The sequence below is a fragment of the Micromonospora sp. DT44 genome, assembly GCF_049841635.1.
Taxonomy (GTDB): domain Bacteria; phylum Actinomycetota; class Actinomycetes; order Mycobacteriales; family Micromonosporaceae; genus Micromonospora.
This window is the reverse complement of the sequence record NZ_JBNCKS010000015.1, coordinates 1-57,671: the sequence shown is the minus strand read 5'-3', so window position 1 is coordinate 57,671 and position 57,671 is coordinate 1. Positions and strand designations below refer to the sequence as shown.

General features: G+C 72.6%; 48 protein-coding genes and 1 pseudogene (1 of these 49 running past the window's edge). 26 read left to right on the top strand and 23 right to left on the bottom strand.

The features are described 5' to 3' along the window. Positions 1-677, bottom strand: partial view of a metallophosphoesterase gene (locus tag ACLQ25_RS11335; protein ID WP_425730835.1) — the 5' portion only. It extends 217 nt beyond the left edge of the window; the window shows 677 of its 894 coding nt (coding positions 1-677); the start codon lies at positions 675-677; the stop codon falls past the left edge of the window. Between the two features lie 25 nt (positions 678-702). On the opposite strand from ACLQ25_RS11335, the gene ACLQ25_RS11330 reads away from it, so the two are divergent. Further along, positions 703-1,158, top strand: coding sequence for a GatB/YqeY domain-containing protein (locus ACLQ25_RS11330; RefSeq protein ID WP_425730834.1), 456 nt, complete (start codon positions 703-705; stop codon positions 1,156-1,158). Between the two features lie 88 nt (positions 1,159-1,246). Here the strand turns inward: ACLQ25_RS11330 and ACLQ25_RS11325 are convergent, their stop codons facing one another. Further along, entirely contained in the window at positions 1,247-3,685 is a 2,439-nt protein-coding gene (locus ACLQ25_RS11325) for a penicillin-binding protein (RefSeq protein WP_425730833.1), read from the bottom strand. A gap of 402 nt (positions 3,686-4,087) precedes the next feature. Between ACLQ25_RS11325 and ACLQ25_RS11320 the strand changes: the two genes are divergently transcribed. After that, the gene (locus ACLQ25_RS11320) at positions 4,088-4,408 is read left to right on the top strand and encodes a WhiB family transcriptional regulator (RefSeq protein WP_421473604.1); all 321 of its coding nucleotides are present in this window, start codon (positions 4,088-4,090) and stop codon (positions 4,406-4,408) included. 6 nt (positions 4,409-4,414) lie between these two features. Here the strand turns inward: ACLQ25_RS11320 and ACLQ25_RS11315 are convergent, their stop codons facing one another. The 3 genes from ACLQ25_RS11315 to ACLQ25_RS11305 are packed head-to-tail and all read right to left on the bottom strand — an operon-like array spanning position 4,415 to position 7,140. Beyond that, on the bottom strand, positions 4,415-5,563 hold the full coding sequence (locus ACLQ25_RS11315) for an ArsA family ATPase (RefSeq protein WP_425730832.1): 1,149 nt from the start codon (positions 5,561-5,563) through the stop codon (positions 4,415-4,417). A gap of 57 nt (positions 5,564-5,620) precedes the next feature. After that, entirely contained in the window at positions 5,621-6,598 is a 978-nt protein-coding gene (locus ACLQ25_RS11310; protein WP_425730831.1) for an ArsA-related P-loop ATPase, read from the bottom strand. 26 nt (positions 6,599-6,624) lie between these two features. Continuing rightward, on the bottom strand, positions 6,625-7,140 hold the full coding sequence (locus ACLQ25_RS11305; RefSeq protein ID WP_425730885.1) for a hypothetical protein: 516 nt from the start codon (positions 7,138-7,140) through the stop codon (positions 6,625-6,627). A 945-nt stretch (positions 7,141-8,085) separates the two neighbouring features. Here ACLQ25_RS11305 and ACLQ25_RS11300 point away from each other — a divergent pair. The 7 genes and pseudogenes from ACLQ25_RS11300 to ACLQ25_RS11270 all read left to right on the top strand — a co-directional run bounded on the left by ACLQ25_RS11300 (position 8,086) and on the right by ACLQ25_RS11270 (position 16,002). Then, positions 8,086-8,571 carry a hypothetical protein gene (locus ACLQ25_RS11300; protein WP_425730830.1) on the top strand — a complete coding sequence of 162 codons (486 nt, stop codon included), beginning with the start codon at positions 8,086-8,088 and terminating at the stop codon, positions 8,569-8,571. Between the two features lie 44 nt (positions 8,572-8,615). Beyond that, complete coding sequence (locus ACLQ25_RS11295) at positions 8,616-8,771, top strand: DUF4177 domain-containing protein (RefSeq protein WP_007466198.1); 156 nt, start codon at positions 8,616-8,618, stop codon at positions 8,769-8,771. Between the two features lie 55 nt (positions 8,772-8,826). Further along, entirely contained in the window at positions 8,827-9,288 is a 462-nt protein-coding gene (locus ACLQ25_RS11290; RefSeq protein ID WP_425730829.1) for a RidA family protein, read from the top strand. A gap of 113 nt (positions 9,289-9,401) precedes the next feature. After that, positions 9,402-10,229, top strand: coding sequence for an MBL fold metallo-hydrolase (locus tag ACLQ25_RS11285; protein ID WP_425730828.1), 828 nt, complete (start codon positions 9,402-9,404; stop codon positions 10,227-10,229). Further along, a pseudogene (locus tag ACLQ25_RS11280) lies at positions 10,226-13,786 on the top strand (adenylate/guanylate cyclase domain-containing protein); the annotation flags it as partial. The gene ACLQ25_RS11285 and the pseudogene ACLQ25_RS11280, both read left to right, overlap by 4 nt. A gap of 221 nt (positions 13,787-14,007) precedes the next feature. Beyond that, positions 14,008-14,463 (top strand): hypothetical protein, encoded by a 456-nt coding sequence (locus tag ACLQ25_RS11275; protein WP_425730827.1) that lies wholly within the window; start codon positions 14,008-14,010, stop codon positions 14,461-14,463. Between the two features lie 30 nt (positions 14,464-14,493). Next, positions 14,494-16,002: a serine/threonine-protein kinase gene (locus tag ACLQ25_RS11270; protein WP_425730826.1), complete on the top strand. Its 1,509-nt coding sequence runs from the start codon at positions 14,494-14,496 to the stop codon at positions 16,000-16,002. Here the strand turns inward: ACLQ25_RS11270 and ACLQ25_RS11265 are convergent. Continuing rightward, positions 15,989-16,330 (bottom strand): hypothetical protein, encoded by a 342-nt coding sequence (locus ACLQ25_RS11265; protein WP_425730825.1) that lies wholly within the window; start codon positions 16,328-16,330, stop codon positions 15,989-15,991. The two genes, ACLQ25_RS11270 and ACLQ25_RS11265, sit on opposite strands and share 14 nt — an antisense overlap. A 168-nt stretch (positions 16,331-16,498) precedes the next feature. Between ACLQ25_RS11265 and ACLQ25_RS11260 the strand changes: the two genes are divergently transcribed. After that, the gene (locus tag ACLQ25_RS11260) at positions 16,499-17,440 is read left to right on the top strand and encodes a transporter substrate-binding domain-containing protein (RefSeq protein WP_425730824.1); all 942 of its coding nucleotides are present in this window, start codon (positions 16,499-16,501) and stop codon (positions 17,438-17,440) included. After that, entirely contained in the window at positions 17,437-18,600 is a 1,164-nt protein-coding gene (locus tag ACLQ25_RS11255) for a hypothetical protein (protein WP_425730823.1), read from the top strand. The genes ACLQ25_RS11260 and ACLQ25_RS11255 overlap by 4 nt, the downstream gene beginning before the upstream one ends. Here the strand turns inward: ACLQ25_RS11255 and ACLQ25_RS11250 are convergent. The 9 genes from ACLQ25_RS11250 to ACLQ25_RS11210 form a co-directional block, all read right to left on the bottom strand. After that, the gene (locus tag ACLQ25_RS11250; protein ID WP_425730822.1) at positions 18,594-19,757 is read right to left on the bottom strand and encodes an acyl-CoA dehydrogenase family protein; all 1,164 of its coding nucleotides are present in this window, start codon (positions 19,755-19,757) and stop codon (positions 18,594-18,596) included. The two genes, ACLQ25_RS11255 and ACLQ25_RS11250, sit on opposite strands and share 7 nt — an antisense overlap. Next, complete coding sequence (locus ACLQ25_RS11245; RefSeq protein ID WP_425730821.1) at positions 19,757-21,751, bottom strand: biotin carboxylase N-terminal domain-containing protein; 1,995 nt, start codon at positions 21,749-21,751, stop codon at positions 19,757-19,759. Before ACLQ25_RS11245 ends, ACLQ25_RS11250 begins: the two co-directional genes overlap by 1 nt. Before the next feature lie 12 nt (positions 21,752-21,763). After that, positions 21,764-23,365 carry an acyl-CoA carboxylase subunit beta gene (locus ACLQ25_RS11240; protein WP_425730820.1) on the bottom strand — a complete coding sequence of 534 codons (1,602 nt, stop codon included), beginning with the start codon at positions 23,363-23,365 and terminating at the stop codon, positions 21,764-21,766. After that, positions 23,362-24,558 carry an acyl-CoA dehydrogenase family protein gene (locus ACLQ25_RS11235; protein WP_425730819.1) on the bottom strand — a complete coding sequence of 399 codons (1,197 nt, stop codon included), beginning with the start codon at positions 24,556-24,558 and terminating at the stop codon, positions 23,362-23,364. The genes ACLQ25_RS11240 and ACLQ25_RS11235 overlap by 4 nt, the downstream gene beginning before the upstream one ends. Beyond that, entirely contained in the window at positions 24,555-26,159 is a 1,605-nt protein-coding gene (locus ACLQ25_RS11230; protein WP_425730884.1) for an acyclic terpene utilization AtuA family protein, read from the bottom strand. The genes ACLQ25_RS11235 and ACLQ25_RS11230 overlap by 4 nt, the downstream gene beginning before the upstream one ends. Positions 26,160-26,215: 56 nt before the next feature. Further along, positions 26,216-27,013, bottom strand: coding sequence for a TIGR03084 family metal-binding protein (locus tag ACLQ25_RS11225; RefSeq protein WP_425730818.1), 798 nt, complete (start codon positions 27,011-27,013; stop codon positions 26,216-26,218). 36 nt (positions 27,014-27,049) lie between these two features. Beyond that, positions 27,050-27,670 (bottom strand): TetR/AcrR family transcriptional regulator, encoded by a 621-nt coding sequence (locus ACLQ25_RS11220; RefSeq protein WP_425730817.1) that lies wholly within the window; start codon positions 27,668-27,670, stop codon positions 27,050-27,052. 355 nt (positions 27,671-28,025) lie between these two features. Next, positions 28,026-28,769 carry a metallophosphoesterase family protein gene (locus tag ACLQ25_RS11215; protein ID WP_425730816.1) on the bottom strand — a complete coding sequence of 248 codons (744 nt, stop codon included), beginning with the start codon at positions 28,767-28,769 and terminating at the stop codon, positions 28,026-28,028. Between the two features lie 134 nt (positions 28,770-28,903). Further along, positions 28,904-29,581, bottom strand: coding sequence for a Crp/Fnr family transcriptional regulator (locus tag ACLQ25_RS11210; protein ID WP_007466162.1), 678 nt, complete (start codon positions 29,579-29,581; stop codon positions 28,904-28,906). A 143-nt stretch (positions 29,582-29,724) separates the two neighbouring features. Here ACLQ25_RS11210 and ACLQ25_RS11205 point away from each other — a divergent pair, with 143 nt between their 5' ends. The 6 genes from ACLQ25_RS11205 (at position 29,725) to ACLQ25_RS11180 (ending at position 35,042) form a co-directional block, all read left to right on the top strand. Next, positions 29,725-30,387, top strand: coding sequence for an adenosylcobinamide amidohydrolase (locus tag ACLQ25_RS11205; protein WP_425730815.1), 663 nt, complete (start codon positions 29,725-29,727; stop codon positions 30,385-30,387). A gap of 56 nt (positions 30,388-30,443) precedes the next feature. Then, the gene (locus ACLQ25_RS11200; protein WP_425730814.1) at positions 30,444-31,622 is read left to right on the top strand and encodes a CapA family protein; all 1,179 of its coding nucleotides are present in this window, start codon (positions 30,444-30,446) and stop codon (positions 31,620-31,622) included. Between the two features lie 40 nt (positions 31,623-31,662). Beyond that, the gene (gene nth / locus ACLQ25_RS11195; RefSeq protein ID WP_425730813.1) at positions 31,663-32,451 is read left to right on the top strand and encodes an endonuclease III; all 789 of its coding nucleotides are present in this window, start codon (positions 31,663-31,665) and stop codon (positions 32,449-32,451) included. Between the two features lie 5 nt (positions 32,452-32,456). Next, positions 32,457-33,101, top strand: a complete 645-nt coding sequence (locus tag ACLQ25_RS11190; RefSeq protein WP_425730883.1) for a TlpA family protein disulfide reductase — start codon at positions 32,457-32,459, stop codon at positions 33,099-33,101. Continuing rightward, positions 33,098-33,799 (top strand): NUDIX hydrolase, encoded by a 702-nt coding sequence (locus ACLQ25_RS11185; RefSeq protein ID WP_425730812.1) that lies wholly within the window; start codon positions 33,098-33,100, stop codon positions 33,797-33,799. The genes ACLQ25_RS11190 and ACLQ25_RS11185 overlap by 4 nt, the downstream gene beginning before the upstream one ends. 64 nt (positions 33,800-33,863) lie before the next feature. Then, complete coding sequence (locus tag ACLQ25_RS11180; protein ID WP_425730811.1) at positions 33,864-35,042, top strand: MarP family serine protease; 1,179 nt, start codon at positions 33,864-33,866, stop codon at positions 35,040-35,042. A gap of 13 nt (positions 35,043-35,055) precedes the next feature. Here ACLQ25_RS11180 and ACLQ25_RS11175 read toward each other — a convergent pair whose 3' ends face one another. The 4 genes from ACLQ25_RS11175 to eccCa all read right to left on the bottom strand — a co-directional run bounded on the left by ACLQ25_RS11175 (position 35,056) and on the right by eccCa (position 42,022). Then, positions 35,056-35,751: a phosphatase PAP2 family protein gene (locus tag ACLQ25_RS11175; protein WP_425730810.1), complete on the bottom strand. Its 696-nt coding sequence runs from the start codon at positions 35,749-35,751 to the stop codon at positions 35,056-35,058. Between the two features lie 37 nt (positions 35,752-35,788). Beyond that, positions 35,789-36,580 carry a phosphatase PAP2 family protein gene (locus ACLQ25_RS11170; protein ID WP_425730809.1) on the bottom strand — a complete coding sequence of 264 codons (792 nt, stop codon included), beginning with the start codon at positions 36,578-36,580 and terminating at the stop codon, positions 35,789-35,791. A 52-nt stretch (positions 36,581-36,632) separates the two neighbouring features. Then, positions 36,633-37,964 carry a type VII secretion-associated serine protease mycosin gene (mycP, locus tag ACLQ25_RS11165; protein ID WP_425730808.1) on the bottom strand — a complete coding sequence of 444 codons (1,332 nt, stop codon included), beginning with the start codon at positions 37,962-37,964 and terminating at the stop codon, positions 36,633-36,635. Positions 37,965-38,038: 74 nt separating this feature from the next. Continuing rightward, positions 38,039-42,022, bottom strand: coding sequence for a type VII secretion protein EccCa (gene eccCa, locus ACLQ25_RS11160; protein WP_425730807.1), 3,984 nt, complete (start codon positions 42,020-42,022; stop codon positions 38,039-38,041). A gap of 101 nt (positions 42,023-42,123) precedes the next feature. On the opposite strand from eccCa, the gene eccD reads away from it, so the two are divergent. After that, positions 42,124-43,527 (top strand): type VII secretion integral membrane protein EccD, encoded by a 1,404-nt coding sequence (gene eccD / locus ACLQ25_RS11155; protein WP_425730806.1) that lies wholly within the window; start codon positions 42,124-42,126, stop codon positions 43,525-43,527. Between the two features lie 31 nt (positions 43,528-43,558). On the opposite strand, the gene ACLQ25_RS11150 is transcribed toward eccD, so the two are convergent. Beyond that, the gene (locus tag ACLQ25_RS11150; RefSeq protein WP_425730805.1) at positions 43,559-44,065 is read right to left on the bottom strand and encodes an inorganic diphosphatase; all 507 of its coding nucleotides are present in this window, start codon (positions 44,063-44,065) and stop codon (positions 43,559-43,561) included. 455 nt (positions 44,066-44,520) lie between these two features. Here ACLQ25_RS11150 and dacB point away from each other — a divergent pair, with 455 nt between their 5' ends. From dacB to tilS, 3 genes are all read left to right on the top strand, one after another. Beyond that, a complete protein-coding gene (dacB, locus tag ACLQ25_RS11145) occupies positions 44,521-46,065 on the top strand; it encodes a D-alanyl-D-alanine carboxypeptidase/D-alanyl-D-alanine endopeptidase (RefSeq protein WP_425730804.1) in 1,545 nt (514 codons plus the stop codon). A 136-nt stretch (positions 46,066-46,201) separates the two neighbouring features. Continuing rightward, complete coding sequence (locus tag ACLQ25_RS11140; protein ID WP_425730803.1) at positions 46,202-47,272, top strand: zinc-dependent metalloprotease; 1,071 nt, start codon at positions 46,202-46,204, stop codon at positions 47,270-47,272. Between the two features lie 10 nt (positions 47,273-47,282). Further along, positions 47,283-48,275: a tRNA lysidine(34) synthetase TilS gene (gene tilS / locus ACLQ25_RS11135; RefSeq protein ID WP_425730802.1), complete on the top strand. Its 993-nt coding sequence runs from the start codon at positions 47,283-47,285 to the stop codon at positions 48,273-48,275. On the opposite strand, the gene ACLQ25_RS11130 is transcribed toward tilS, so the two are convergent. Next, positions 48,262-49,242: a GlxA family transcriptional regulator gene (locus tag ACLQ25_RS11130; protein WP_355052503.1), complete on the bottom strand. Its 981-nt coding sequence runs from the start codon at positions 49,240-49,242 to the stop codon at positions 48,262-48,264. The genes tilS and ACLQ25_RS11130 overlap by 14 nt on opposite strands. A gap of 138 nt (positions 49,243-49,380) precedes the next feature. On the opposite strand from ACLQ25_RS11130, the gene ACLQ25_RS11125 reads away from it, so the two are divergent. The 4 genes from ACLQ25_RS11125 (at position 49,381) to folE (ending at position 53,393) form a co-directional block, all read left to right on the top strand. Beyond that, positions 49,381-49,530: a hypothetical protein gene (locus ACLQ25_RS11125; protein WP_355052605.1), complete on the top strand. Its 150-nt coding sequence runs from the start codon at positions 49,381-49,383 to the stop codon at positions 49,528-49,530. Positions 49,531-49,630: 100 nt separating this feature from the next. Then, a complete protein-coding gene (gene hpt, locus ACLQ25_RS11120; RefSeq protein ID WP_425730801.1) occupies positions 49,631-50,206 on the top strand; it encodes a hypoxanthine phosphoribosyltransferase in 576 nt (191 codons plus the stop codon). Positions 50,207-50,670: 464 nt separating this feature from the next. Next, positions 50,671-52,692, top strand: coding sequence for an ATP-dependent zinc metalloprotease FtsH (ftsH, locus tag ACLQ25_RS11115; protein WP_425730800.1), 2,022 nt, complete (start codon positions 50,671-50,673; stop codon positions 52,690-52,692). Between the two features lie 35 nt (positions 52,693-52,727). Then, positions 52,728-53,393: a GTP cyclohydrolase I FolE gene (folE, locus tag ACLQ25_RS11110; protein WP_425730882.1), complete on the top strand. Its 666-nt coding sequence runs from the start codon at positions 52,728-52,730 to the stop codon at positions 53,391-53,393. 36 nt (positions 53,394-53,429) lie between these two features. Here folE and ACLQ25_RS11105 read toward each other — a convergent pair whose 3' ends face one another. Continuing rightward, positions 53,430-54,149 carry a hypothetical protein gene (locus ACLQ25_RS11105; RefSeq protein ID WP_425730799.1) on the bottom strand — a complete coding sequence of 240 codons (720 nt, stop codon included), beginning with the start codon at positions 54,147-54,149 and terminating at the stop codon, positions 53,430-53,432. Beyond that, complete coding sequence (locus ACLQ25_RS11100) at positions 54,142-56,844, bottom strand: FtsK/SpoIIIE domain-containing protein (RefSeq protein WP_425730798.1); 2,703 nt, start codon at positions 56,842-56,844, stop codon at positions 54,142-54,144. Before ACLQ25_RS11100 ends, ACLQ25_RS11105 begins: the two co-directional genes overlap by 8 nt. Before the next feature lie 313 nt (positions 56,845-57,157). Between ACLQ25_RS11100 and ACLQ25_RS11095 the strand changes: the two genes are divergently transcribed. Then, the gene (locus ACLQ25_RS11095) at positions 57,158-57,592 is read left to right on the top strand and encodes a hypothetical protein (protein ID WP_425730797.1); all 435 of its coding nucleotides are present in this window, start codon (positions 57,158-57,160) and stop codon (positions 57,590-57,592) included. Positions 57,593-57,671: the final 79 nt, after the last annotated feature.

Genomic DNA, 57,671 nt, shown 5'->3' with positions numbered 1-57,671 from the left:
AGCAGGAGGCCGAAGCCGTCGGCGGCCATCTGGTCGAGTACCCGCGGCTCGGGGGAGTGCGTCACGGCGATGGACAGGTCGGCGGAGGACGCCACCCGACCCGACACGGCCGGGTAGTCGTCCCGGTCGATGTGGGGGTCGTCGACGCCGACGAGGTCCAGCTCCCGGCCGCCGGCCTTGAGGCTCGTCCGGGCGTTGTTCAGGTCCGCCCAGCCGGCGCCGGTGAAGACCTGGCGCAGCTCCTCGTAGGGCAGTTCGACGCCCTCGGTGTACTCCCGGTCGGGCAGGAAGTAGCTGAAGGGGTTCTTCAGCACCGGCCCGGTGTAGTCGTTGGAGCCGAACACGAAGGCCCCCGGATAGTCCAGCAGCGGTTGCAGCGCCCGCAGCACGCCCGGCACCGCCTCGGGGTGCGCCATGTTGTCGCCGGTCACCACCACCAGGTCGGGGTCGAGGGCGGCCAGCGACGCCACCCAGCGCTGTTTGCGGGCCTGGTCGGGCATCATGTGCAGATCCGACAGGTGCAGCACGCGCAGCGGCTCCGCGTCGGCCGGGAGCATCGGCACGTCGTACCGCCGCAGGGTGAACAGGTTGCGCTCGATGAGCGACGCGTACGCGAGGGTGGTCGCTCCGACCGCTGCGGTTCCGGCGGCGAGGCGGAATAGTGTGCGCTTTCGCATGGCGTTCAGGGTAGTTTGACCGTCCATGAGCACGCTGAAGGACCGCCTCACCGCCGACATGCGTTCCGCGCTCAAGGCGCGCGACGAGCTGACGACCTCCACGCTGCGGATGGCCCTGGCCGCCGTCGGCACCGCCGAGGTGGCCGGCAAGGCCAAGCGCGAGCTCACCGATGACGAGGTGCTCGCGGTGTTGACCAAGGAGGCCAAGAAGCGCCGGGAGGCGGCCACCGCCTTCGCCGACGCGGGCCGCGCCGAGCAGGCCGCCAAGGAGACCGCCGAGGGCGAGGTGCTGGACCGCTACCTGCCCAAGCAGCTTTCGGATGCCGAGCTGACCGACCTGGTCGCGGGGGCGCTCGCCGCGGGCGGCTTCACCGGGAAGGCCCAGATGGGCCCGGCCATGAAGGCGGCCCAGGCCGCGGTGGCCGGCCAGGCCGAGGGGGGTCGGGTGGCCGCCGAGGTACGGCGACAGCTCGGCCTCTGATCCGCCACGCGACTCCGGTTCGACGCAACGGAACGGGCGGGCACCCCCGAGAGAGGATGCCCGCCCGTTCGCGTGTGCCGTCGGTGCCTCAGCCGCCCGGACGGTTACCGGGTCGGCCGGGCGGGTTGCCGGGCTGTCCCGGCTTGTTGCTGTCCGGCGGGGTGCCACCGGCGCCGGTGCTGATCTGGATGGTGACCACGCCGCCCTTGATGGTGCGCCCGTCCGGGCTGGTGCCGGCGGCGGTGCCCGCCGGGCAGGACGACGCCACCTTCACGTCGGAGACGACCGGCTCGAAGCCCGCGCCCTTGATCCGGGACTTCGCGGTGTCGACCGGCTGACACTTCACGTCGGGGATGCTGCGCTGGTCACCCTCGGAGATCTTCTGACCCGGGGGATCGAAGTTGATGCGCGGCTTGCCCTTCATGGCGTCCCGCAGCGTCTCGTACACCGGCGGGTTGATGCCGTCCTTCTCGGAGTGCTTCATCTTGACGTTCGTCTGCGGCCAGTCCGGGTCGGCCATGATGCCGGCCACCGCGTACTGCTTGGTCATCGCGACCAGCGCGGCGGTCTTCTCGGAGTCGGTGGTGCCGGACTTGCCGGCCACCGGCGCGTCGACGATGCCCTTCACCACGGCGGCCGTACGGCTGCTGCCGCACTTGCTGGTCTTGGAGTTGTCGCCGACCGGGCAGCGGGCGGCGTCGACGGCGGCGCGGGCCACCTCGGTGCTGAACCGCTTCTCACAGCGCGGGTTGGCGATGTCCAGCTTCTTGCCCTCCGGGTCGCGGATCTCCTGCACCGGGATCGGCTCGCAGTACTTGCCGTCCGCAGCGAGGGTCGCGTACGCGTTGGCCAGGTCCAGCGGCGTGGTGGAGGAGACGCCCAGGGTGAAGGCGCCCCACTGGTGGGCCGCATCCTTCGTAGCGGCGAACTTGGCGTCGTTGCTGGCCCGGAACTGGATGCCGGCCCGCTTGGCGACGTCGACCACGTTCTCCGCGCCGACCTGCTGCTCCAGCGGCACGAAGTACGTGTTGACCGACTGGGCGAACCCGGTCCACATGTTCTGCACGCCACCGGCCTTCTTGCCGGAGTTGGTCGGGCAGTAGAAGTGGGTGCCGGGGCAGGCCGCCGGGCTGTTGCTGTCGATGATGTACTCCGACTTGAACTGCTGCGGCGCGTTCATCGAGTAGCTGAGCGGGATGCCCTTCTCCAGGGCCGCCACGATCGTGAAGATCTTGAAGGTCGAGCCCGCCTGGTAGCCGGCGATGCCGTCGCCGCCGGTGAGCAGCGGGTTGACCGTCGCCGGGTAGTTGCCCCGGATGCCCCGCTTGCTCTTCGCCGGATCGCTGGAGAGCTTGTTCTTCCGGTTCTTCGGGTCGTCCAGCTTGAACTGCCGGTTCACCGCCAGCGCCCGTACCCGGCCGGTGCCCGGCTCGACCACGGCGACCATGGCGGCTTCCTTGCTGTTCTCGCTCTTGGCCTTGCGGACCGCCTTGTCCGCGCCCTTCTGCGCCTGCACGTCGATGGACGTCACGACGGTGTAGCCGCCGCTCTTGAGCCGGCGCTCACGGTCGTACGGCGTCGAGCCGAACGTCGGCTGCTGCATCCACCAGCGGTAGAAGTAGTCGCAGAAGAAGCCCCAGCTGTTGACGTTGGTCGCGACACAGCCGTTCGGGGTGCGCTTGTCCTGCACCTTCAGCGGGACCGCCTTGGCGGCGTCCGCCTCCTGCTGGGTGATGGCCTTGGTGTCGACCATGTTCTGGATGACGTAGTTACGACGGTCCAGCGCCAGCGGGTAACCGCTCTTGGTGGTCGGGTCGTTCGTCGTCGGGGCCTTGACCATGCCGGCCAGCAGCGCCGCTTCCTCGATCTTCAGCTTGCTCGGCGGCTTGCCGAAGTAGACCTGGCTGGCCGCGTAGATGCCGTACGCGCCATTGCCGAACGAGGCCAGGTTGAGGTAGCGGGTCAGGATCTCGTCCTTGGAGAACTCCTTGTCGACCTGCAGGGCGAGGCGCATCTCGCGGAGCTTGCGGGCGCTGGTGTCCTCGGTCGCCGCGACCACGTCGGCCGGATGGGTGGCCGAGTAGGCGATCGCCAGCCGGACGTACTGCATGGTCAGCGTCGAGGCGCCCTGGCGGCCGGCGCTCTCGTTCTGGTTGTTGACGAACGCGCGGGCGACACCGTTGATGTCGACGCCGTTGTGCTTGTAGAAGTCGTGGTCCTCGGCCGCGATGATGGCCTTGATCATGTACGGAGAGATGTCCGCGTGCTTCACGTCGCGGCGGTTCTCGTCGTACATCGTCGCAAGCGGTGTCTTGCCGTCCGATGCCAACAGGTAGCTGATCTGTGGCGCGCGGGCCACCGTCAGCTCCGTTGGCAGGTTGCCGAATGTCTCGGCGCCGGCCTTCGCGGCCAGTCCGGACATCGCCACCGCGGGGAAGGCCGCCGCAGCGACCACCACGCCAGCCAACAGGCCACATATGAGCAGCGATGCGGCGTTGGTCAGCACATTGTGGTCACGTTTCCGCATCCAGGTCACCTCGGCATGGTACGCGAGTAGGGAACGAGGGGCGCCTGGGCGTCTTTCCCCATTTCCTGCGCGCGCTGCCCTCGTTGTGCTAAACGCATGACCCCCGGTACGAGGTTGCGTGTGATTGGCGTGAGTCTCCTCCGTTCGGCGGAGACCTCGCAGCGTTTTCGTGGACCTCGGCGGGGTAACCGGCGGTCGAGAGCCCGGGAAGCCGGGAGTGTCCGGAATGATGGATTTCGCCGACAACGTTGCGTAATCAGTCGACTACAGAGCATGATGATGGCGGCGACAGCGCCACATGTCGTCCGCGCCGCCTTGGGGAAGGCGAGCCGGGCGATCGGGGGGAATTGCCGGCTGCCGTGCAACGAGGTCGGTAGGTACTGCAAGGGGGGACGAGTACACATGGGCATGATCACTGACTGGCCGTCGCTGGCGGCGTGTCAGAACGGGGACCCGGACGCGTTGTTCGTACAGGGCGCCGAACAGAACGTGGCCAAGCGGATCTGCCGGAGCTGCCCAGTTCGGTACGAGTGCCTGGCCGACGCGCTGGACAACCGGATCGAGTTCGGTGTGTGGGGCGGTATGACCGAACGCGAACGCCGAGCGTTGCTGCGTCGTCACCCCCAGGTGACGAGCTGGCGCAAGATGTTCGAGGCAGCGATGAAGAAGAACAGCAAGGACAAGACCGGCAAGGACAAGATCCTGGTCACCGCGGCAACCTGACGCCGGTCACGACCGGCTGATCGCCGCGCCGATCGTCCGTAGCCCGTCGACGTCGTGCACGTCGGCGGGCTGCGCCGTCACCGACACCGCCGGCACCGCCGGGAACGCCTCGGTGAACCGCGCGGCGACCTGCTGCTCGCGTACGGCCTGACGCGCCAGCGCCGCGTGCGCCCGCAGCACGTCGGCGGTGCCCTCGTGTCCACCCAGCTCGGACAGCCGCTCCGCGGCGGCGCGACTCCGTTCGGCGTCCAGCTTCGGAACCACCGGGCGGTGCACCCGGTTGAGCACCAGGCCGGCGAGCGGCATCTTCTCCTCGCGCAGGCGGCCCGCGAAGTAGGCGGCCTCCCGGACCGCGTCCGGCTCCGGCGTCGCGACCAGCAGGAAGGCCGTCTCCCCCGCCTGGAGGATCCGGTACGTCTGCTCGGCCCGCTGCCGGAAGCCCCCGAACATCGAGTCGAGTGCGGCCACGAAGCCGGACAGGTCGGTGAGCAGCTGCGCGCCGAGAACCTTCTGCACCACCTTCGAGAACATTCCGAACGACGCCGTGACCAGGCTGAACATGCTCCGCCCACCGCTGCGTGCCGGTGCGAGCAGCAGGCGCAGCATCCGACCGTCGAGGAAGCGGGAGAGTCGGGCCGGCGCGTCCAGGAAGTCCAGCGCCGAGCGGGACGGCGGGGTGTCCACCACGATCAGGTCCCACTCGCCGCGCGCGTGCAACTGGCCCAGCTTCTCCATCGCCATGTATTCCTGGGTGCCGGCGAAGGTCGAGCTCATGGCCTGGTAGAACGGGTTCGCGAAGATCTCCGCGGCCTTCGTCGGGTCGGTGTGCTGGAGCACCACGTCGTCGAAGGTGCGCTTCATGTCCAGCATCATGGCGTGCAGCTCACCGCCGCTGGCCTCGACATCGATGCCCTTGACCTGCCGGGGCGTGTTGTCCAGCTCGGTAAGGCCCAGCGACTGGGCGAGCCGGCGGGCCGGGTCGATGGTGAGCACCACCGTGCGGCGGCCGTGCTGCTCGGCGGCCCGCAGCGCCAGCGCGGCGGCCGTGGTCGTCTTTCCCACTCCGCCGGCACCGCAGCACACGACGATCCGCACGCCCGGGTCGGCGAGGATCTGGTCGACGTCCAGCTGCGGCGCCGCGTCTTCGGAAGGCACCAATCGAGCGTATCGGGCCGCGTCGGTCCATGCGCCCGTGCTGAGCTCAGGTGTGAGTCAATCGGCGTGGACGAGGGCCTGGGCCAGGGTCGCGAGGCCCGGCCGGTCCACCCCGTCCGGCAGCAACGGCAGCTCGACCATCGGCAGCCCCAGCTCCACCAGCTCGGCGCGGAGGGAATCCTCCAGTTCGCGCCGGATGAGCTGATCCCGCGCCTCGTCGTGCAATCCGGCCACGATGTCCTGATCAGCCGGCAGTCCCGCGGCGACCAGCCCTCGCCGCAGGTCCGCCGCGGTGACCGCCGGGCCGGCCGGCAGCGCGGGCCGGGCGCCGTTGACGATCACCTTCCCGATGCCGAAGCCGAGGGAGGTCAGGTCGGCGATGGCGTCGACCGTCTCCTGCACCGGCATCTCCTCGAGGAGCGTGACCACGTGCACAGCCGTAATCGGGGAGCGCAGCAGCGCGGAGACCCCGTCGCTCTGGGTCTTGATCGGGCCGACCTTGGCGAGCCGGGCCGTCTCGGCCGTCACGTTGAGGAAACGACCGATCCGACCGGTGGGCGGCGCGTCCAGCACCACGGCGTCGTACGTGCGCCGCCGCGCCGAGGTGCGGGTGGTGGCCTCCTTCACCTTGCCGGTCAGCAGCACGTCCCGCAGGCCCGGGGCGATGGTGGTGGCGAAGTCGATGGCCCCCAGCTTGCGCAGCGCCCGCCCCGCCGCGCCCAGCTTGTAGAACATGTCGAGGTATTCGAGCAGGGCTTCCTCGGCGTCCACCGCGAGCGCCCGCACCTCACCGCCGCCCGGCGCGTCGGCGAGGTGTCGCTCCTCGTATGGCAGCGGGTCGAGGCCGAAGAGTTGGGCGATGCCCTGTCGGCCCTCGACCTCCACCAGCAGGGTGCGCCGGCCACCGGCGGCCAGCGCCAGGGCCAGCGCCGCCGCGACGCTGGTCTTGCCGGTGCCGCCCTTGCCGGTCACGACGTGGAGTCGGGCCGACCATCCGCTACCGGCCGGGTCGGACGGCCGCTCAGGTGCACGCACCTGTCGAGCCTATCCAGGGCGACGGGTCACGCGACCTCGCAGACCCACCAACCCGTCTTCTGCACCACGGTGAAGCGCAGGTCCTGGTCGGCCACCTTCTCGTCGGCCGTGGTCATGGTGACCCGGGTGGAGACGGTGGCCCGGTCGCCGGTCTGGTTGTCGACCTTCGGGGTGGTCCACTTGAACCGGGGGTTCTGGTACGTGGCGGCGTACTTCTCCACCTCCGCCACCTTGGCGGCGATCTTCTTGTCGTCGCGCGAGGCGGCGCAGACGTGGTCGGCGGCCTTGCCGGCGTCCCGATCCTTGTAGACGGCGGTGAGGAACTCGTCGACGGCGACCGCCGGCTCCTTCGCGCCCTCGCCGGACTCGGCGTTACGCAGGGTCAGGAACGTCACGACGCCACCGCCCACGCAGAGCACCATGATCACGGCCAGCGCGATGGCCGCGATCAGCAGACCGCGCTTCTTCTTCGGCTCGGCGGTGCCGGCGTACGGCGGGTAGCCGGGCGGGGGCGGCGGAATCGCGCCCGGGGAGACGGGCAGCGCCGACGTGTCAGCCGGGCCCCCGGTCTGCGGGACGCCAACGGGCGGGGCGGGGGTGGCCGGCGCTCCGGGCTGCGAGGCAAACGCCCCTGCCCCGAGCTGACCGGAAGAGACGGGCTGACCGGAGACGGGCTGACCGGAGAGCGGCTGGCCGGAGACGGGCTGACCAGGGAAGGGCTGGCCGGAGACGGGCTGACCAGGGAAGGGCTGGCCGGAGACGGGCTGACCAGGGAAGGGCTGGCCGGAGACAGGCTGACCAGGGAAGGGCTGGCCGGAGACGGGCTGGCCGGAGAAGGGCTGGCCGGGGAGGGCGAGCTGCCCACCGGGGGCGGATTGAGCGGACCCAGCGCCCTGATCGGGGAGCGCCGGCTGGCTGGCCCCGGCGGGCTGGCCGGGCTGCGTCGACGGGCCGGGCTGGGCCGGGATGACGGGCTGGGCCGGTGAGTCCGGCGCGCCGGACTCAGCGGTGGAGGTCGTCGGGTCGGACTGCCCGGGGCTGACCGCTGCCTCGGGCTGGCCGGCGGGGTTCGGGTGGGCCGGCGGAAGGGCGCGCGGGCCGGACTGGTCGCCGCTGGGCGGTTGGGTCATCTCGTTCCCCCGGGGGTGCGGCGCCCGGCCGCCACGCCGGGCGCCGAGCGAGATCGAGCGGGCGGCCGGGCGCTGCGCGACCGTCCGACCGAGAGGGTAGCGGCCGACCGCCGGTTCGGTGTCGCCCCTACCGCGCCGTACGTCACTTCTCGACCCGGAGAAGCGGATGGTGACATCCGACGCAGTCGGGATTCCTGCCCCCGGTCTGTCACATATGTGACTCAGGGTGACTGATCGTGCGCGTCCTGTTGGCGGGACCGCCCCCGTGGACCTACCTTCGTCCCGGTGCGGGGGACCGGAACGGTTGGTTGAACCCGACCGGAAGCGTGATCCGAGAGGTACGACCGGAGGCAGTTCATGCGCGACGCGGACAACATCCCTCGCACCCAGTTCCCGACGAACGACCGGCAACGGCGGCTCGGGTCCACGGGTGAGGCGGCCGGCGGGCTGGTCGGCAACCTGCCCATCAACGAGCGGTCGTACCGCCGGGTTTCGGAGCCACCGGGGATCGCCCGAGCGTCGAATCGGCCGGTCGAGCGGTCGCGGGACGACGACGAGCCGGGTTTCGTCATCCATCTGCCGATCCGGGTGCCCGATCTGGCGGCGGCGACCACGCTGGCCGGGCGGGTCGCGGTGTCGCTGGGCTTCCTGCCGGAACTGGACGCGGGCGAGACGACCGTGTCCAACGCGGACGACCAGAACAACCGGCACCGGGTCTTCTGCGACCTGTTGCTGCCCGACCGCTCGCGTTGCCCGCAGGGGTACGGGCACGAGGGGCCCTGTGGAGAGCTGCCGGCAACGCCGGAGCAACGTCCCGCGCCCCGCCCGGCCAGCGGACCGTAGGCTGTGCCTCGACGAAGTCCGCACCACGAGGGAGCCCTCCAGCGATGCAGAAGTGGGAATACTCCACGGTCCCTCTGCTGGTCCACGCGACCAAGCAGATCCTCGACAACTGGGGTGAGGACGGGTGGGAACTCGTCGCCGTGGTCCCCGGCCCGAACCCGGACCAGCTCGTGGCGTACCTGAAGCGACCCAAGGCGTGAGCGCCGGGACTCCGGCGCGGCGACGCTCCGCGATCGCGAACGACGAGGTGACGCGATGAGCAACGGCCCCCACGCGAAGCTCGCCGAGTTGGGCTTCGAACTGCCCGACGTGGCGCCGCCGGTGGCCAGCTACGTGCCGGCCGTGCAGTCCGGGCAGCACGTGTACGTCTCGGGCCAGTTGCCCATCGCCGAGGGCAAGCTCCTGGCGACCGGCAAGGTCGGCGCGGGGATCTCCGCCGAGCAGGCCAAGGACCTCGCCCAGCGGTGCGCGCTCAATGCGCTGGCGGCGGTTGACTCGCTGGTCGGCCTGGAGAACGTGGTCAAGGTGGTCAAGGTGACCGGTTTTGTGGCCTCGGCCCCCGGGTTCATCGGCCAGCCCGCCGTGATCAACGGTGCCTCTGACCTGTTCGGCACCGTCTTCGGCGAGGCCGGCCGTCACGCGAGAAGCGCGGTAGGCGTGGCCGAACTCCCCCTGGACGCCCCGGTGGAGATCGAACTGATCGTCGAGGTCGCCTGACCCCACCGCGATCTTGCACTTCCTGTCCCGACGAATGCCGTGAACAGGCATGAAGTAGCAGCAGGAAGTGCAAGATCGCGGGGAGTGGGGGGCGGGGTCGTACGATCGCAGCCATGAGCGGGCACGTGACGGGGGCCGTGGCGGCATTGGCTGGCGAGCTGCCGGCGTGGGTTTCATTGCTGCGCGCGCCGAACCCGGGGCCGATGACCCTCGACGGGACCAACACCTGGGTGCTGCGCGCGCCCGACGCCGACCACGCCATCGTGGTCGACCCCGGGCCGGCCGACGAGGGGCACCTGAAGCGGATCGCGGAGCACGGCCCGATCGGCCTGATCCTCATCACCCACGGCCACCCGGACCACACCGAGGGCGCCGCCCGCCTGCGCGAGCTGGTCGGTGCGCCGGTCCTCGCCGCCGACCCGGCGCACACCATCGGCGGTACGCCACTGAGCGCCGAGACCACGCTCGACGGGACCCTCGGCATCCGCCTGCTGAACACCCCCGGCCACACCGCCGACTCGGTCTGCTTCCTGGCCGAGTGCGGCGACGAGCGGGTGGTGCTCACCGGTGACACCATCCTGGGCCGGGGCACCACCGTGGTCGCCCACCCGGACGGGAACCTCGGCGACTACCTGAGCAGCCTCGAGCTGCTGTCCGCGTACACCGGGATCCCGGCGCTGCCGGGCCACGGCCCGGCGCTGGCCGACTGCGCCGCCGCCGCCGAGTTCTACCTCGCCCACCGGCGTGCCCGGCTCGACCAGGTCCGGTCGGCGGTCGACGCCGGCGCACGGACGCCCGCCGACGTGGTCGCGGCGGTCTACGCGGACGTGGACCGCTCGCTCTGGTGGGCGGCGGAATGGTCGGTCCGTGCCCAGTTGGAGTATCTGGGCGTCGACAGCGGGGAATCCGCGCCGGGGGTCAGTGGGTTGGAGCACACGTGACCTGTCCGGTGTGCGGAACCGTAGCCGTCCCCGGCGCACGGTTCTGCCACAACTGCGGCGCCGCGCTCCCGGCGGCCGCCACGTTGCCGGCGGCCGAGCGCCGGGTCGTCACCGTTCTCTTCGGTGACCTCTCCGAATTCACCTCCTGGTCGGAGGATCTCGACCCGGAACGCGTCGGCGCGGTCACCGACCGCGTGCTCGCCGCCCTGGCCGGTGCCGTCAAGACCTTCGGCGGGCACGTCGACAAGCTGACCGGCGACGGGATCATGGCGGTCTTCGGGGCGCCGGTGGCGCACGAGGACGACGCCGAGCGGGCCGTCCGGGCCGCCCTGTCGATGCAGCGGGCGGTGCGCCGGGTGCTCGACGACGAGCGGGGCGGCGGCGCGCCGCTCGGTCTGCGGGTCGGCCTGAACACGGGCGACGTCATCGCGGGCATCCAGGCCGCAATCGAGTACACGGTCATCGGCGACACGGTGAACACCGCCGCCCGGCTGGCCGACGCCGCTGCCGTCGGCGCGGTCTACGCCGGCGGGCGCACCGCCGCCGCCACCCGGCACGTCGCCTCCTGGCGGGCGCTGCGCCCGCTGCGGCTCAAGGGCAAGCGGGAGCCGGTCGAGGCGTACGAGCTGCTGGGCCTGTTGGACGCGCCGGGCACCCGCTCGGGTCTCGGCGACGAGGCGCCCTACGTGGGCCGGGAGACCGAGATCGGGCGGGTCGCCGGCCGACTCGCCGAGGTGATCGACCAGGGTGACCCGCGGGTGCTGCTGATGACCGCCGAGGCGGGCATCGGCAAGTCCCGGTTCGCCGCCGAGGTGGAGCGCCTCGCGGCCGGGTACGACGTGGGCGCCGGCCGGTACGCGGCACACACCGGCGCGCGGGTGCTGTCGGTGCGCTGCGCCGCCTTCGGCGAGCGGCGTCGGCTCGCGCCCCTGGCCGACCTGGTCCGTGCCGCCGTCGGTCTCCCCAGCGACGCGGCCACCGCGCTGACCCGGCCGGCCGTGGAGGAGCGGCTACGCCGACTCGGCCAGCGTCTCGCCCGCTCGGGTGAGACGGCTCCGATCGCCACCGACCAACTGCTCGCCCTGCTCGGCTACGCCGAACTGCCCGCGCACAACAGCACGGACAACGGCGAGTGGGGCGCCGCGGGTACGGCGGCCGCCGACGCCGAGGCGGTGCCGAACGCCGTGGCCGACCTGCTCAGCGGGCTCGCCTCGGAAGCGCCGCTGGTGATCGTGGTGGACGACCTGCACGACGCGACCGCCGAGACCATCAGCGCCCTCGGGTCGACCCTCTCCCGACTCACCGGCCCGGTGCTCGTCCTGCTGCTCGGCCGCCCCGAGCTGGTCCGTACCGCCGGTGCGTTGACCCGTGTCGCGGACGCCGAGGTGCACTCCCTGCCGCCGCTGCGGGGCGCCGACGCGGCCCGCCTGCTCACCAGCTATCTCGGCGGCGGGAAGTTGCCGCCGGCCGACGCCGACCGGCTGCTCGCCACCGCCCAGGGCAACCCGTTCTACCTGGCCGAGTTGGTCACCCTGCTGATCGAGCGCGGCGCGCTGACCACCGCCGCCAACACGCGGGACCAGGACTCGTCCGGCTGGCGGTTGGTGCCCGGCTCGCTGGGCAGCCGGCTGCTCTCCCGGGACCTCGCGGCCGTCCTCGCCGCCCGGATCGACGCGCTGCCCCCGGACGCCCGTTCCGTGCTGCGCGACGCCGCCGTCGTCGGCGACACCGTGCCGACGGGCGCGCTGGAAGCGCTCCGCGAGCAGCGCCGGGACGGGAGACCGTCGGCGGTGGTCGCCGTCGAGTTCGACCGGGCCGTCGAGGAGCTGCTGCAACGCCGCATGCTGCACCGCACCCGGTCCGGGTACGCGTTCGCCACGCCGCTCATGCGGGAGGCCGCGTACGCCGGGGTGAGTAAGGCGGAGTTGGCCGAGCGGCACGCCGCGTTGGCCCGCTGGGCCGTGCCGGCCGAAGGTGTCACGGCGGGCGGCTTCTCGGAGGAGGCCCGCGACGACTTCGTCGCCGCACACGTGCAGCGGGCGGCCACGCTCGCCGACGCGGTGAAACTGCGACCGGACGCCCCGGCCCGCGCCGTGGTCCCGCTCGGGATCGCCGCACTCGGCCGGGCCGCCCGCCGCTCGCTGTCTGCCGGGGAGCCCGCCCTCGCCGTCGAGTACGCCGAACGCGCCAGCGAACTGGCCCGCGACGGGGTGCCGGCGATCGACCGGGTGGTGCACGCCCGCGCGCTGTTGCAGATCGGTCGGGTCGTGGACGCGCTCGCCTTCGCCGAGAAGATCGCCGCGAACGCGGGGGACGACGCCACCCGGGCCAGCGCTCTGCTGCTCGCCGGGCAGGCCCAGCAGACCCTCGGTGAGCGGGGCCGGGCGGAGGCCGCCTGGCAGGAGGCGTTGCAGGTGGCCACCGCCGAAGGGCTGCCCACGCTGCGCGCGTCCGCCATGCGCCGGCTCGGCATGGGCGACTTCGTGGCCGGTCGGCTGAGCCAGGCGAGCAGCCGGCTGGCCGCCGCGTACCAGGTCAGTCTCGCCGCGCAGGATCGGCGCGGGCAGGCCTGGTCGCTGCAGAACCTGGCGTGGGTGACCACCACCCGGGGTGACTTCGCCGGCACCGACGCCGTGCTCGGTCGGGCCGCACGGCTCTTCGCCGAGCTGAAGGACCCGTACGGTCGGGCGTGGCTGCGGGGCACCACCGCGTTCGCCCGGCTGCTCGCCGGTCGGCTGCGGGAGGCGTGCCGCCTGGCGCAGGTCTTCCTGCCCTTCGGCGAGCGTGTGGGCGAGGCGTGGGCGGTGGGTACGCTGCGCGCGGTCGCCGCCTTCGCCACCGCGGAGCTGGGCGACCTGGCCGAGGCGGACCGGGAGGCCCGCCGCGCGTACCGCGAGTTCGCGGCCGCCTCCGACGACTGGGGGCGCGGGTTCGCGCTGGTGGTCCGGGCCGTCGTGGCGCGCGGGCTGGGCGAGCCGGAACACGCGGCCGACCTGCTCACCGACGCCCTGGTGTACGCCGAACAGACCTCCCACCCGCTGCTCACCGGGATGGCCGGCACGCTGCGCGGCTTCGTGGCGCTGGACATGGGCGACCACGAGACCGCCGAGCAGGCCGCCCGGGCGGTGTTGACGGCCGTCGAGCCGCACAACCCGCAGGCACCGGCGCAGGTCGCGCCCCGGGTGCTGCTGGCCACCGCCCGACTGGCGGCCGGCGATCCGGCGACCGCGGTCGGGCTGCTCGCCCCCGTGGCGACGGCCGCCGCCGCCACGCCCTCCCTGCTCCTGTCCCGCCGCCAGACCATGGCCCGGTACGCGTCGGCGCTGCTCGCCCACGGTCAGCGGGAGCAGGCGCTGGACTGGGCCCGACGGGCGGTCGCCGCACCCGCCGAGGACGTACGCAGTCAGGTGATCGCGGCGAGTGTGCTCGCCGAGGCGTTGGCGGCCTGCGGCTACCCGGAGGAGGCCCGGTCCTGCGCCGACGAGGCGGTCCGCCTGGCGTACGCGACGGAACAACGCAGCGAACGACGGGCCGCCAAAGCCCTCCAGGAACGCCTGACCCCCACGAACCCGAACCCCCCGCCCGATGATCATGAAGTTGTTGCCACCGACGCCGGCGTGTCGACGCAATAGCTTCATGATCGTCGCCCGGTGGCGGGTGGGGGTTCGGTGGGTTTTGGCGGTTCTGGGGATGTGGTTGTCCCGGGGAGCGGCTAGCGTGTCACCACCGCGCGGTGTTCCACAGTGGTGACCGTCGCCGTGCCCGGGGGAGGCCCACCATGAAGCTGCCGCGTTCCGTCGCCGGCTGGACCATCGCGGTCTTCGGCGTCCTGGCGCTCGTGATGGGCGCCGTCGGTCTGCTCTGGCCGGAGGCGCAGTTGCGCATGCTCGGGTTCGAGGTGCCGGTGACGCGTTCCTCCGGCGACTACACCGGCACCTTCCTGCTGGCGTCCTCGATGGCGGCGTTCAACATGGGCGTCTACTACCTGCTCGCGACGGTCACCGAGTGGCGGTCGTTCTACCGGTTCACGGTGGTGTTCCGGTTGGTCACCTTCACCGTGTTCACCATCGCCGTGCTGGCCGACATCGCTCCCGACAGGTTCTTCGGCGTGGCCGCGTGGGAAGGGCTCGGTGCGGTGGCCACCGCGGTCGGCCTGCGGGTGGACGCTCGCCGGGGCACGCCGTCCGCCTCTGCCGTCCCAGCGCCGGCCGCTTCGGCCGACGCGGTGCGCTGAGCCACCGGCAGGGTTGGGTATTTTCGAGCGGTGACCGACACCCCGACCGGCGGCCTGCCGGTGCCGATCGTGCCCGGTCTGACCGATTTGCGGGTCTTTGCCCGAGGCGGTTATGCCACCGTCTACCAGGCCACGCAGATCTCCGTCGATCGCGAGGTCGCCGTCAAGGTCGAAAATCGCACGCTGGACAGCGAACGCGACCAGGCCCGCTTCCTGCGCGAGGCGCGCGCGGCCGGACGGATGTCGTCGCACCCGCACGTCGTGGACCTCTTCGACGTCGGCGTGACCGTCGACCAGCACCCGTACCTGATCATGGAACTCTGCGACGGGTCGTACGCCGAGCGGATGCGCAACTCGCCGCTCGGCCCGGTGGAGGCCCGTGACCTCGGCATCAAGATCGCCGACGCGTTGGCCCACTCGCACGGCGCCGGGGTGCTGCACCGGGACGTCAAGCCCGCGAACATCCTCTACTCGCACTTCAACTCGGCGGTGCTTGCCGACTTCGGGCTGGCCGTGCTGGCCGAGGCCCGGGACGCCTCGGTCACCCTGGAGGTGCTCACCCCGGCGTACGCGCCACCGGAGATGTTCAGCCACAGCCCGCCATCGCCGGCCGTTGACGTGTACGCGCTCTGCGCCACCCTCTACGCGGTGATGCACGGCCGGCCGCCGCGGTGGCAGTCCGAGCGCAATCCCAGTCTGGTGACCGTGCTGGAGATGTTCAGCCAGCCGATCCCCGCCCTGCCCGGCGTGCCGGACGAGTTGATCGACGTGCTGCGGCTCGGCATGGCCAACGATCCGGGCGAGCGACCCTCGGCGCTCGAACTGCACGACCTGCTCGCCACCCTGCCGTTCGGCGGGCCGGCCGCCCCGGTGAGTGGCGCCCCCCTCAGCGGCGGCGCCTCGATCGGCGGTGGCTCGTCCAGGTCCGGCCTGTACGGCACCGGCCAGCCCGGTCCCCGTCCACCGGTCGAGGACACCCGCCCCGGCGTGCCCGGCGGCCGGCGCTGGCGGCGACGCTGGTTCCTCGGAGGCGCCGGCGCGCTGGCGCTCGCCGCCTCCGCCACCACCGGCGCCTGGGTGGCCAGCAGTGAAGGACCGCCCGGCCCGTCCCCCTCGGTGACCCGGGTCGCGGCCCCGGCAACCGGACCACTGCCCGGTTGTGCGGGCGTGCCGACCGCACTGCCCAGTGGCGCCCGCTGTCTGCCCGAACTGGAGTGCTTCGGCCCGGTGCGCATCCGCGGCGAACGTGCGGAGGCGGCGCGGGTCCCCTGCGACGGCCGGCACACCTGGGAGGCGTACGCCGAGGGCATCCTGCCGGTGCCGCTAATGGGCGCGGACCACGACGAGGTGGTCGCCGCCGAGCAGGTACGACAGGTGTGCAGCGCCACCACGTTCCGGCTGACCACCGAGATCACCGAGCCGGCCGGCTGGCACCTGGAGGTGTTGCCGCCCGTCGACGGCAACGTCGACCGGGTCTACCGCTGCCTGGCCGGCCGGGGCGTCGACGCGCTCACCGCCCCCACTCTCACCGGTCGCTGAGCCCGCCGCGCGTCCGTCCCCGGTCACGCACCGCACGCAACGCGTCCCGGCTGTCCAGCGCGTCGAGGGTGTCCGCGTCGATGCCGTACGGCATCAGGTCCGGTGGGGCGGTGGGGTTCGGCTGCTCCGCCGGCTCCGGTTCGTCACGCTGGCGGGCGGCCGACACGGCGACCGTGGCAACTGTCGCCAGCAGCACGCACAACAGTGCGAGAACGACCCCGACAAGGTCCTGCCGGCGCAGGACGACCAGCAGGATCAGCAGCGCGAGGGCACTCGGCGCCGCGACCGCCGCCACCATCCTCGCATCGATCCTGGAGAGTCGATTCACCCTTCCAGCATGTCGTGGCCCGGCTCGCTGTCAACCGCAGAGGCGATCCGCCACGCCGATCGGCGTCGATCGAACGGTTGGGTCGACCTGACCGAACGGCATGCGTACGCAGTGGACCGGTCTCGCTACTCTCGGTGTTCCGCAGGCTGGTCTGTCAGCGAGGTCGCCATGAACGTACCCAGTACCCAGTCCCGGATCCGCTCGGTCGCGACGACGCTGGCGGTTGCCCTGACCCTCACCCTGGCAGCCGCCGCCGGGTGTGACAGCCGCAAGGAACCGGACCTGCCGTCCGTGCAGGAGAAGATGCGTGAGTCGCACATCTACGGCCAGTCCAAGCTGCGCATCGGCGTCGCCACCAACGAGCCGCTGATGGGCGACCTCCGTAACGGCCAGCACATCGGCTTCGACGTCGAGATCGGCCGGTACATCGCCGCTTCCCTCGGCTACCAGGGCGAGCAGCAGTTGGAGTTCGTGGCGGTGGCCACCGAGGACCGGATTCCGTACCTGCAGGGCGGCACCGTAGACCTGGTGATGTCCAGTTTCTCGATGACCGAGGAGCGCAAGAAGGTGGTCAGCTTCGCCGGGCCGTACTTCGTCACCACGCAGGAGGTGCTGGTGCCGGTCCGGCTGAAGGACGAGATCCGCACCATCGAGGATCTGCGGAACCCGAAGTACAAGATCTGCACCAGCGGCGGCTCCACCACCGAGACCGAGCTGGAGAAGCGCCAAATCAAGGCGTTGGTGGTGAAGGACGTCTGGGACTGCGTGAGCGGCATCCGCGCCGGTCGGTACGACGCGGTCAGCTCGGACGAGACGATCCTCGCGGGCTTCCTCGCCTCGTACCCGAAGGAGTTCGAGATCGTCGATCTGCCCTTCGGTACGAGTGAGCTGCTGGGCATCGGTGTGCCGATCGGCGACCCGGCGCTGCGTGACCTGGTCGCGTTCTTCCTTCAGAAGAGCTACCTGCAGGGGCGCGACGGGCAGGCCAGCCCGTGGCAGACGGCGTACAACCGGACCCTGGGCCCGTGGCTGCGGGTCGAGAGGAGCCAGCCGCAGCCGCTGGAGGTACCGGAGCTTGTCGACTTCGACGACAAGGCGCCCCCGCGGTGAGCGCGGCGCGGACCGCGACCGGTGACGCGGGCGCCGACGGCCCGGTGCCGACGCCGCGCGCGTCCGTACCGACCGACCACGTGGATCCGGACGCCGACGAGAGGCCGCGCGCCGAACCCATCGGCGACACGGACCGCGTCGCCGACGCCGTGCCGGTGCGGTGGGACCCGGCGGAGCGGCGGGCGCGGGCCAGCCAGTCGTTCTGGACCGCCGTCGTGGGCGTGCCGGCGATCTTCTCGGTGCTCCGGCTCGGGGTGGAGGCGGGCGGCGAGCTACAGACAACCCTGTTGCTGGTCGCCAACGTCGGGACGGTCAACCTGCTCGCGGGTTTCCTCACCACCGCGGCCCGACTGCTCTCCACCGGGCTGGTCGCCGTCTTCGCGCTCGGCGCGGTGCTGGCCGTGAGCGTGGAGCGCCTGCCACCCGGCACCCGACGTCGTCCACTCTTCGCCCGCTGGGCGGACCTCACCCCGGCCTGGTTCGTGCTGGCCAGCTTTCTGCTCGCCCTGCTCACCTGGCCGCTGCTCTACCTGCCGCTGCTGCTGCCGGCGTTCGCGGCCGCGTTCCAGCTCCGGCCGGAGCGGTTGCACGCATGGGTCGTACCCCGGGTCCTGGCGATCGTCGCGCTGTTCGCCGGGTACGGGTGGCTGATGGTGCCCACGCTGCGCGCCGCCGGTGCGGAGGGTGAGCTGCTGGTGCTGGCGCTGCTGATGGTCCCGCCGGTGCTGACGCTGTTCATCGCCGGGCCGCTGCCCGGCGTGGTCATCCGTCCGCTGGCGTCGGTGACCGAGGTGGCGGTGCTGGTCATGCTGGTCTGGGCCGCGCTGCCGGTGATCAGCACACCGGTCCTGCCCCTCACCGTCACCACCGTGGGCGCCGAGAACGGCCCGACCGAGGACGTACGAGGGCACGTGGTGACCACCGACGACGTCAACATGGTGATCCTGCAGGAACGGGGTGGGGTCCGGTACGTGCCCGTCGGCCTCGTGCGGGCGCAGGTGCTCTGCCCGAGCGAGGAGGAGTTGCCCCGGCACCGGCTGCGCATCCACGACTTCCACGTCGAGGACTCGCTGCTGGAAGGGCTGGGCCGCCGCGTCCGCCCGGTGCACCGCATCGACGCCGCCTGCCGCGCCCCCGGGCTGACCGCCGCGCCTCAGTAGGACTTCTCCTGACCCAGGACATGTTGGGCGACGAAGTTGAGGATCATCTCCCGGCTGACCGGGGCTATCCGACCCGCCCGTACCGCGCCCAACAGCGTCGCCACCCCGTACTCGGTGGTCATGCCGGCCCCGCCGAGGGCCTGCACGGCGGTGTCCACGGCGAGCGCCGCGGCCTCGCCGGCCGCGTACTTGGCCATGTTGCCGGCCACCCCGGCCTCCAGGTCACGGCCGGCGTCGTACAGCGTGGCCGCCTTCTGGATCATCAGGCGGGCCAGCTCCACCTGCACGGCCGCGTGCGCCAGCGGATGCGACACGCCCTGGTGGGAGCCGATGCTCCGGCCACCCCAGACCTTGCGGGTGGCGGTGTACTCGCTGGCGCGCTCGATGGCGTACCGGCCGGTGCCGGCACCCATCGCGGCCACCGTGATCCGCTCGGGGTTGAGCCCACTGAACAGGGCCGGCAGCCCGGCGTCGAGGGACTCGCCGACCAGCGCGTCGGCGGGCACCCGCACGTCGTCGAGGTAGAGCAGGAACTGGTTCTCCGGGGACACGATCTCCATGTCCAGCTTGGACCGGGTCAGCCCGGCCGCGTCGGTCGGCACGATGAAGAGCGCGGGCTTGAGCTTTCCGGTGGAGGAGTCCTCCGTCCTCGCGACGACGAGCACATGGCCCGCCTCGTCGACCCCGGAGATGTAGCACTTGCGGCCGTTGAGCAGCCAGTCGTCGCCGTCGCGGCGGGCCGCCGTGCCGAGACGGTGGAAGTTGGATCCGGCCTCCGGCTCGGTGATCGCGAAGACGATCTTCGCCGAGCCGTCGGCGAGACCGGGCAGGTGCCGTTTGCGCTGTTCCTCGGTGCCATGTCGGGCGATCACGGTGGCCGCGATGGCCGGGGACACCACCAACAGCAGCAGCGGGCAGCCGGCCGCCGCCAACTCCTCGCAGACGATGGCCAGTTCGGTGATGCCGCCGCCCCCGCCGCCGTACTCGGTGGGGATGTTGACCCCCAGGTAGCCGAGCCGGCCCGCCTCGGCCCACAGCTCGGTGGTGTGTTCGCCGGCCTTCGCCTTCTCGACGAAGTAGCCGTGCCCGTACCGGCGGCCGAGCGCCCGTACCGCGTCGCGCAACTGGTCCTGTTCGGAAGTGAGGTCGATGGTCATCAGTGGTCCTTTCCGATAACGGCCAGCACGGCGCCCGTCCGTACCTGACCGCCGGCGGGCACCGGCAGTTCGGCGACCACGCCGTCGGTCGGGGCGAGGACGGGATGTTCCAGCTTCATCGCTTCGAGGGTGAGCAGAAGGTCGCCCGCTGCGACGCGCTGGCCGACCTCGACGTGCACCCGGGTCACCGCGCCGGGCAGTGGCGCGAGCAGCGACCCGGCGGCCAGCTCCGCGGTCGGCAGTGGCAGACGCGGCAGCTCGGCCAGGCTCGCCGCCCCGTCCGGGCCGTCCACAAAGACTTCCGACCCCACCCGGTGTACGCGGTACGACCGCCGCACCCCGTCGACGTCGAGGACCACGCGGTCCGGGGTGGCCACGACCAGCTCGACCGTGGACGGGCCGCCGGCTCGCTCATCGGTGTCGCGTTCGACGGACCACTCGGCGAGCCGGCCGGTGCGGTCGAGCCGGTAGTGGACCTCGATCTCGCCGTCCGGACCGGTGAAGCGGTTGACCTGTCCGACGGCCGGCACGTTGCGCCAGCCGGAGGGGAGACCGCCGAGGACCGGCGCGGTCGATCGGCGGTGTGCGGCGCCGGCCAACGCGGCGGCGAGCGCGGTGACCGGGAGCTGGTCGGCGGGGAGCAGTGGCGCGAAGACCTCCGGGTGCCGGTCCAGGAAGCCGGTGTCGATCTCGCCGGCCGCGAACTCCGGGCTGCCCAGCACCCGGACCAGCAGATCCCGGTTGGTGGCGACGCCGTGGATCTCGGCCCGCGCCAGCGCGCCCGCGAGCGCGCGGATGGCCTCGGACCGGGTCGGCGCCACGGCGATCACCTTGGCGAGCAGCGAGTCGTAGTGCACGCCCACCACCGAGCCCGCCACCACGCCGGAGTCGAGTCGCAGGCCCGCCGGCTGGATCCAGCCGAACTCCCGGTCCACGCCCGGCACGTGGAAGCGGTGCAGGGTGCCGGTGGCGGGCCGCCAACCCTTCGCCGGCTCCTCGGCGCAGAGCCGCACCTCGATCGCGTGGCCGCGCGCGGTGGCATGGTGCTGACGCACGGGCAGCGGCTCACCCTCGGCCACCAGCACCTGCATCCGGACCAGGTCCAGCCCGTCCGGAGTGGTCAGTTCGGTGACCGGATGCTCCACCTGGAGTCGGGTGTTCATCTCGAGGAAGTAGACCGCCCCGTCGGGCGTCAACAGGAACTCGACAGTGCCCGCGCCCACGTAGTCGACCGCTCGTCCGGCGGCCTCGGCCGCCTCGTGCAGACGCTCGCGCACCTCGGCTGGCACGAGACCGGGCGCCTCTTCGATGATCTTCTGGTGCCGGCGCTGGATCGAGCACTCCCGGACGCCGAGCACGTGCACGATCCCGTGGGTGTCGCCGAGGATCTGCACCTCGACGTGCCGGCCGCGCTCGACGTACCGCTCGATGAAGACCGTGCCGTCACCGAACGCCGAAGCCGCCTCGCGCCGCGCGGAGGCGACGGCCTCGGCGAGCTCGGCGGCGTCCCGGACGATCCGCATGCCTCGGCCACCGCCACCGGCGGACGCCTTCACCAGCACCGGGAAGTCGGTGGCCTGGTCGGCGCCGGTCCAGCTCGGCAGCATTGGCACGCCCGCCTCGGCGAGCAGCGCCTTCGCCGCCAGCTTGTCACCCATCGCGGCGATGACCTTGGCCGGCGGACCGACCCAGGTCAGGCCCGCATCGGTCACCGCCGCCGCGAACTCCGCGTTCTCGGCGAGGAACCCGTAACCCGGGTGGACGGCGTCCGCGCCGCTGCGCCGCGCCGCGTCCAGGATGAGATCCACCCGCAGGTACGTCTCGGCCGGCGTGGCGCCCGGCAGCCGGACCGCCTGGTCGGCCTCGGCGACGAAGGGCGCGTCGGCGTCCGCGTCCGAGTGCACGGCGACGGTCTGTACGCCCATCGCCCGGCAGGTGGCGAAGACCCGGCGGGCGATCTCGCCCCGGTTGGCCACGAGCAGTCTGGTGATCATTGGTGGCCCTCTCTACATCCGGAAGACGCCGAAGCTGTCGGCGCCCTGCACCGGTCCGTTGTGGATCGCCGATAGGCAGAGCCCGAGGACGGTACGCGTGTCCCGAGGGTCGATGACCCCGTCGTCGTAGAGCCGGCCGGAGAGGAACAGCGCTCCCGACTGCGACTCGATCTGCTGCTCGACCATCATCCGCATCGCCGCGTCGGACTCCTCGTCGTAGGCACGTCCACGGGCGGCGGCCGCCTGCCGGGCCACGATCGACAGCACGCCGGCGAGCTGCGCCGGGCCCATCACCGCCGACTTGGCGTTCGGCCAGGCGAACAGGAACCTCGGCTCGTACGCCCGACCGCACATGCCGTAGTTGCCGGCCCCGTACGAGGCCCCGAGGTTCACCGTGAGGTGCGGCACCGTCGAGTTGGACACGGCATTGATCATCAGCGCGCCGTGCTTGATGATCCCGCGCTGCTCGTACTCGGTGCCGACCATGTAACCGGTGGTGTTCTGTAGGAAGATCAACGGGGTGTCGGAGGCGTTGGCGAGCTGGATGAACTGGGCCGCCTTCTGCGCCTCCGCGCTGAACAGCACCCCCCGCGCGTTGGCCAGCACGCCCACCGGATAACCGTGCAGCTCGCCCCAGCCGGTGACCAGCGAGTCCCCGTACGCCGGCTTGAACTCGTCGAAGTCACTGCCGTCCAGGATGCGGGCCAGCACCTCACGCGGGTCGAACGGCACCTTCAGATCGGAGCTGACGATGCCCAGCAGCTCCTCCGGGTCGTACTTCGGCGGCTGCGGCACCGCCGTACGTGGCGCGGGACCCCGCTTGCGCCAGTTCAGCCGGCGTACGCACTGACGGGCCAGACGGATACCGTCGCGCTCGTCCTCGGCCAGGTAGTCGGCCAACCCGGACGTGCCGGCGTGCATCGCCGAGCCGCCCAGCGACTCGTCGTCGGTGACCTCGCCGGTGGCCATCTTCACCAGCGGCGGCCCGGCCAGGTAGACCTGTGACCGGTCCCGAATCATGATCACGTGATCCGACATCCCCGGCACGTACGCGCCACCGGCCGTCGCGTTGCCGAAGACCACGCTGACCGTGGGGATGCCCGCCGCCGAGAGGCGGGTCAGGTCACGGAACACCCGACCGCCGGGGATGAAGATCTCCGCCTGGGTGGGCAGGTCCGCCCCGGCCGACTCGACCAGGTTGACCATGGGCAGCCGGTTGGCCAGGGCGATCTCACCGGCCCGCCGGGTCTTGGCGAGGGACCACGGATTGACCGCGCCGCCGCGTACGGTCGGGTCGTTGGCGACGATCAGGCACTCCACGCCCTCGACGACCCCGATGCCGGTGACCACGCTGGCCCCGACCGGGAAGTCCGTGCCGTAGGCGGCCACCGGCGACAGTTCGAGGAACGGGCTGTCGGCGTCGACCAGCAACTCGATCCGCTCCCGGGGCAGCAGCTTGCCGCGCGCGTGGTGCCGCGACACGTACTTCTCACCGCCGCCCGCGCGCGCCTGGTCGAGCGCGGCGTCCAGCTCGGCCAGCCGCTCCACCAGGGCCGCCCGGTTCGCCGCATACGCGGGCGCGGACGGGTCGATCGCGCTGTCCAAGACGGTCATAGGCCCATGCCCTTCGCGATGATCTCGTTCATGATCTCGGTGGTGCCGCCGCCGATGCCGAGGATCCGCGCGTCGCGGTAGTGCCGTTCCACCTCGGCGTCGCGCAGGTAGCCGAAGCCACCGTGCAGTTGCAGCGCCTGGTCGACCACGTGGTCGCAGGCGGCCACGGCCACGTTCTTCGCCATCGCCACCTCGGTCACCACCGGCTCGCCCGCAGCTACCCGGGCGGCCACCTCGTGGACGTACGACCGGGCGGCCTCGGCCCGCGTGTGCATCTCGGCCAACCGGTGCCGGACCACCTGCCGGCCGACCAGCGGACGCCCGAAGGTCTGCCGGTCCCGGCACCAGCGCACCGCCAGCTCCACACAGCGTTGCGCGGTCGCGTACGCCTGCGTGGCCAGCGAGAGCCGCTCCGCCGCGAAGTGCTGCATGATCGCCAGGAAGCCGGTGTTCTCCGCGCCGATCCGGTTGGTCACGGGCACCCGTACATCCACGAAGGACAGCTCGGCGGTGTCGGAGCAGTGCCAGCCCAACTTCTCCAACCGGCGTCCCACGGTGAATCCGGGCGAGTCCTTGTCGATCACGAGCAGGGTCAGGTTGCCGCTTCCCGGGAAATCCGTGCACACCGCCGTCGTCACGAAGTCGGCCCGGTGACCGCTGGTGATGTAGGTCTTCGACCCGTTCACCACGTAGTGGTCGCCGTCGCGGCGGGCGGTCGTGCGGATGCCGGCCACGTCCGAACCGCCGTCCGGCTCGGTGATGGCCAGGGCGCCGATCATCGTGCCGGCCAGGGTGGGTCGGACGTACCGCTCGATCAGGCCGTCGTCACCCGGAGACGGGACGCCGGCGAATCGACCGCCAAGCGATCCGCCGGTATGGGCACCGGCGGCGGCGACCATGTGCGGCAGCGCGATGCCGTGCGTGAACAGGGCCGCGACCAGCCCGGACGACCCGCCGGAACGGATCAGCTCCTCGGTCACGATGATCGAGTCGAGTAGGTCGCCGCCGCTGCCGCCGACCGACTCGGGAAAGCCGATGCCGAGCAGGCCCAGCTTCGCGGCCGTGGCGTGCAGGGCCCGGGGGACCTCGCCGGCCCGCTCCCAGTCGTCCAGGTGCGGCAGCACCTCCCGGGTCACGAACGCCCGGGTCAACTCGCGGAGCTGTCGACGCTCCGGCGTGTCCACGATGCTCATCGGGCGACCTCCGCCGGTAGGTCGACGATCCGCGCGCGGAGCAACTCACCGAGCGCCTTGGCCTGTGGATCGAACCGGGTGGACGCGGCGACCCCGGCCCCGAGCAGGCCCTCGATCACGAAGTTCACCGCGCGCAGGTTCGGCAGCTCGTAGCGGCGGACGGCCAGCGGCGCCGTCTCCGGCAGCAGCCCGGCCAGCCGCTCGACGGTCAACCAGGCGCGCAGCCAGGCGTACCCGGCATCGGAGCGCGCCCAGACGCCGAGGTTGGCGTCCCCGCCCTTGTCGCCCGAGCGCGCGCCGACCAGCTCACCGAGCGCTCCGCGCCGGGTCGGGCCGGTGACCGCCGCGTCGCCGGCCGACGCCGCCTCGTCCGGCGCGATCGGGGCCGTGCGGACCGGCGGGGCGATCGCCACCCGCTCGCCGCCGGGCAGGACCGCCACCTGCGCCACCTCGTCCTGCGGCACGGTGTCGGCGGTGAAGACGCCGTACGGGGTGGCGTCGCCCGGCAGGGTGGTCAGCGTGCAACCCGGGTATGAGGCCAGGGCCAGCTCCACGGCGGCGGCCGAGAAGACCCGCCCGGCCCGCGTACGGTCGCTGTCGCGCAGGTGTACGTGCAGCAGGGCGCTGGCCGCCTCGGTGTCGGCGGCGTCGGGGTGATCGGTGCGGGCGAGCGTGAACTCCAGCCCGGCACTGCCGACCGCCTCCGCGATCTGCCCCCGTACCAGGGCCGCCTTCGCCTCGATGTCGAGGCCGCACAGGACGAACGTCATCGAGTTCCGGAAGCCGCCGAGGTTGTTGACGCCCACCTTGAGAGTGGGTGGTGGCGGGGTACCCCGCACGCCGGTCACGCGCACCCGGTCCGGTCCGTCGGGGTGCAGTGTCACCGTGTCCAGCCGGGTGACCACATCCGGCCCCAGGTACGCCGGCCCGCCGACCTCGTACAGAAGCTGGGCGGTGACGGTCTCCACGGTGACCGCGCCACCGGTGTCCGGGTGCTTGGTGAGTACGGCGGAACCGTCGGGGTGCACCTCGGCGATCGGAAAGCCGGGCCGGTGCCCGCCGTCGGGCAGCTCCGTGAAGAAGCTGAAGTTGCCGCCGGTGACCTGTGCGCCGCATTCGAGGAGGTGCCCCGCGACGGTGGCCCCGGCCAGCTCGTCGAGGTCGTCGCGACTCCACCCGTACCGTGTGATGGCCGGGCCCACCACCAGCGACGCGTCGGTGACCCGACCCGTCACGACCACGTCGGCCCCGGCGTCGAGGCAGGCGGCGATCCCGAACGCGCCCAGGTACGCGTTCGCGGTGAGCGCGTCGGCCCGTTGGAGCGCGTCGCCCTCGACGTACCCGACCTTCGCCGCCAGGCCCAGGCGGCCGGCGAGCGCCTCGATGGCGGCGGCCAGGCCGGCCGGGTTCAGCCCGCCGGCGTTGGTCACGATCCGTACCCCCCGGCCGAGGGCCGTGCCGAGGCACGTCTCCGCCTGGCGCAGGAACGTCTTCGCGTAGCCGAGGTCGGGGTCGCGCAGCCGGTCCCGACCGAGGATCAGCATGGTCAACTCGGCCAGGTAGTCGCCGGTCAGCACGTCCAGCTCGCCGCCGTCGAGCATCTCCCGCCAGGCGGTGAACCGGTCACCGTAGAAGCCGCAGGCGTTGCCGATACGGATCACGGGCGTACCCCGTCTCCGCTGGCTGGCACCCGGCCGTCGCCCGGCGGTCCGGCGAAGGCCTGGGCCACGTCGAGCCACTCGTCGGCGACCGGGCCGGTGGGCCGCAGGGCGAGATCCGCCCGGTGCCGGCGCTGGGTGACCAGGAGACAGAAGTCCCGGGCCGGACCGCTCACCCGGTCGGCGGCGTCCGCCGGCCCCCAGACCCAGGTGTCGCCGCCGGGCGCGGCCAGCTCGACCCGGACCGGCGACGCTGGTACGGCACGACCGTGGGCGGCGAAGCCGTGCCCGAGGGTACGCACACCGAGGTGCGCCACGTGGCGGAGGCGGTCGGTGGCCGGACGGACGACACCGAGGGCGTCGGCGACGTCCTCACCGTGCGCCCACGTCTCCATCATCCGGGCGGTCGCCATCGAGCTGGCCGACATCCGGGTGCCGTACCAGGGCAGTTTCTCACCGGCCGGAACGGCGGCCAGTGCGTCGACGAGCGCGGCCCGGCCGGCCCGCCAGCGGGCCAGCAGGTCGGCGGGTGGTGCCAGGAACTCGTCGACCCCGGCGTCCACCAGCCTGGTCACGTCCGGCGCTCCGGTCACCGTCGCGTAGAACGCCTCGGCGTCGGTGGCGGCCAGCAGCGCCATGTGGTCGGTCCAGGCCAGGTGGGCGATCTGGTGCGCGATGGTCCAGCCCGCCGCCGGGGTCGGGTGGGCCCAGTCGGCCACGGACAGCGGCGCGACCAGCGCGTCCAGGTCGGCGCACTCGTCGGTCAGATCCGCGAGCAGGTCACTGAGGTCGACCATGGTGCCTCCGGTCGGTGCGGGCCCCGACGGCCGGGGTCAGGGCGTGAGCAGGGTGGCGAGCTGACGTTTCCAGGTGACGAGCAGGGCGGTACGGCGGGCCGAGTCGTCGCTGAGCAGGTTGGCCACTCCGAGCCCGCGCATCAGGTCGAGGGTGGCCTGCACCGCCTCGCGGACGCCAGGTCGGCGCTCGTCGACCCCGAGCAGCGCGACGGTGAGTCGGTGCATCTCCCGGCCGACCGTCGCCTCCAGCGGCACGAGGGCGTCGCGAAGCTCGCGGTCGGTGCGGGCCGCCACCCACAGTTCGAGCGCGGCGACGAAGAGCGGCCCGGTGAAGGCCACCCCGAGCAGATCGATCACCCGGTCCAGCCGCTGCGGGCCGGCCGGCAACGCCTCGGCCTCGGTGCGCAGCTCGTCGGCGCGGCGTTCGGCCAAGTGCGCCACGGCGGCCGTGACCAGCGCGGCCTTCGTGGGGTAGTGGTGCAACTGGGCACCCCGCGAGACGCCGGCCCGGGCGGCCACGACGGTGGTCGTGGTGCCGGACCAGCCGTGCTCGATGAGGCAGTCGACAGTGGCCTCCAGCAGGCGGGTCCGGGTGGCGCGACTGCGCTCCTGCTGGGGAGCGCGCGTCGATGCGGCGGGGGTCGATGCGGGAGGCACGCGAACAGCCTGTGGCCTCAGAAACAAACAGTCAAGACTGACTTTTTGTGAAGGTCGTGCGTCGTGCGGGCAGGCTGCACGCGGTGCGGGGTCGGCACCTGGTGCGCACTCGCTTTGGAGCTGATGTCACAAACGAATCGCTCGGGCGTTGCCGGCGGCGGACCTGCTATCGCTCGCGCTGATGTCGTTGACGATTCAGCTCCAAAGGCGCCCGGACCCTGCACCCCCGAGGGCCCCCACTCGCGTTGATCATGAAGTTATTGTCCCGACACGCCGTGCAGCAGGGCAATAACTTCATGATCAACGGGGGTCCAACGGGGTTCGTTGAGGGACGGCCCCCCGGCGCCGGCTCGGGTCAGCGGCCGTCGTGGGGGCCGAAGACGGCGAGCGCGTCGGCGTCGCTGTGTTGGGAGCGCAGGTACTCGTCGGCCCACGCGGCGGCGTCCGGATAGCCCGACTCCGTCGCCACGCGGGCGCAGGCCGCGTCCACGTCGAAGGCGGTACAGCGGAGCTGGACGCCCGGCCCGAGCAGGGCCCACCACGCGCCCGCGCCCCCGTACGGCATGCCGACGCTGCCCGGGTTGACGACCAGCCGTCGGTCGACCAGCCGGGTGAAGGGCATGTGGGTGTGACCGCAGACGACCGTGGAGACCTCGGCCGGCAGGCCGGCGAACACCTCCGCCCAGCGCGCCATCCGGGAGTCGACGAGCACCATCTCCTCGTCGTCGCGGGGCGTCGCGTGGCAGAACAGCGTCGTGCCCAGGCCGTCGATCTCCAGCGTCACGGTCGCGGGCAGCGCGGCCAGCCGGTCTACCTGATCGTCCCGAAGCTGGCCGGCGGCCCAGTTCGACACCTCGATCGAGGCGGGGCGGCCCGCACGCGCCTCGACCAGCTCACGTTCGCAGTTGCCGCCCACCCAGCAGGCCCGGTCACCGAGCCCGGCGAGCACGTCCAGCACCTCGACCGGCTGCGGACCGGCCGCGATGTCGCCGGTCAGCACGATGAGGTCGGCGGCGGCGACGTCCGGCTCGGCCAGCACCGCCTCCAGCGCGGGCAGCACACCATGGATGTCGGAGAGCACGGCAACCCGGTTCAGCATGGCCCTACACTTCACCCCGCCAGCCGTCCCGAACCAGCGATTCTGCGCCGGGCAGACAAGCGGGCGGACAAACGGGCAGACAAAGACGTCCCCGCCTTGCCGTCGGCGACGGAAGGCGGGGACGTACCGATGTCTCAGACGCGGGCGCGGCGGGCCAGACGCTCCGGGTCCAGGATGATGATGCTCTTGCCGTCCAGCCGCAGCCAGCCGCGCGAGGCGAAGTCGGCCAGCGCCTTGTTGACCGTCTCCCGGGAGGCGCCGACGAGCTGGGCGATCTCCTCCTGGGTGAGGTCGTGGGTCACGCGCAGGACGCCGCCGTCGCGGGTGCCGAAGCGGCCGGCCATCTGGAGCAGGTTCTTCGCCACCCGGCCCGGCACGTCCGTGAAGATCAGGTCGGCGAGCGAGTCGTTGGTCCGGCGCAGCCGCCGCGCGAGTACGCGGAGCAGCTGCTCGGCGATCTCCGGGCGGTTGTTGAGCCACGGCCGCAGTGCCTGCTTGCGCAGCCGTACCAGCCGGGTGTCGGTCACCGCGGTGGCGGTCGCCGTACGCGGACCCGGGTCGAAGAGCGACAGCTCGCCGACCATGTCCGACGGGCCCATCACCGCGATCAGGTTCTGCCGGCCGTCCGCCGCCCGGCGGCCGACCTTGATCTTCCCGGACAGCAGGATGTAGAGGCTGTCACCGGGCTCGCCCTCATTGAAGACGATCTCGCCCTTGCGGACCTCGATCGTCTCCATCTCCTTGGCGAGCGCCTCGGCAGCTTCCGGGTCGACACCCTGGAAGATCCCGCTGCGGGCCAGTACCTCGTCCATTGCGCACCTCCGGTTGCGCGTGCCGTCCGTCGGCCGGGGCCGCCGTCCGCTGATCCCCTCGCGCGCCGCCAAGTCTAGGCGCACGTGAGCACGAATCAGAGGTCGCCCCTGGAATCTTGATCGGTGGGCGTAACCTGCCCGACGTGCTGAGGGACCCGATTCTGGCCAGCCGCGTCGAGGGCGGGCGAAACGTACCGCTGCTCGTCTGGCGGGCCGACGGGCCCCTGCGGGCGGTCAGCAGCGGCCCGCTCGGTGGTGGCGTCGGCGTCCGGCGGTGGGTGCTGAACGCGACCGTGCCCATGTCGTACGACCGGGAAGACCCCGCCGCCCACCTGGCCGCACTCGCCGCGGACCTGGCCCTGGACGGGCCCGGGGTGGGTTTGCTGACCGGCGTCGACGTGACCGAGGTGGTGACCCGGACGGACACCGGGGTGCGGGCGTGGGCGACCGTCGGGCTCGGCACGCCGGTGCCCGCCGCCGCGCCGGCCGCGGGAGCGCTCACCCAACGGGTGGGCACGGTCAACATCGTGGTGTACGTGCCGGCCCGGCTCGCCGACTCGGCGCTCGTCAACGCCGTCGCCACCGCCACCGAGGCGAAGACCCAGGCGATCGGGGAGCTGGGACTGCCCGGGACGGGCACCCCCACCGACGCGGTCACCGTGCTCTGCCCGGTGGACGGGCCGGAGGCCGCGTACGGGGGGCCACGCTCGACATGGGGCGCCCCGTTGGCCCGAGCCGTCCACGCCGCCGTGCGCGCGGGCGGCGAGCGGCCGGTCGTGCCCTGGTCAGACCGGCTGACCGGCTGAACTTCCGACCGATCGGCCCTCGTCGGCGCGTTCCGAGGTCGGTAGGGTCGCGGGCGATGTACGCTACCGCCCCTTCCGTGTCCCGCCCGTTACGCCGCGTCACCGTCGGCCTCGCGGCGCTGCTGGCCGCCCTGCTCGTCGCCGGCTGCGCCGACAGCGGAGACGCCCCGGTGTGGCAGCCCGGCGCCGGTGGCGGTGGCACGGGCGCGCCGCTGAGCACGGCCGGCCCCAAGGCCAGTGGCGGCGCGACGGCCTCCAGCGGGGGCGGCGCCATCTTGCTCTCCGCGACCGGCGACATCATCATGGGCAACGCCCCCGGTCGGCTGCCCGCCGCCGGTGGAAAGGGATTCTTCGACTCGGTCACCGGGGCGCTCAAGGCCGACCTGGTCATGGGCAACCTGGAGGAGCCGCTGACGGTGGACACCGGCACCGGCAAGTGCGGGGCCAACTCCACCCGCTGCTTCCAGTTCCGTGCGCCGCCCGAGTACGCGGCGCACCTGCGTGACGCCGGGTTCCGGGTGCTCAACCAGGCCAACAACCACGGTTACGACTACGGGCCGAAGGGCTACCAGAACACGCAGCAGGCGCTGGAGAAGTACGACCTGGAACACACCGGCGCGCCGGACGAGATCACCGTGGTCGACGTCAAGGGCGTCAAGGTCGCCGTGGCCGGCTTCTCCTCGTACGTGTGGTCCAACAGCCTGGTCGACATCGCCAAGGCCAAGACGGTGGTCGCTAAGGCGGCCACCATGGCCGATCTCGTCGTGGTGCAGGTGCACATGGGCGGCGAGGGAGCGGACAAGACCCGGGTGAAGCCGGGCACCGAGCTGTTCCTGGGCGAGAACCGGGGCGATCCCGTCAAGTTCTCCCACGCCATGATCGACGCGGGCGCGGACCTGATCGTCGGGCACGGGCCGCACGTCCTGCGGGGCATGGAGTTCTACAAGGGGCGGCTGATCGCGTACAGCCTGGGCAACTTCGCCGGGGGCGGCAACTCGCTGAGCAACGCCGGCCGGCTGGGCTGGGGAGGTGTGCTGAAGGTGTCGCTCAAACCCGACGGGAGCTGGAGCGGCGGCTCGTTCACCTCGACGTACATGAACTCGGCCGGCAAGCCGACGATGGACCCGGACGACCGGGGCCTGGGGCTCGTCACCGAACTGAGCCGCACCGACTTCCCCAGGAGCGGGGCCCGGCTCGACGGGCAGGGCAGGATCACCGCGCCGACCGGCGGTTGACCCGGGAGGAACGTCCGGGGTGCGACGTAGGCTGACCGTCGTGACCAGTAGCCCTCCCGGCGCCAGCGAGACCGACCTCGGGCGCACCCGTCGCGCCCGCAAGATCGGCCGGGTGCTGACCGAGACGCACCCCGACGCGCACTGCGAGCTGGACCACTCCAACGCGCTGGAGCTGTCCGTCGCCACCATCCTGTCCGCCCAGTGCACCGACAAGAAGGTCAACGAGGTCACCCCGAAGCTCTTCGCCCGCTACCCGGACGCCGCCGCGTACGCCGGTGCCGACCGGGGCGAGATGGAGGAGCTGATCCGGCCCACCGGGTTCTACCGCAACAAGACGGACTCGCTGCTCAAGCTCGGGCAGGCCCTCGTCGACAGGTACGACGGCCAGGTTCCCGGCCGGCTCGCCGACCTGGTGACGCTCCCCGGGATCGGCCGCAAGACCGCCAACGTCATCCTCGGCAACGCCTTCGACGTGCCCGGTATCACCGTCGACACGCACTTCCAGCGGCTGGTGCACCGGTGGCGGCTGACCACCGAGACCGACCCGGTCAAGATCGAGCACGCGATCGGCGCGCTGTACCCCAAGCGCGACCGGACGATGCTGTCGCACCGGATCATCTTCCACGGGCGGCGGGTCTGCCACGCCCGCAAACCGGCCTGCGGGGCGTGCACGCTCGCGAAGCTCTGCCCCTCGTACGGCACCGGACCGACCGAGCCGGCCGCCGCCGCCAAGCTGCTCAAGGGCCCCCGGGCGCGTGACCTGGCCGTGGCGGCCGGGGTCGACCCGGATCTGGTGCCGCCGCAGGCGGTCGCCGCGGAGGTGCCGTGAACCGCCTGCTCACGGGTGCGGCCACCCGGCGGCTCGCCCTGCTCGCCGTGCCGCTCGCGCTGTTCGTCGGCGGTTGCACCGTCAGCCCGGCCGACGACCCCAAACCCAAGTCGGCCGCCGCCGCCGAACGACCGTCGCCCTTCCGGGACTGCGGCACGTTGAATGCGCCGCCGACACCCAGCCCCGGGGCTGTCTCCACCCCGCCGGCCGCGACCACTGCGGCTGCGGACGGGCCGGAGTTGCCGGCGTTGACCCTGGCCTGCTTCACCGGCGGTGCGCCGGTGGCGCTGCGGGACGTGGCCGGGCCAGCCGTGATCAACGTGTGGGCCTCCTGGTGCGGGCCGTGCCGCAAGGAACTGCCGGCCTTCCAGCGGCTCAGCGAGCGGACCACCGGTCGGCTCCAGGTGGTCGGTGTCAACACCCGCGACAGCCGGAGCGGCGCCCAGTCCATCGGCGAGGACTTCGGCGTACGGTTTCCGATCCTCGTCGACCAGGGTGACGCGCTGCAACGGGAACTGAGGCGCAACGCCTTCCCGTTGACCCTCTTCGTCGACGCGGGGGGTCGGATCCGGCACATCGACGCCACCGGAGCCCTCGACGACGCCTCGCTCACCACGCTGGTACGCCAGCACCTGGGCGTGGCGGCGTGACCCGTCGACCGCCCGGCTGGATCGACCCGCTGCTGAGCCGACTGGGCACGGCCCGCGTCGAGGACTTCACCCGCCTCACCACCCCCGCCGAGGGTGGCCGGGAGAGCGCCGTGCTGGTGTTGCTCGGTGAGCAGCCCGACACCGGACCGGACGTGCTGATCCTGCAACGGGCCGCCACCCTGCGTAACCATGCCGGCCAGCCGGCCTTTCCCGGCGGGGCGGCCGACCCGGAGGACGCCGACGCCCGGGCCACCGCGCTCCGCGAGGCCAACGAGGAGGTCGGTCTCGACCCGGCCAGCGTGACCGTGCTGGCCGAGCTGCCGAAGCTGTGGATTCCGGTCAGCGACTTCCTGGTCACCCCGGTGCTGGCCTGGTGGCACGACCCGCATCCGGTGCACCCCCGGGAGCCCGCCGAGGTGGCCCACGTGGCACGACTGCCGATCCGCGAACTGGTCGACCCGGCCAACCGGCTGCGGGTCCGCCATCCCAGCGGCTGGGTGGGGCCGGCCTTCTCGTCGCGCGGCATGCTCGTCTGGGGCTTCACCGCCGGGGTGTTGGCGGCCCTGCTCGAGATGGGCGGTTGGGCCCGCCCGTGGTCGCCCGGACGGCTCGTCGACCTGCCGCCCACGGGCGCCACTCCCGCGCCGTCGGCCGGCACCGACGAGGCCGACGAGGCCGACGAGGCCGCCCTGCGCTGACCACCCGGTCACCTTCCGCAAGCGACGGTCATCAGGTGGGCGCGGTGCCCGTACGCTGAACCCCGTGTCCGTCGTGGATCTCGTCCTCCTGCTGCTCATGCTCGTGTTCGCGATCAGCGGATACCGTCAGGGTTTTGTCATCGGCATCACCTCGCTGTCCGGCTTCTTCCTGGGTCTCCTGCTCGGCCTGCAACTAGGGCCGCTGTTCGCCCGGCAGTTCGTCGACGCCGGCACCCGGGTGCTGATCTCCCTGGTCGCGATCTTCGGATTGGCGGTGATCGGGCAGGCGCTCGCCGGCTGGCTCGGCTCGCACCTGCGCAAGACGATCACCAGCGACGTGGGCCGGCGGGCCGACGACGTCGGTGGGGCCTTCGTCTCCCTGTTCGCGGTGCTCCTGCTGGCCTGGCTGGTCGCCGTACCGCTCGGATCGTCGTCGGTGCCCTGGCTCGCCGCCTCGGTACGAAACAGCGCGTTGATCAGCGTGGTGAACGGGATCCTGCCGGAGGAGGCACACCGGCTCTCGACCGCATTGGAGGAAACCGTCGACACCGACGGTTTCCCGGACGTCTTCGGTGGTCTCGCGCCCACCCGGGCCCGGCAGGTCGAGCCGCCCGACCCGGCGCTGGCGGGCTCCCAGGTGGTGGTCAACGGTCAGCGTTCGGTGGTCAAGGTGCTCGGCTCCGCGCCGAGCTGCTCGCGTCGGATCGAGGGCTCCGGCTTCGTGTACGCCGACGACCGGGTCATGACCAACGCCCACGTGGTCGCCGGCACCCGATCGGTGGCCGTGGAGCTGGGCGGCGAGCGGTACGACGGTCAGGTGGTGGTGTACGACCCCAACCGGGACCTGGCGGTGCTGCTGGTGCCGGGGCTTCCCGGCCCGTCGCTGCGGTTCGCCGCCGGCAACGCGGGTAGCGGCTCGGACGCCATCGTGCTCGGCTTCCCGCTCGACGGGCCGTACAACGCGCAGTCGGCCCGGGTCCGTGACGTCCACTGGATCAAGGGACCGGACATCTACTCCTCCGGTCACGTCACCCGGGAGATCTACACGATTCGGGCCCTGGTGCGCAGCGGCAACTCGGGCGGCCCGCTGCTGTCGGCCAACGGCCTGGTGCTCGGTGTCATCTTCGCGGCGGCGACCGACGACCCCAACACCGGCTTCGCGGTGACCGCCGCCGAGGCCCGCCCGGTGGCGTTGGCCGGTGCCGAGCGCAACCGGGCCGTCGCCACCGGCGAGTGCACCTGAGCGCCGTACCGGATCAGGTCCGGGCGGTGGCGGTGACCGGCAGCTTCGCGCGCCGCCAGTGCAGTCCCCGGTCCAGGACCGCCCGGGCCATGATCGCGACGCAGGCGCCGCCGTTGAGGAAGGACGCCGTCACGTCGCTCGGGTGGTGCATCCCCCGGTACATGCGGGTCAGCGCCACACCCACCGGCACCATCAGCAGCAGCGTCCACCAGGCGACCTTCGCGCCGGTGCTGCGCGCCCGCAGGGCCATCAGCACCGCGATGCCGACGTAGAGGGCGACCGCCGCCGAGGTGTGCCCGGACGGGAAGCTCGACGTGGGCGGTGAGACGTCCATGTGCTCCACCGCGGGCCGCTGCCGGTCGATCACCATCGTGGTCAGCAGGAACACCAGCGCCTGGGCGGTCACGGCCGCGCACAGGAACAGGGGCTCCCGCCAGCGCTTCAGCCAGAGCCGCAGCGCCAGCGCCACCAGCACGGTGACCACCACGATCATCTGAGTGCTGGCGAGGGTGCTGAACACCAGCGACACGTTGTTCCAGCCGCCGGTGCGGTCACCGGCCAACTCCCGGTTGACCGCGTCCTCGACGGTGAACGGCCAGGTTCGGTTCAACACCCGGGTGACCAGCACCCCGAGCAGCACCATGACGCCGAACAGGAGGGACACCGGCAGCAGCACCCGCCGGACGATCTGGACCACGGTGTCGGACATGAGCCGGCCAATACCCGGTCGGCGTCCTCGTCACGCCTCAGGTCGCGTCGGGCTGCCGCTCGACCTCCGGCGCGACGCCGTCCCGGGTCGGCCGCACCGGCCGCAGGCCCGTGTGCGCCCGCCAACTGGTGAACGCGGCGGTGGTCGCGGCGATCACCGCCACGCCGAGCAGCCAACCGCCGAGCACGTCGCTGGTGAAGTGCACGCCGAGCACGACCCTGCTCAGCCCGGTCACCAAGGTGACCAGCAACGCGGCGACCCAGAGCGCGACCCGCGACGCCCAGCGCCGCACGTACGGCAGGAACACCAGCAGCAGTACGCCAGCGGCCAGGGTGGCGTTCAGCGCGTGCCCGGAGGGGAACGAGTAGCCGGCGGCCCGCGCCACCGGGTCGAGCAGTTCCGGTCGGTCCCGGCCGACGAGCAGCTTGAGCAGCGGCCCCATCAGTCCGCCGACGACCATGGTGGTGGTCGCCCAGAGGGCCAGCCGGCGGGCCTGTCGGCGTACCAGCCAGATCACCACCAGCAGCACGACGACCCGCAGCGGCATCGGCGCGAACACCTCGCTCCACACCCGCATCAGCACGACCCAGGCCGGATGCTCCACCGCGTGTTCGTGCAGCGCGTCGGTGATCGTCGTGTCCAGCCGGTGCAGTGGCGCCCACGCTCCGAGCACCAGCAGCGCCAGCAGGGCGAACGGCACCAGCACCAGGAACGCCGCCGTCGCCGCCAGGGTCAGCCGTAACCCCAACGAGTGGTCCGGGTCGAGGCGACGCCGCCCCCAGGACGGGCGTCGGGCGGTGGCGAGGGTACGGGTGGCGGGCGTACTCATGCGGTCGGTCCTACCCCACCGGCAGGGCAATCAGGCCTGTCCGGTGCGTCGTTCAGCGAGCGCGCTGGCGGAACCGGCGCACCATCAGCGCCGCCCCGGTGACCAGAGCGGCGAAGAGTACGGCGCCGGTCCACAGTCGCTCCGGCGCGGATTCGGCCGGCACACCGGCCGCTCGTGCCGTCCACCCCGTCTGCTGCCGGGGAGCGGTGAAACCGAGCGGGTCGCTGCCGGCGCCGCTCACCGGGTCGTCGTCGCCCGAGCCGGGGGCCGGCCCGAAGCCGACCACGCCGGGCGAGGTCTGATCGTCCAGCGGGTTGACGGCGACGGGCGGGACATCCGCTGTCAGCGCGGCCACCGGGTCGACCACCCCGTACCCGAACCGGTCGTCCCGGCCGGTCGGGCCGATGTCCCGGGCGGTGACCACGAGCCGGTTGACCACCTGGCCGGCGGGCATGTCCGGGTAGCGGGACCGGACCAGCGCGGCGGTGGCGGCCACCAGCGGCGCGGCGAAACTGGTGCCCTGCACCCGCCAGTACCCGTCGGTCGGACGGGCGCCGACCAGACCGGTGGCCGGAGCGGTGAGCACCGTCGCCCGACCGGTGATCGACCCGGACCACAGGTTGTCGCTGTTGCGCTCCAACCCGGCGACCGCGATGACGCCCGGCTCGCGAGACGGATACCAGGGCTTGGAGTCGGGCGACGTGGCCAGGTTGCCGGTGCAGGCCACCACCACCACGTCGCGGGCGAACGCGTAGTCCAGAGCCGCGGCCAGGGCCGGGCTGTCGCCGCTGCCGCCCAGCGACAGGTTGATCACCCGGGCGCCGTGGTCGACCGCCCACCGGACGCCCTTGGCCACGATCAGCGCGTCGTCGTACTTGTTGCGTTCGTCCAGCACGCGTACCGGAAGGATCCGGGCATCCGGTGCCAGGCCGACCACACCCCGCTTGTCGTCGTTGCGCCCGGCGATCAGGCCGGCGACCGTGGTGCCGTGGCCCACCGGATCGGGACCGGCGCCGCCGGCCGGTCCGACCAGGTCGAGCCCGGGCAGCACCTGACCGGCCAGGTCGGGATGGTTCGCGTCCACGCCGGAGTCGACCACGGCGACGGTCACGCCCCGACCGGTCGAAGTGCGCCAGGCCGTGTCGGCCCGCAGCTCGTCGAGCTGCCACTGCTCGTCACGAACCTGGTCGGTGCGGGAGACGCCGTCACTGGGGGCGAACGCGGCCGACGCGCCGGCGAGTTGCCCACCGCTGCTCGGCGTGGCGACGGGTGCGGCGCTCGGAACCGCGACAGCGGCCAGCGCCGCCATGCCGAGCAGCGCCCGGCCGGCCCGTCGGGCCACTGCCGGAGCGCTGTGCCGAACCCCAGTCACATCCACTGCCATTCATCCCGACGGAACCATGACGATCGGAGATTACCGGTTTCCCCACGCGTCACGGGGGGAACCGCGAAGACAGGTCACGGTGGCGGCAAATGTGCGAGCTGGACGAGGCGTACGCCCTCTCGTCGGGTGACCAACCGACCACGGCCCGCTGGCAACGGCCCGGGTCGTACCGGCCCGACGAGCGCGCCCTCCTCCGGGCTGCCCGCCATCACCAGTCCGGCGGTGGAGAGTTCCCGCAGCCGCTGCACGATCGGCTCGTACTGGGCCCGACCCGCGCCGCCGGAACGGCGGGCCAGCACGAGGTGCAGGCCGACGTCGCGGGCGTGCGGCAGATGCTCCTCCAACGCCCGCAACGGGTTCGCCGGCCCGGTCGCCACCAGGTCGTAGTCGTCGACCAGCACGAACAGTTCCGGCCCCGACCACCACGAGCGGTCGCGCAACTGCTGCGGCGTGACCTCCGGCCCGGGCGCCCGCCGCTGGAGGTAACCGGCGGCCGACTCGACCAGGTCCGCGGTGTGCGCGGCCGCGGTGCCGTAGCCGATGAGGTGCGGTGTCTCGATGGCGCCGAGCAGGCTGCGCCGGTAGTCCACCAGGATGACCCGGGCCTCCTCCGGCGTGAACCGCGTGGTGATCGACGCGGCCAGCGCCCGCAGGAACGACGACTTGCCGCACTCGGCGTCCCCGAAGACCACGAAGTGCGGCTCGGCCGCGAAGTCGAGCTGCACCGGCCGTAGGTCGGCCTCGGCGACACCGATCGGCAGCCGCAGCCCGGTGGCGGCGGCGAGATCCAGATCGGCGTACGGCAGCACCGGCGGGAGGAGTCGGACCGGAGGCGCCACCGGCCCGGGCCAGCTGTCGGCGATCCGCTCGACCAGCTCGGCGGTGCCCCCGCTCGGACCCGCCAGTCGCGGGAGCGCGGTCAGGAAGTGCAGGCTCTGGGCCGTCACCCCCCGGCCGGGACGCTCCGGCACGTTCGCCGCGGCCCGCCGGGCGACCAGGGAGTCGGCCGGGTCGCCGAGGCGCAGCTCCAGCCGGGAGCCGAACAGGTCCCGGATCGCCGGGCGGAAGTCCAGCCAGCGCAGGACCGTGGCGACCACGTGCAGCCCGTACGACAGACCACGGGTCGCCAGGTCGGTGACCAGCGGTTCCAGGTCGTCGTACTCGCTGCGCAGCGTGCTCCATCCGTCCACCACCAGGAAGACGTCGCCGAACGGGTCGGCGTCCGGCTGATCGGTCGTCGCCGTCGCGGCCCGACGTCGCCGGTACGTGGCCATCGACTCCACGCCCAACTCGGCGAAGCGGCGCTCCCGGTCGGCCAGGAGTGTGGTCAGCTCGCCGACGGTGCGTCGTACGGCGGTCGGGTCGGCGCGACCGGTCACCCCGCCGACGTGCGGCAGGTCGCGGAGCGCCGCGAGGCCGCCACCGCCGAAGTCGAGGCAGTAGACCTGCGCCTCCGCCGGGGTGTGGGTGAGCGCCAACGCGCAGATCAGCGTCCGCAGCGCCGTGGACTTGCCGCTCTGCGGTGCGCCGACCACCGCCACGTGCCCGGCCGCACCGTCCAGGGTCAGCCAGAGCAGGTCCCGGCGCTGCTCCAACGGCCGGTCCACGACAGCCACCGGCACGCCCAGCGCCCCGTGCAGCTCGGGGTTTGCCACGGTGAGCCCGCGCGCCGGGTCCACCTCGACCGTGCCGACCAACTCGTCCAGGGTCGGCGGGTCACCGAGCGGCGCGAGCCACACCTGGTGCGCGGGCGGGCCCTGCCCGACGAGCCGGTCGACCAGCAGGTCGAGCAGGGTTTCCCGGCCGGGCTCGTCCTCGGCCACCATGGGCAGGGCCGGTGTCGTCGGCTCGGGCAGCGGCACGGCGTGGGTGGTGAACGTGAGCAGGCGGGCTTCGTCGCCGGCCGTGACGCCGGCTGCGGCGGCCCGGCGGCGCACGGCGCCCGAGACGTACGCGGCCTTGAACCGGGCCAACGGATCGGTGCCGGCGCGCAGGTAGCCGTGGCCCGGCGAGCGGGGCAGCTCGTGGGCGTCCGGCACGCCGAGCACCGTGCGGGACTCCAGCGCCGAGAAGGTGCGCAGCCCGATCCGGTACGACAGGTGCGTGTCCAACCCGCGCAACCGGCCCTCCTCCAGGCGCTGGCTGGCGAGCAGCAGGTGCACGCCGAGCGACCGACCCAGCCGACCGATCTGCACGAACAGGTCGATGAAGTCGGGCTTGGCGGAGAGCAGCTCGGAGAACTCGTCGCAGATCAGCAGCAGCGACGGCAGCGGGGCGAGCGGGCTGCCGGCGGCTCGCGCCCGCTCGTAGTCGCGCACGCTGGCGAAGTTGCCGGCCCGGCGCAACAGCTCCTGCCGGCGGACCAGCTCGCCGTTGATCGCGTCGACCATCCGGTCCACCAGGGGCAACGCGTCGGCCAGGTTGGTGATCACGGCGGCGGTGTGCGGCAGCCGGTCGAACGGCGCGAAGGTCGCACCGCCCTTGAAGTCGACCAGGACGAAGTTGAGCTGCTCGGAGCTGTGCGTCGCGGCCAGCCCCAGCACGAGTGTGCGGAGCAGCTCGGACTTGCCCGACCCGGTGGCCCCGATGAGCAGACCGTGCGGGCCCATCCCGTCCTGGGCGGACTCCTTGAGGTCCAGTTCGATGGCGCCACCGTCGACGCCCACCCCGATCGGCACCCGCAGCCGGTCCCGGGGCGAGCGCGGCGTCCAACCCTGCTCGGCGGTGAAGCTCTCCGGGTCGCCGAGGCCGAGCAGCTCCGGCAGGCCCAGCTCGATCTCCAGTGGGGCGTCCGGGCCGCGGGACGTACCGGCCAGCCGCAGCGGCGCGAGCCGTCGGGCGACGGCCTCGGCGTCGGCGAGGTCGAGGTGGTCGGCGCTGCCCACCTCGGCGTGCCCCTCGACCGACCACGAGTGCAGCCGCCGGCCGCGCAGTTCGAGCAGCAGCGCGTACCGGTCGAGCAGGCGCGGCGGTGGCGTCTCCAGATCGAGCACGGTGACCGCGTCGATGCCGCCGTCGCCGGTCAGGTCGGTGGCGCCGGTCAGGTCGCCGCCGTCGAGGACCACCACCACGTGCGGGCCGTCGGTGGCCGGACCGGCCGGGCTGAACCGGGAGCGGCTGGCCACCACGTCGGCGAGCAGCCGTTCCAGCTCCGCGCCCGACGAGGTCACCAGCCGGGCGGGTCCGAGCGCGTCCGTGCGTGCGGGGTGGTGCGCGTGCGGAAGCCACTTCACCCACTCCCAGGCGGCCCGGCGTTCGGGGCCGGCGCAGACCGCGATGAGCAGCTCGTCGGGCGCGTGGAAGACGGCCAGCTGGATCAGCACGGCCCGGGCCAGCGCCTGCGCGGCCGGGTCACCGGTGGGGGTGGGTGGCCCGCCGGTGGTCGGGCCGCTGCCGGCGGCGCTGCGTACGTGCACCCGGGCGAAGCTGCGCAGGGACAGGGCCACCGGCAGTTCCGGCACCACCGAGTACGCGTCCAGGAAGCGGCGCAGCGCGCCGGCCGTCATCGGCTCCAGTTCCTCGAGCGGCCGGGTGACCGGCGGCACCAGCGGGGTGGCCAGCGTCTGCGGCCCGACGGCGACGCGAACCACGGCGAAGTCCGGGTCGCCGGGCCGGCGTTCCCAGACCCGGCGGCTGTCCACGGTCGACCACAGTCGGCCCGGGTCGGGGTGGCGGTAGTACAGACCCGCGCGCTGCTGTCCGGCGGTCTGCCGGACCCGACGGCGCAGCGTCGCGAGGTGGCGCAGGTACTCGCGGCGGGCCGCCATCATCTCGGACTTCTTCGGGGTGCCCGAGGCGCTGCCCCACGTGGTCACCAGCATCGCGAGCGACGAGAGCCCGAACATGCCGCCCACCACGTACGAGTACGCGCCGCCGCCCCGCCCGAACATCATCGCCATCGCCACCGTGCCGCCGAGCATGGGCAGCACCATCAGCGCCTGCTGCCACCGGCCGCCGGCCACCGCCGGGATCTCCGGCGGCGCCTCGACGGGCAGCTCGCCGACGGGGATCTCCGGTGCTGGCCGACGTGGTGGGCGCTTGATGACGACGGTGGACACTCGGCCTCCTGACTGCGCTGGGTAACCCGAGCCTGGCTCATGGTAGGTAAAGTCCTGTCGTCCCCGCAGCCTCCGATGCCGTTCGAGATGGAGACCGGTCGATGACAACCGGACTGGCCCGCGTCACCATCAGCGCCCCCCAGCGGCGGGTGGACGTCGCCCTGCCGGAGCAGGTCCCCCTGGCCGAACTGCTGCCCGACGTGCTCCGGCACGCCGGCGAGGGGCTGGCCGACGACGGGGAACGGCACGGCGGCTGGGTGCTGCGCCGCACCGACGGGGCGCTGCTGGCGACCGCGCAGGCGCTGCTGCCGCAGGGCGTCCGCGACGGCGAGGTGCTGCACCTGGTGCCGGCCCGCGCCCACTGGCCCGAGCTGGAGTACGACGACGTCGTGGAGGCGATCGCCGACGGCGCCCGTCGGCGTGGCGGAGCCTGGTCACCCGCCGCCACCCGGGTCGCCGGTCTGGCCGGCGCCGCCGTACCGCTCGCCGTCGGGCTGCTCGCCCTGCTCGCCAGCGGCCCGACGTCGAGCAGTGGCTGGGTCGCGGCGGCCGCGGTGGCGCTGCTGCTCACCGTGGCCGGTACGGTCGCCAGCCGTGCCAACGGCGACGGCGCGGCCGGCGCGACGCTCGGCGGGTACGCGCTCCCGTACGCCTTCGTGGCCGGCGCGCTCGCGGTCGGCTCGGGTGACCCGGTCGGCCCGCTCGTACCGGTGCGCTGGGTCGGCGCGGCCGAGCTGCTGGCCGGCTCGGTGGCGCTGCTGCTCGTGGCGCTGGTCGGGCTGCTCGGGGTGGCGAGCCGACAGCGGATCTTCGTGGCCGGCGTGACGGTCGGCCTGCTCGGTGCCGGCGCGGCACTCGGCGCGCTGCCGCTGACCCCCGCCGGCACGGCGGCGGTGCTGCTCAGCGCACTGGTCTTCGCCATCGGGGCGATCCCGCTGCTGGCCATCCGGCTCGGCAAGCTGCCGCTGCCGCCGATCACCCTGCCGGCCACCCCGTCCGCCGTTGAGCCGGAGCGGGCCGGAGACCTACCGGACCGGGGCCGGGTGCAGGCCGCGGTCACCCGCACCGAGGAGATGCTCACCGGGATGCTGCTCGGGCACGCGGTGCTGGCGGTCGGGGCCGCTGTCGTACTCGGGGCGGCTGGTGGGACGGCCGGCCCGGTGCTGGTGGCGGTGGTCTCGGCCGTGCTGCTGCTGCGGTCGCGGCTGTTCGTGGCGCTGCGGCACCGGGTGCCGACGGTGCTCGCCGGGCTCGCCGGCTACGCGGTGCTGGGCGCGGTGCTGGTGTACCGGGCCGACGACACCGGCCGCCTGGCGCTGGTCCTCGGCGGCGCGGCGCTGGGCCTGGTGACCGTGGCCGCCGGCACCGGGTACGCCCGGCGACCGGTCTCGCCGTACCTCGGGCGCGTCGCGGACCTCATCGACACGACCCTGGTGGTCGCCGTGGTGCCGGTCGCCTGCGCGGTGCTCCACCTGTACGACAAGGCCCGGGGACTGCTCGGGTGAGCAGCTCCCGGGCCCGGCCGGTCGTCGTACGTCAGTGGGCGGACTCGCCGCGCGCCTCGGCGTCGCGCGCCCGCTGGTAGGAGGCGCGGATCTCGGCCTCGGCCTCGGTGCGGCCGACCCAGGTCGCGCCCTCCACCGACTTGCCGGGCTCCAGGTCCTTGTACACCTCGAAGAAGTGCTGGATCTCCAGGCGGTCGAACTCGCCCAGGTGGTGGATGTCGCGCAGGTGCTCCTGGCGAGGGTCCTCGTAGGGAACGCAGAGGACCTTGTCGTCGCCGCCCTTTTCGTCGGTCATCCGGAACATGCCGATGGTCCGGCAGCGGATGAGGCAGCCCGGGAAGGTCGGCTCGGGGACCAGCACGAGCGCGTCCAGCGGGTCGCCGTCCTCGCCCAGCGTGTCCTCGATGAAGCCGTAGTCGGCCGGGTACTGGGTGGACGTGAACAGGGTGCGGTCCAGCCGGATCCGGCCGGTCTTGTGGTCCACCTCGTACTTGTTGCGGTGACCTTTCGGGATCTCAACCGTCACGTCGAAATCCATCTGCACGCTCCCTCGTCTGCCCACGCTGGCTAACGGAACCACTGGCGGCCCTCCGGACAGGTGAATGCCCACCCGCCGACTCCGGCCGCCGCATAGTCTTCGGACCGAAGTAGTGTCACCCAAGCCGATTTTCGTGGGGGGAGGAGGGGGTCGTGGGGAGGGAAGATTCACACTACCGTCCGGACGGGGGCGTCGCAGGCGGTACCGGACGATCCGGCTCCGGTGGCGCGACCGGAAGAGTCCCGGTGCCGGACGCGCACTTCCCCCGGACCCCCGAGGAGTCGGTTCCCGAGCGGCCACCGCCGCTGCCGTGGCGTCCATCCGGCTCGGCCCCGGCCGGACCGAACAACGGCCGCTTCCCGGTCGTCGGCCCGGATCGCCCCGCGGGCGGCGCGCACCCCCCGGGTCGCGCATCGGTCCGACCCGCCCCGAGCGGCCCCACCTGGGGTGGCCCGATGCCCGGCGAGCGGCCGACCGCCGGCAATCCGCACGGCGCGCCGCCGCTGGGTCCGCCGATCTCCGCACTGCCCTCGACGACCGACGTCGAACCGCCGGTGACGCCGCCGCCCACGCCGCGCCGTCGCGGGCGGCTAGTGACCGTGCTGGCCGTCGTGGTGCTGCTGGTGCTGGCCGGTGTGGGTGTCGTGGTGGCCCGTCCCGGCCCGGTCGCGGGCTGGCTGGGCGACGACGGGGCGTCCGCGCCGACCGCCGCCGGCCCCAGCCCCGAACCCGACCCGTCGGACGTGTTGGACGGGCCCGACCCGAACGCTCCGCTGCCCAGCGCCGACGCGGTACGGGCCGCGCTCGACCCGTTGGTCGACGTACCCGCCCTGGGCGACCGGGTGAACGTCTCGGTGGCCGACGTGACCACCGGCCAGACGCTCTACGGCAAGGGCGCGGACGACGGAACGGTGCCCGCCTCGGTGACCAAACTCGCGACGGCGGTGACCGTGCTGGCCGCCCGCGGCCCCGGATTCCGCATCCCGACCCGGGCCGTGGCCGGCACCAAGCCGGGCGAGGTGGTGATCGTCGGCGGCGGTGACCCCACGCTCGCGGTGAACAAAAAGGGCTACTACCCCGGCGCGGCACGCCTGGACGACCTGGCCGCGCAGGTGCGTACCGCCCTCGGCGGCACCGCCCCGACCAGCGTCACCGTCGACGGCACGGTCTACTCCGGCCCGCTGTACGGCCCCGGCTGGGACGACGACATCCCGACCGGCGGGTACGGCGGCGCGGTGACCGCGCTGATGACCGACGGGGCGCGCAAGGACCCGGGCGCCGAGCCCGGAGGCGCCGAGCGGGTCCCCGAGCCCGACCTGGCCGCCGGCCGGTCGTTCGCCCGGCTGCTCGGCGTACCGACCAGCGCCGTCAAGCGGGGTACGGCCCCGGCTCTGGCGACCGCCGCCGGTGGCACCCCGCCGGCCGGTACGGAGCTGGGTGTGGTGCAGTCCCCACCGCTGATCCGGTTGGTCGACATCATGATCAGCGAGAGTGACAACCTGCTGGCCGAGGCGCTGGCCCGCCAGGTGGCCCTAACGCGCAACCAGAAGGCGTCGTTCGACGGCGGCGCCGCCGCGATGGACGCCGAGGTGGCGGAGCTCGGCCTGCCCGCCGAGGAGATCACCCTCTCCGACGGCAGTGGGCTGTCGCGTCGTAACCGGATCAGCCCGTCTCTGCTCACCGACCTGATCCGACTGGCCGCGAGTCCGGATCATCCGGAATTGGCCGGCATCTTCGGAGGCCTGCCGGTTGGCGGCTGGTCCGGCACGCTGGGCGAGCGCTACCGGGGTGCCCCGGGGACCGCCGCCGGCGCCGGCGCCGTACGCGCGAAGACCGGCACCCTGACCGGCGTGCACGCCATCGCGGGCCTGGTCACCACGGCCGACGGCCGGCTGCTCACCTTCGCGGTGCTCACCGACAAGGTGCCCGGCGGGACGGATACCGCCCAACCGGCGCTGGACCGCATCGCCTCCGCACTGGCCGGCTGCGGCTGCCGCTGACCGTCCGCACGGGCGGGCTCCGGCAGCCGCTGACCAGCTCCGGGGCCCGGTCCGGGTCGGCCTGCGGGGCCGCGACCGGCGTCGATCGCCGACGCGAGCCCGGGCCGGGGTGTCGCGACGCGGGTACGGTGGGTTCATGGCGCAGTTCGTGGACTGGGATCTGGCCGCCGCCACCGCGGGGGCGTTGAGCAAGTCGGGCCCCCGGGTGTCGTACACCGAGGCCACCGACGTCGTCGGCGACCTGCGTCGGCTGACCGACGAGGCCGCCGGGCACGTGGCCGACTACACCGGCCTGCGGGCGCAGGTGGCGCACCCGCCGGTGCGGGTGGTCGACCGGCGGGACTGGGCGGCCACCAACATCGCCGGGCTGCGTGAGGTGATCACCCCACTGGTCAGCCGGCTGTCCGGCGACAAGCAGCCCGGCGCGCTCACCGGGGCGATCGGGTCGCGGCTGACCGGGGTGCAGGCCGGCACCGTCCTGGCCTACCTGTCCGGCCGGGTCCTCGGCCAGTACGAGGTCTTCTCCGCCGACCCGGGGCAGCTGCTCCTGGTGGCGCCCAACATCGTCGAGTTGGAGCGCAAGCTCGAAGCCGACTCCCGGGACTTCCGGCTGTGGGTCTGCCTGCACGAGGTCACCCACCGCACCCAGTTCACCGCCGTGCCCTGGATGCGGGCCTATTTCCTCGGCGAGGTCCAGGCGTTCGTGGACGCCTCGTCCGCCGGCGGCGAACATCTCGTCGAGCGGCTGCGGCGCGGTGTCGCGACGCTGTCCGAGGCGGTCCGCGACCCGGAGAGCCGGACGAGCGTGCTGGACATCGTGCAGACCCCGGCGCAGCGGGCCGTCCTCGACCGCCTCACCGCGCTGATGACCCTGTTGGAGGGGCACGCCGAGTTCGTGATGGACGGCGTCGGCCCGCAGGTGATCCCGAGCGTGGAGCGGATCCGGGCCTCGTTCAACCGTCGCCGTGAGGCGGGCAACCCGTTGGAGAAGGCGATCCGGCGGCTGCTCGGGGTGGACGTCAAGATGCGCCAGTACGCCGAGGGTCGCAAGTTCGTGCACGGCGTGGTCGAGCGCGTCGGCATGGACGGCTTCAACCAGATCTTCAACTCACCGCTCACCCTGCCCCGGCTGTCGGAGCTGGGCGACCCGGACGCCTGGGTGGCGCGCGTGCACGGCCCGGCCGGCACCGTTCCGTTCGCCGGCTGACCGTCCGCCGGTGGCCGCGCTCGCCCCACCGGTGGCCGCGATCCGGGTGGCGGTCCGTCGCGCGCTGACCCACCTGCCGTCCGGCGGGCCGGTGCTGGTCGCCTGCTCCGGTGGGGCCGACTCGTTGGCCCTGGCGGCGGCGACCGTGTTCGTGGCGCCCCGGCTGGGTCTTCCCGCCGGCCTGGTGACCGTGGACCACGGCCTGCAGGACGGTTCGGCACGGCGCGCGGAGGCGGTGGCCGCCTGGGCCCGGGAGGCCGGGTTCGCGCCGGTCGTGGCGGTGCGGGTGGACGTGGCCGGCCGTCCGGGCGGGCCGGAGGCGGCGGCCCGCCAGGCCCGCTACGAGGCGTTGGCCGAGGCCGCACGGCAGCACGGGGCGGTCGCGGTGCTCACCGGCCACACGCGCGACGACCAGGCGGAGACGGTGCTGCTCGCGCTCGCCCGGGGCGCCGGCCCGCGCGGGCTGGCCGGGATGCCCGATCGGCGGGAGCTGGCCGGGGTGCCGCTGCTGCGTCCGCTGCTCGAGATCGGCCGGGAGCAGACCCGCGTCGCCTGTGCCGTCCTCGGGCTCCGCCCCTGGCAGGACCCGCACAACACCGACCCCTCGTACGCCCGCTCCCGGGTCCGGGCCGATGTGCTGCCGGCGTTGGTACGGGCGCTCGGGCCGGGTGTGGTGGCCAACCTGGCGCGTACCGCCCGGCTGGTGGCGGCGGACAACACCGCCCTCGACGAGATCGCGGCGATGGCGCTGGTGACATCCCGGCATCCCGCCGGTGGGCTCGCGGTGGCGGAGTTGGCCGGCCTGACCGCCGCCGTACGCGGTCGGGTGCTGCACGCCTGGGCCCTTGAGTTGGGCGCGGTCGGGGGCGCGCTGTCGCACCGGCACGTCGGGGCACTGGACGCCCTGGTCACCGACTGGCACGGTCAGGGTCCGACCGACCTGCCCGGGGGCATTCGCGTACTCCGTCGGGGCGACCGACTGGCGGTCCTCACCTCGGGCTGAGGGCCGCCGCGCCGTCGGTCCGGTCCCGGAAGGTCGTCCGGTAGCTGTGCGGGGTGGCGCCGACCCGGCGGCTGAAGTGGTGGCGCAGCGCCGCGGCGTCACCGAAACCGGCCTGGTCGGCGACGGCCTCCACGCTCAGCGGCGTCTCCTCGAGCAGTCGTCGGGCGAGCAGCACCCGCTGGTTGGTGAGCCAGTCGTGCGGGGTGGTGCCGGTCTCGGCCCGGAACCGCCGGGCGAACGTCCGGGGGGCCATGCCGGCGCGGGCGGCCAACTCCTCCACCGTGATCGTCCGGTCCAGGTGCCCCATCAGCCACTCCAGCACCGGTTCCAGGGTGGGCGCCTCGGGGGCCTTCGGGATCGGCGCCTCGACGTACTGCGACTGGCCGCCGTCGCGGTGCGGCGGAACCACCATCCGCCGGGCCAGCCGGGTCGCGGTGGCCGAGCCGTGCACCTGGCGGACCAGGTGCAGACAGGCGTCGATACCGGCCGCGGTGCCGGCGCTGGTGAGCAGCCGACCGTCCTGGACGTACAGGGAGTTGCACCGCACCCGGGCGCGGGGATGCCGGCGTTGCAGCTCGTCCACGTACCGCCAGTGGGTGGTGCACTCCCGGTCGTCGAGCAGTCCGGCCTCGCCGAGCAGGAAGGCCCCGGAGCAGACGCTGATGAGGTGGGCCCCGCGCGCGTCGGCGCGGCGCAACGCGTCGAGCACACAGTCGGGTACGACAGTGCCCTGGCCATGTGCCGGAACGGCCACCAGATCGGCCTCCTCGAGCGGGGCCAGGTCGGCGTTCGGCGTGAGGTGAAAGCCCGCCGAGGTGCGCACGGCGGCGCCGTCGGGACTGCACACGTCGAAGCGGTACGCGGGGAAGCCGTCGGCCGTCCGGTCGGTGCCGAAGACCTCCGCGAGCACCCCGAGCTCGAAGGGAGCGACCTGGTCCAGGGCGAGGACGGCGACGGATCGGAGCATGTGACGAGGGTAACCCGAGAGGTGGCAGTAAATCGATGACCAATGGCATCTCTGCCACTGTCCGGGCGGTGCGCGTCGGCACAGACTGGTCTCAGTCCGGTGCGCACCGGCGGCGAAACCGATAGCAATCATGCGAAAGTGAGCGCCGCCATGGAGTTCCTGTTCTTCCTCCTGTTCCTCGTTCTGCTCGTCGCCGCCTCGGCGGCCAACCTCACCGTGGACAGCCACGACTCGGCCGACTGGAAGCCCAGCGAGGACGGCCGCCGCTGGCGGTCCCGTACCAGCTGATGCTTTTAGCACCCTTCGCGGTAAAAATCCTGGGCGGGACCGTGCCGAAAGGTGCGGCCCCGCCGACGGAGGCCATCCGACGTACGGCAGGCTAGGAGTCATGGCTGACGGCTCCTGGTACGACGCCGACATCGACCACGTGATCATCTCCGAGGCGCAGATCCGCGAGAAGACAGCGGAGCTGGCCAAGCAGGTCTCCGCCGACTACGCCCACGTGAGCGACGGACTGCTGCTGGTCTGCGTGCTCAAGGGTGCGGTGATGTTCATGGCGGACTTCGCCCGGGCTCTGGGTCGCAGCGGCCCCCCGGCCGAACTCGACTTCATGGCCATCTCCTCGTACGGCCAGGGCACGACCTCCTCCGGGGTGGTCCGCATCCTCAAGGACCTCGACCGCGACATCGCCGGTCGGCACGTCGTGGTCGTCGAGGACATCGTCGACTCCGGTCTGACGCTCTCCTGGCTGCTGCGCTACCTGGAGTCGCGCTCGGCGGCGAGCGTCGAGGTGGTGGCGCTCTTCCGTAAGCCGGACGCGGTCAAGGTGCCGGTGCCGGTGAAGTACGTCGGCTTCGACATCCCCACCGAGTTCGTGGTCGGCTACGGCCTCGACTTCGGCGAGCGCTACCGGGAACTGCCCTACGTCGGGGTGCTCAAGCCCGAGGTCTACGCCCGCTCCTGAACCCGGACGCCGGCCGCCGCCGACCCGGATGAGGGCGATTCGTATCGGCGTTCGTCAAGCAGACATTCAGCGGGCTCTCAGCTCTTGCGGTTACGGTGGACCCCGGTGGCGTGGAGGTAACTCCTCGTCCGACCCCTCGACCGCGTGACCGGGCGTTCGGGTGGCCGGGCCGGACTCCCCGCCACGCCGGTTCCTTCCCGGACCCGATTCGACGGTGCACGACTGCGGGGCTCACCAGCTCACTCCTCGCGTACACCGCTGTGATTGTGTACGACTGCGGGGCTCGCAAGCTCACTCCTCGCGTACACGGTGTACCGTCGAATGACCGCGGCGCGGCAGTTTCGGTGCCTCGGGGTCGAGGCCGGCCCGCACGGCGGCTCCGGCCGCCGCTCACCGCGGCGACACCATCAGACGGTCAGGACGTCGATCAGGAGGATGCGGGCGCTCCGGCGCTCGACAACAGTATGGAACGTACGCGTTTCTTCCGCCGACCGGTGGTCTGGATCATCCTGGTCATCCTCGGCGCCGTTGTGCTCAGTCAGCTGTTCACCGCTGGTCCCAGCTACCACCGCGTGGACACTTCCGTTGCGCTCGACCAGCTCCACACCGCACAGATCAACAAGGTCATCTTCCAGGACAAGGAGCAGACGCTCCAGCTCGACCTGAAGAACAAGACCAAGTTCGGTGAGACCACCACCGACCGGATCGAAGCCCAGTTCCCGTACCAGGTGGGCGACGAGGTCTGGAACGAGGTGCTCGCGGCCAAGGCGGCCAACCGGGTCACCGGCCCGGCCGACGCCAAGGTCTCCTCGGACAGCATCTGGGTGAGCCTGCTGGTCAACCTGCTGCCGATCGCGCTGCTCGTCCTCCTGCTGCTGTTCTTCATGTCGCAGATGCAGGGCGGCGGCTCCCGGGTGCTCAACTTCGGCAAGTCCAAGGCGAAGATGATCACCAAGGACACCCCGAAGACGACCTTCGCGGACGTCGCGGGTGCCGAGGAGGCCGTCGAAGAGCTGTACGAGATCAAGGACTTCCTGCAGAACCCGGCCAAGTACCAGGCCCTGGGCGCCAAGATCCCGAAGGGCGTGCTGCTGTTCGGCCCGCCCGGAACGGGTAAGACGCTGCTGGCCCGCGCGGTCGCCGGCGAGGCCGGAGTGCCCTTCTACTCCATCTCCGGCTCGGACTTCGTGGAGATGTTCGTCGGCGTCGGCGCCAGCCGGGTCCGTGACCTGTTCGAGCAGGCCAAGACGAACGCCCCGGCGATCGTCTTCGTCGACGAGATCGACGCCGTCGGCCGCCACCGCGGCGCCGGCATGGGCGGCGGCCACGACGAGCGGGAGCAGACGCTCAACCAGCTGCTCGTCGAGATGGACGGCTTCGACACCAAGGGCGGGGTCATCCTGATCGCGGCCACCAACCGGCCGGACATCCTCGACCCGGCGCTGCTGCGCCCGGGCCGGTTCGACCGGCAGATCCCGGTGGACGCCCCCGACATGGAGGGCCGCAAGGCCATCCTTCGGGTGCACGCCAAGGGCAAGCCGTTCACGCCCGACGTCGACCTCGACGCGGTGGCCCGCCGCACGCCGGGCTTCAGCGGCGCCGACCTGGCCAACGTGATCAACGAGTCGGCCCTGCTCACCGCTCGTAAGGAGCAGCGCGCGATCTCCAACGACTCGCTGGAAGAGTCGATCGACCGGGTGGTCGCCGGTCCGCAGCGGCGGACCCGCGTGATGAGCGACCAGGAAAAGAAGATCACCGCGTATCACGAGGGTGGCCACGCGTTGGTCGCCTGGGCGCTGCCGCACGCCGCGCCGGTGCACAAGGTGACGATCCTGTCCCGTGGCCGCTCGCTGGGCCACACCCTGGTGCTGCCGACCGAGGACAAGTACACCCAGACCCGCGCCGAGATGATCGACACCCTGGCGTACGCGCTGGGCGGCCGGGCCGCCGAGGAGCTTGTCTTCCACGAGCCGACCACCGGTGCCGGCAACGACATCGAGAAGGCCACCCAGTTGGCCCGCGCGATGATCACCCAGTACGGCATGAGCTCCAAGCTCGGCGCGATCAAGTACGGCACCAGCGGGGACGAGCCGTTCCTCGGCCGCAACATGGGCCACGAGCGGGACTACTCGGACTCGGTGGCCGCCGAGATCGACGGCGAGATGCGGGCACTTGTCGAGCTGGCGCACGACGAGGCGTGGGAGATCCTGGTGGAATACCGGGACGTCCTGGACAACATCGTGCTCGAGCTGATGGAGAAGGAAACTCTCTCCACCGCCGACATGGCGCGGATCTGCTCCCGGGTGGTCAAGCGCCCGCCGCTCGCCCCGTACAACGGCTTCGGCAAGCGCATGCCGTCTACCGAGCCGCCCGTGCTCACCCCAGCGGAGAAGGACAAGCTCAAGGCGCAGGCCGAGGCCGACGGCGCGCAGGCGTCCGTCGGAGGCGGATCGTCGTCCAGCAACAACTCGGACGGCACGCACTGAGCAACGACCCGACGGCCAGCTCCCCCCACCGGGAGCTGGCCGTTTCCGCGACCGAACCCGACGGGGACGACGAGCTGGACTACGTCGCCGCCCGGTTGATCAGCGGCAAGCTGACCGGCCGTCCCGTCGAGGACGCGGTCGACCTCGGCCGGATCGAGAGAGCTGTCCGCGAGATCCTGATCGCGGTCGGCGAGGACCCGGACCGGGACGGCCTCCAACAGACCCCGGCCCGGGTCGCCCGCGCGTACGCCGAACTCTTCGCTGGCCTGCGCGTCGACCCGGCACAGGTGCTCAGCACCACCTTCGAGGCCAACCACGAAGAGCTGGTGATCGTCCGCGACATCGACGTGATGAGCCTCTGCGAGCACCACCTGCTGCCGTTCCGGGGCAGCGCGAACATCGGCTACATCCCCGGCCCGGACGGACGGATCACCGGCCTGTCCAAGCTGGCCCGCCTCGTCGAGGTGTTCGCCCGCCGACCTCAGGTGCAGGAGCGGCTCACCTCGCAGGTGGCCGACCTGCTGATGAGCAAGCTCGCCCCGCGCGGCGTCGTCGTCGTGCTGGAATGCGAGCACATGTGCATGGCGATGCGCGGCATCCAGAAGTCCGGTGCCAAGACCATCACGTCGGCGGTGCGGGGCATCCTGCAGACGGACTCGAAGTCGCGGGCCGAGGCGATGGCCCTGATCCTTCCCCGCTGACCCACCCGCGCGACCGCCGGCTGGGTAGCCGGTGGGTCAGCCGGCCAGCAGAGCCAGCAGCAGACCGGTCGTGACCAGGACCGCCGGCACCAGGCAGACCAGCACACCGAAGCGCACCGTACGGTCCACCTGGTCGTCGGGGGCGGCACGGAACACCCGGCCGACACACACCCAGCCGACGGCGAAGGCGGCCGCCGGCATCGGCAGCCCGCCGACCAGGGCCATCACGCTGGCCGGGCCTGACCCGGTCGTCGCGTACACGATGATCTGGATCAGCGGCGCCAGCAGCGCCAGCGGCCCGTACACCAGGAGGTTTCGGGCCCGCGCGGGCCAGGAGGTCGGTCGGAGGCCGCGGCGCGCGGCCAACGCCGCATCCGCCGCCTCGGCCCGACCCCGTGCGGTCCGCAGCGCCGCCAGGACGGCAGCCGGGCCGCCGGCCATCGACCGGGCGGCCTCCGTCAGCTCCGGTGGCGACGGCACCAGCGAGATCGCCGGTACGCCCCGCTCCCGCAACCGCTCCTGCTGGGTGGCGAGCCCGGCGCGCACCACCGTCAGCTCCTCCCGGGCTGCTTCCGCCGAGCGGGCCTGCTCACCGGCGGCGGTCGCCGCGCTGCGACGAACCGCATCGAGCTGACGGGCCGCCGCCAGGTACTCGGCCCAGCCGTCGACAGGTGCCGTGCCAGCGTCCGGACCGGCGGTCCGCTGCGGACCCGGACCGGTCGCCGTCGCCCTCACCTCGGCACCCTCTCTACGCATCGCCGGCTCGGCCCGCATCGCCCGCGCGTCCCATCTCGTCCGGTCGCCCTGCCTCGTCCGCGCGCCCCGCCTCGTCCGCGCGCCCCGCCTCGTCCGCGCGCTCCGCCTCGTCCGGTCGCCCCGCCTCGTCCGCGCGCCCTGCCTCGTCCGCGAACGGCACCAGGATCGTGCCCCGCTCGTCGGGACCATCCCACAGCGCCGCCCGATCCGGGCGCGCCCGCCACTGGACCGGCCTGCCGAACACGGCGGCGAGCTGCGCGGCCGGCACGTCCAGCGCCACGACGGCGGCCAGTTTGTCGACCTCGCCGTCCGGCTCCAGCAGCGCGGCGAATGGCGGCACCGCCCGCCACCAACCCAGCAGGTGCCGGCCCGCCGGTGGCCCGTCCCGCAGCAGCGCCCGCAACCGATCCGCCGGCAGATCCCGGGACCCGGGCCGATCCAACCCGAAGACCACCAGGTACGTCGGCAGCTCGTCGTCGGCGTCCGCCAACAGCGTCGGCAGGTCCACCAGTCGGGCCGGATGACGGGCCGCCAGCTCGGCCGTCAACGCCTCCGCCAGCGGGCGAGCCCCCTGGTCGGGCGCGGCCACCAGGAACCGGGCGGTGCCCGCCGCGTGGTGGCTCGCGGTGCTCCGGGCCGCCGTCGCCAGCAGGCCACCCGCCGCCGCGCCCGAGCCCAGCACCGCGAGGTTACGTCCAGGAGCAGGCCCCATCGGTACGGCGACCGTCGTACGGGCCACGTCCACCGCCCGACCGAGCAGGGCCGCCGGGCCACCGGCCCGCCCCGCCAGGGCCGCCCGGTGACGCGGATCGTTGCCCAGCAGCGGACGGGCGTACCCGGCGAACACCACGGGCGGCACCGCCTCCGGCGGTCGGGCCGCCCACAGCTCGTGCCGCAGCCGTTCGACCACCGCCGGATCGTCGAGCGGATCGGGGTGGCGGATCAACCGCTCGTGACCACGGATCGCGCCACGCGGGCCGCCCAACCCTCCGGCGGTGTTCACCACCGCGCTGCCCACCGGCAGACCGGCGGCCGAATCGTTTGTCGGCTCCAACACCGGGCCGCCGCCCGGCAACGCCACCCGTACCGGAAACTGCCCGAGCGCCGAATCCCGGTGCCCGGCATCCGTGCGGGCACTCAACCCCAGCTCACCCGCGCCGGCCAGCACCAGGTGCACGCCGTACGCCCGACCGGACCGGGCCAACGCGTCCACCTGCGCGGCCAGCTCGGTGGCCAGCCGATCCCGCTCGGCGAAGAGCAGCGGCACATTGTCCACGACACAGACGATGCGAGGCAGCGGACGGTGCTGGCGCAGCTCCGCGAAGCGCTGCCCGCCGGCCCGCTCCGCCGCCTCCGCGCGGCGCTGCACCTCGGCCGTCAGCTGGTCGAACAGGTCCCGGACATACTCCCGGTCGGCAGCCATGGCCGCCGCCCGCACGTGCGGAACCCAGGAGCGGTCCCGCTCGGTCTGCAGGAACTCCACGAACGACTCGCCGTCGCCCAGGTCGGCCAGGTAGAGCGCCAGATCGTCCGGGCCGTACCGGGCGGCCAGCCCCAGCAGGGCGGTGGTCAGGAACGCGGCACGACCCGCGCCGGACCGGCCACTCACCAGCCAGTGCGGCGTCAGCTCCGTGAAGCCCAGCGGCACCGGCCGACCGCCCGCATCACCCACCATCGTGGTGAGGCTGTCCGAGGAATCCGCCGTCCACAGGCTGTCACCCGTCTCCGGCAACAGATCCGCCAACGCCAACCGGGAGCCCGCCTCCACCTGGGCGGCGAGCCGCCGACAGACCGCGTCGACGAGATCCGCTGGTGGGTCCGTCTCCACGAAGATCGGCGAGTTCATCCCACCCGGCGCCTCGGCCCCGGGGCTCGCGAACGATGCGCCCGGCGGGTCGCCGAGCAGCGCGTACGCGTTGCGCAACACCAGCGAGGTGGCCCGGGGCAACGGATCCCGGGACGCGTACGGGCCGGGCGGCGGCCACCCCGCCACCACCAGGTGCAGCCCCGCCGCCGGTCCCTGCTCGGCCAGCGCCTCGATCCGCGCCAGATCGGTCGGGCCGGTCAACTCCGGCAGCGCGGCGACCACCAGCAGCAGCGTACGGTCGTGCCGACGCCGTCCGCTCGCTCCCGGCGTCACCCACTGCTCCGCCTCCGTCAACACCGCGCGCAGACCCGCCACGTCCACCGCTGGCGGGGGCAGCAGCCCCGCGTCGGCCAGCGCGCCGAACGGCGTCAGCACGGCACCCGTGGCATCCACGGCGCGAACCAGCAGCGCGCCCGCGGGCGCGGCGCCCAGCAGCCGCAGCACCACGGCCCGCAGCAGCCCCGCCACCCGAGGCTCCCGCCCGTCGGCATCCACGCTCAGATGGCCCGTACGAACCAGCGGCACCAGAGCGGGGAACCGGGCGTCGTCCAAGGGCGCCGCCGTGCCGACCCGCACGAACGGCGGTGGGCCGTCACCCGCCGGAGAGCCCACGTCGAGTGAATCCAGAGCGGCTCCCGACCAGCCCGGGGCCAGCCGCGCGGCAACCAGCTGAAGCCGCTCGGCCAACTCGTACTGGCGGCGCTGATCCGCAGGGGCCGGGCGTACCTCGTCGAGGATTCCGGCGGCGGCGGTGACGACAGCGGCAGCCCGGCGGTGCAGCGCCGCGGCGCGGTTCGTGCGTGCCTTCGGACCGGCCACCGTGTCCACCCCCTCACCGAGGTCGGCAACCCCTCCCCGAGCAGTGACGGTATCCCAGCCAGAGCCCCACCCCTGGGAGGTACTGCGGCGGTGCGCCGGTGTTGTCGCGGATGTCACCGGTGGGGAGTGGTCCGTCACGATCCGCTGGATCTGAGGCATTGGCTCCGGGCCGTCCAGCCGTTAACGTCAGGAGGTGGAATCAGTGCAGCCCCCCGCCGGTTCCCAGGTCTCCCGCGTACCGGCCCAGCGGACTCCGTCCGAACAGCTGCCGCCGGCCCCGCCAACGCCGGCACCACAGCCACGACGCCGCCGGCTGCGCACCGTGCTCATCGTTGTGGGTGGTGTGCTCGCACTGCTCCTGCTCGGTGGGGTGGCGACAGGTTTCGTGCTCTACAACCGCGCCGCTGCCCCGGACCGCAGCGCCCCCGACGTGGTCGTCGTCAACTATCTGCAGGCAGCGCTTGTGTCTCGCGACCCCAACAGAGCCAAGTTATTTACTTGTGATGGGTCGGTCCCGGCTCTGGATGAGTTCAATGCGCAAGCAGTCCGACGTGAGCAAGAACTTGGCGTTTCATTTTCGATCAACATTGAAGGTGTCAGCGTCGCGAAGATTAATTCGAGTAATGCCTCGGTCGTCGCTGTAATCCGCCGTAGTGCATCGATCGATGGGATTCAACAGAGTCTGGCTGACACTTGGCGGTTCGATGTCCAGGACAGAGACGGTTGGCGTGTATGTACTGGCGCGAAGGTCGGCTAGATGCAACGCCGTTCAGTTAGGCGGTGGGTGTGGTCGTCAAGGGTCCGGGCTGATGATGTTGATACTGGTGGTGGCCTGG

Excerpts from the sequence above, each read along its gene's own strand:
- ACLQ25_RS11150 (WP_425730805.1), bottom strand. The coding sequence starts at position 44,065 with ATGGATTTCGACGTGACGGTTGAGATCCCGAAAGGTCACCGCAACAAG.
- ACLQ25_RS11130 (WP_355052503.1), bottom strand. The coding sequence starts at position 49,242 with ATGCTCCGATCCGTCGCCGTCCTCGCCCTGGACCAGGTCGCTCCCTTC.
- ACLQ25_RS11320 (WP_421473604.1), top strand. The coding sequence starts at position 4,088 with ATGGGCATGATCACTGACTGGCCGTCGCTGGCGGCGTGTCAGAACGGG.
- ACLQ25_RS11250 (WP_425730822.1), bottom strand. The coding sequence starts at position 19,757 with ATGACCATCGACCTCACTTCCGAACAGGACCAGTTGCGCGACGCGGTA.
- dacB (WP_425730804.1), top strand. The coding sequence starts at position 44,521 with ATGCCCGGCGAGCGGCCGACCGCCGGCAATCCGCACGGCGCGCCGCCG.
- ACLQ25_RS11325 (WP_425730833.1), bottom strand. The coding sequence starts at position 3,685 with ATGCGGAAACGTGACCACAATGTGCTGACCAACGCCGCATCGCTGCTC.
- ACLQ25_RS11225 (WP_425730818.1), bottom strand. The coding sequence starts at position 27,013 with ATGGTCGACCTCAGTGACCTGCTCGCGGATCTGACCGACGAGTGCGCC.
- ACLQ25_RS11330 (WP_425730834.1), top strand. The coding sequence starts at position 703 with ATGAGCACGCTGAAGGACCGCCTCACCGCCGACATGCGTTCCGCGCTC.
- ACLQ25_RS11260 (WP_425730824.1), top strand. The coding sequence starts at position 16,499 with ATGAACGTACCCAGTACCCAGTCCCGGATCCGCTCGGTCGCGACGACG.
- ACLQ25_RS11210 (WP_007466162.1), bottom strand. The coding sequence starts at position 29,581 with ATGGACGAGGTACTGGCCCGCAGCGGGATCTTCCAGGGTGTCGACCCG.
- ACLQ25_RS11215 (WP_425730816.1), bottom strand. The coding sequence starts at position 28,769 with ATGCTGAACCGGGTTGCCGTGCTCTCCGACATCCATGGTGTGCTGCCC.
- ACLQ25_RS11140 (WP_425730803.1), top strand. The coding sequence starts at position 46,202 with ATGGCGCAGTTCGTGGACTGGGATCTGGCCGCCGCCACCGCGGGGGCG.
- hpt (WP_425730801.1), top strand. The coding sequence starts at position 49,631 with ATGGCTGACGGCTCCTGGTACGACGCCGACATCGACCACGTGATCATC.
- ACLQ25_RS11230 (WP_425730884.1), bottom strand. The coding sequence starts at position 26,159 with ATGCTCGACGGCGGCGAGCTGGACGTGCTGACCGGCGACTACCTGGCC.
- ACLQ25_RS11275 (WP_425730827.1), top strand. The coding sequence starts at position 14,008 with ATGAAGCTGCCGCGTTCCGTCGCCGGCTGGACCATCGCGGTCTTCGGC.
- mycP (WP_425730808.1), bottom strand. The coding sequence starts at position 37,964 with ATGGCAGTGGATGTGACTGGGGTTCGGCACAGCGCTCCGGCAGTGGCC.
- ACLQ25_RS11285 (WP_425730828.1), top strand. The coding sequence starts at position 9,402 with ATGAGCGGGCACGTGACGGGGGCCGTGGCGGCATTGGCTGGCGAGCTG.
- ACLQ25_RS11240 (WP_425730820.1), bottom strand. The coding sequence starts at position 23,365 with ATGACCGTCTTGGACAGCGCGATCGACCCGTCCGCGCCCGCGTATGCG.
- ACLQ25_RS11200 (WP_425730814.1), top strand. The coding sequence starts at position 30,444 with ATGTACGCTACCGCCCCTTCCGTGTCCCGCCCGTTACGCCGCGTCACC.
- ACLQ25_RS11295 (WP_007466198.1), top strand. The coding sequence starts at position 8,616 with ATGCAGAAGTGGGAATACTCCACGGTCCCTCTGCTGGTCCACGCGACC.
- ACLQ25_RS11170 (WP_425730809.1), bottom strand. The coding sequence starts at position 36,580 with ATGAGTACGCCCGCCACCCGTACCCTCGCCACCGCCCGACGCCCGTCC.
- ACLQ25_RS11290 (WP_425730829.1), top strand. The coding sequence starts at position 8,827 with ATGAGCAACGGCCCCCACGCGAAGCTCGCCGAGTTGGGCTTCGAACTG.
- ACLQ25_RS11105 (WP_425730799.1), bottom strand. The coding sequence starts at position 54,149 with ATGCGTAGAGAGGGTGCCGAGGTGAGGGCGACGGCGACCGGTCCGGGT.
- ACLQ25_RS11235 (WP_425730819.1), bottom strand. The coding sequence starts at position 24,558 with ATGAGCATCGTGGACACGCCGGAGCGTCGACAGCTCCGCGAGTTGACC.
- eccD (WP_425730806.1), top strand. The coding sequence starts at position 42,124 with ATGACAACCGGACTGGCCCGCGTCACCATCAGCGCCCCCCAGCGGCGG.
- ACLQ25_RS11245 (WP_425730821.1), bottom strand. The coding sequence starts at position 21,751 with ATGATCACCAGACTGCTCGTGGCCAACCGGGGCGAGATCGCCCGCCGG.
- ACLQ25_RS11175 (WP_425730810.1), bottom strand. The coding sequence starts at position 35,751 with ATGTCCGACACCGTGGTCCAGATCGTCCGGCGGGTGCTGCTGCCGGTG.
- ftsH (WP_425730800.1), top strand. The coding sequence starts at position 50,671 with ATGGAACGTACGCGTTTCTTCCGCCGACCGGTGGTCTGGATCATCCTG.
- ACLQ25_RS11300 (WP_425730830.1), top strand. The coding sequence starts at position 8,086 with ATGCGCGACGCGGACAACATCCCTCGCACCCAGTTCCCGACGAACGAC.